This window comes from Ruegeria denitrificans, assembly GCF_001458295.1.
Lineage (GTDB): Bacteria > Pseudomonadota > Alphaproteobacteria > Rhodobacterales > Rhodobacteraceae > Ruegeria > Ruegeria denitrificans.
Genome location: NZ_CYUD01000001.1, coordinates 172,336 through 230,006 on the forward strand (window position 1 = coordinate 172,336; position 57,671 = coordinate 230,006).

The 57,671-nt window shown below is 58.0% G+C and carries 49 protein-coding genes and 1 pseudogene (1 of these 50 running past the window's edge); 33 read left to right on the forward strand and 17 right to left on the reverse strand.

Annotation, left to right across the window (positions count from 1 at the left end; all coding sequences use genetic code 11):
- From ggt to RUE5091_RS00750, 4 genes are all read left to right on the forward strand, one after another.
- Positions 1-490, forward strand: partial view of a gamma-glutamyltransferase gene (gene ggt / locus RUE5091_RS00735; protein ID WP_058279969.1) — the 3' portion only. It extends 1,304 nt beyond the left edge of the window; only the last 490 of its 1,794 coding nucleotides appear in the window; its start codon lies beyond the left edge, outside the window; its stop codon occupies positions 488-490.
- 12 nt (positions 491-502) lie between these two features.
- Complete coding sequence (locus RUE5091_RS00740) at positions 503-1,915, forward strand: FAD-binding oxidoreductase (RefSeq protein ID WP_058279970.1); 1,413 nt, start codon at positions 503-505, stop codon at positions 1,913-1,915.
- A gap of 94 nt (positions 1,916-2,009) precedes the next feature.
- A complete protein-coding gene (locus tag RUE5091_RS00745) occupies positions 2,010-3,260 on the forward strand; it encodes a hypothetical protein (protein WP_058279971.1) in 1,251 nt (416 codons plus the stop codon).
- A gap of 136 nt (positions 3,261-3,396) precedes the next feature.
- Positions 3,397-5,904 (forward strand): GcvT family protein, encoded by a 2,508-nt coding sequence (locus RUE5091_RS00750; RefSeq protein WP_058280342.1) that lies wholly within the window; start codon positions 3,397-3,399, stop codon positions 5,902-5,904.
- A 42-nt stretch (positions 5,905-5,946) separates the two neighbouring features.
- Here the strand turns inward: RUE5091_RS00750 and RUE5091_RS00755 are convergent, their stop codons facing one another.
- On the reverse strand, positions 5,947-6,600 hold the full coding sequence (locus RUE5091_RS00755) for a DUF938 domain-containing protein (RefSeq protein WP_058279972.1): 654 nt from the start codon (positions 6,598-6,600) through the stop codon (positions 5,947-5,949).
- On the reverse strand, positions 6,597-7,670 hold the full coding sequence (locus RUE5091_RS00760; protein ID WP_058279973.1) for an NAD(P)/FAD-dependent oxidoreductase: 1,074 nt from the start codon (positions 7,668-7,670) through the stop codon (positions 6,597-6,599). Before RUE5091_RS00760 ends, RUE5091_RS00755 begins: the two co-directional genes overlap by 4 nt.
- A gap of 128 nt (positions 7,671-7,798) precedes the next feature.
- On the opposite strand from RUE5091_RS00760, the gene RUE5091_RS00765 reads away from it, so the two are divergent.
- Together RUE5091_RS00765 and RUE5091_RS00770 are read left to right on the forward strand one after the other, a co-directional pair.
- Complete coding sequence (locus RUE5091_RS00765) at positions 7,799-8,203, forward strand: hypothetical protein (RefSeq protein ID WP_243470692.1); 405 nt, start codon at positions 7,799-7,801, stop codon at positions 8,201-8,203.
- A 3-nt stretch (positions 8,204-8,206) separates the two neighbouring features.
- The gene (locus RUE5091_RS00770) at positions 8,207-9,439 is read left to right on the forward strand and encodes an HlyD family secretion protein (protein ID WP_058279975.1); all 1,233 of its coding nucleotides are present in this window, start codon (positions 8,207-8,209) and stop codon (positions 9,437-9,439) included.
- Positions 9,440-9,460: 21 nt separating this feature from the next.
- On the opposite strand, the gene RUE5091_RS00775 is transcribed toward RUE5091_RS00770, so the two are convergent.
- From RUE5091_RS00775 to xdhA, 8 genes are all read right to left on the reverse strand, one after another.
- On the reverse strand, positions 9,461-10,894 hold the full coding sequence (locus RUE5091_RS00775; RefSeq protein ID WP_165590735.1) for an MFS transporter: 1,434 nt from the start codon (positions 10,892-10,894) through the stop codon (positions 9,461-9,463).
- Positions 10,895-10,958: 64 nt separating this feature from the next.
- Positions 10,959-12,032 carry a BMP family ABC transporter substrate-binding protein gene (locus RUE5091_RS00780; protein WP_058279977.1) on the reverse strand — a complete coding sequence of 358 codons (1,074 nt, stop codon included), beginning with the start codon at positions 12,030-12,032 and terminating at the stop codon, positions 10,959-10,961.
- Positions 12,033-12,063: 31 nt separating this feature from the next.
- Entirely contained in the window at positions 12,064-12,984 is a 921-nt protein-coding gene (locus tag RUE5091_RS00785) for an ABC transporter permease (protein ID WP_058279978.1), read from the reverse strand.
- A 3-nt stretch (positions 12,985-12,987) separates the two neighbouring features.
- Positions 12,988-14,070 carry an ABC transporter permease gene (locus RUE5091_RS00790; protein ID WP_058279979.1) on the reverse strand — a complete coding sequence of 361 codons (1,083 nt, stop codon included), beginning with the start codon at positions 14,068-14,070 and terminating at the stop codon, positions 12,988-12,990.
- 36 nt (positions 14,071-14,106) lie between these two features.
- Entirely contained in the window at positions 14,107-15,624 is a 1,518-nt protein-coding gene (locus RUE5091_RS00795) for an ABC transporter ATP-binding protein (protein WP_058279980.1), read from the reverse strand.
- Complete coding sequence (gene xdhC / locus RUE5091_RS00800; protein WP_058279981.1) at positions 15,621-16,556, reverse strand: xanthine dehydrogenase accessory protein XdhC; 936 nt, start codon at positions 16,554-16,556, stop codon at positions 15,621-15,623. The genes RUE5091_RS00795 and xdhC overlap by 4 nt, the downstream gene beginning before the upstream one ends.
- On the reverse strand, positions 16,556-18,970 hold the full coding sequence (gene xdhB, locus RUE5091_RS00805; RefSeq protein ID WP_058279982.1) for a xanthine dehydrogenase molybdopterin binding subunit: 2,415 nt from the start codon (positions 18,968-18,970) through the stop codon (positions 16,556-16,558). Before xdhB ends, xdhC begins: the two co-directional genes overlap by 1 nt.
- Entirely contained in the window at positions 18,967-20,328 is a 1,362-nt protein-coding gene (gene xdhA, locus RUE5091_RS00810; protein ID WP_058279983.1) for a xanthine dehydrogenase small subunit, read from the reverse strand. The genes xdhB and xdhA overlap by 4 nt, the downstream gene beginning before the upstream one ends.
- Positions 20,329-20,672: 344 nt before the next feature.
- Between xdhA and dnaE the strand changes: the two genes are divergently transcribed.
- The 3 genes from dnaE (at position 20,673) to RUE5091_RS00825 (ending at position 24,854) form a co-directional block, all read left to right on the forward strand.
- Positions 20,673-24,173 carry a DNA polymerase III subunit alpha gene (gene dnaE, locus RUE5091_RS00815; protein WP_058279984.1) on the forward strand — a complete coding sequence of 1,167 codons (3,501 nt, stop codon included), beginning with the start codon at positions 20,673-20,675 and terminating at the stop codon, positions 24,171-24,173.
- Positions 24,174-24,258: 85 nt separating this feature from the next.
- The gene (locus RUE5091_RS00820) at positions 24,259-24,480 is read left to right on the forward strand and encodes a YMGG-like glycine zipper-containing protein (protein WP_058279985.1); all 222 of its coding nucleotides are present in this window, start codon (positions 24,259-24,261) and stop codon (positions 24,478-24,480) included.
- Between the two features lie 5 nt (positions 24,481-24,485).
- The gene (locus tag RUE5091_RS00825; RefSeq protein ID WP_058280343.1) at positions 24,486-24,854 is read left to right on the forward strand and encodes a YmgD family protein; all 369 of its coding nucleotides are present in this window, start codon (positions 24,486-24,488) and stop codon (positions 24,852-24,854) included.
- Positions 24,855-24,898: 44 nt separating this feature from the next.
- Here RUE5091_RS00825 and RUE5091_RS00830 read toward each other — a convergent pair whose 3' ends face one another.
- Both RUE5091_RS00830 and RUE5091_RS00835 read right to left on the reverse strand, forming a co-directional pair.
- The gene (locus RUE5091_RS00830) at positions 24,899-25,657 is read right to left on the reverse strand and encodes an SDR family NAD(P)-dependent oxidoreductase (RefSeq protein WP_058279986.1); all 759 of its coding nucleotides are present in this window, start codon (positions 25,655-25,657) and stop codon (positions 24,899-24,901) included.
- A 109-nt stretch (positions 25,658-25,766) separates the two neighbouring features.
- Complete coding sequence (locus RUE5091_RS00835; protein ID WP_058279987.1) at positions 25,767-25,961, reverse strand: SlyX family protein; 195 nt, start codon at positions 25,959-25,961, stop codon at positions 25,767-25,769.
- A 127-nt stretch (positions 25,962-26,088) separates the two neighbouring features.
- Here RUE5091_RS00835 and hisS point away from each other — a divergent pair, with 127 nt between their 5' ends.
- Genes hisS through hisG form a run of 3 tightly spaced genes read left to right on the forward strand, consistent with a single transcriptional unit; the run spans position 26,089 to position 29,354 of the window.
- The gene (gene hisS / locus RUE5091_RS00840) at positions 26,089-27,576 is read left to right on the forward strand and encodes a histidine--tRNA ligase (protein ID WP_058279988.1); all 1,488 of its coding nucleotides are present in this window, start codon (positions 26,089-26,091) and stop codon (positions 27,574-27,576) included.
- A 3-nt stretch (positions 27,577-27,579) separates the two neighbouring features.
- A complete protein-coding gene (locus RUE5091_RS00845) occupies positions 27,580-28,668 on the forward strand; it encodes an ATP phosphoribosyltransferase regulatory subunit (protein ID WP_058279989.1) in 1,089 nt (362 codons plus the stop codon).
- Positions 28,665-29,354 (forward strand): ATP phosphoribosyltransferase, encoded by a 690-nt coding sequence (gene hisG / locus RUE5091_RS00850; protein WP_058279990.1) that lies wholly within the window; start codon positions 28,665-28,667, stop codon positions 29,352-29,354. The genes RUE5091_RS00845 and hisG overlap by 4 nt, the downstream gene beginning before the upstream one ends.
- On the opposite strand, the gene RUE5091_RS00855 is transcribed toward hisG, so the two are convergent.
- Positions 29,355-29,786 carry a DUF1489 family protein gene (locus RUE5091_RS00855; RefSeq protein ID WP_058279991.1) on the reverse strand — a complete coding sequence of 144 codons (432 nt, stop codon included), beginning with the start codon at positions 29,784-29,786 and terminating at the stop codon, positions 29,355-29,357.
- A 129-nt stretch (positions 29,787-29,915) separates the two neighbouring features.
- Here RUE5091_RS00855 and RUE5091_RS00860 point away from each other — a divergent pair, with 129 nt between their 5' ends.
- From RUE5091_RS00860 to RUE5091_RS23020, 7 genes and pseudogenes are all read left to right on the forward strand, one after another.
- Positions 29,916-32,198, forward strand: a complete 2,283-nt coding sequence (locus RUE5091_RS00860; protein WP_058279992.1) for an adenosylcobalamin-dependent ribonucleoside-diphosphate reductase — start codon at positions 29,916-29,918, stop codon at positions 32,196-32,198.
- Between the two features lie 304 nt (positions 32,199-32,502).
- The gene (locus RUE5091_RS00865) at positions 32,503-33,522 is read left to right on the forward strand and encodes a TniB family NTP-binding protein (protein ID WP_131726258.1); all 1,020 of its coding nucleotides are present in this window, start codon (positions 32,503-32,505) and stop codon (positions 33,520-33,522) included.
- Positions 33,476-35,365, forward strand: coding sequence for a TniQ family protein (locus RUE5091_RS00870; protein ID WP_058279994.1), 1,890 nt, complete (start codon positions 33,476-33,478; stop codon positions 35,363-35,365). The genes RUE5091_RS00865 and RUE5091_RS00870 overlap by 47 nt, the downstream gene beginning before the upstream one ends.
- 345 nt (positions 35,366-35,710) lie before the next feature.
- Positions 35,711-35,851, forward strand: a pseudogene (locus RUE5091_RS23480) (IS3 family transposase); the annotation flags it as partial.
- 378 nt (positions 35,852-36,229) lie between these two features.
- Positions 36,230-36,736, forward strand: a complete 507-nt coding sequence (locus RUE5091_RS00880) for a hypothetical protein (protein WP_058279996.1) — start codon at positions 36,230-36,232, stop codon at positions 36,734-36,736.
- 202 nt (positions 36,737-36,938) lie between these two features.
- Positions 36,939-37,559, forward strand: coding sequence for a 30S ribosomal protein S4 (gene rpsD, locus RUE5091_RS00885; RefSeq protein ID WP_058279997.1), 621 nt, complete (start codon positions 36,939-36,941; stop codon positions 37,557-37,559).
- Between the two features lie 235 nt (positions 37,560-37,794).
- Positions 37,795-38,325 (forward strand): hypothetical protein, encoded by a 531-nt coding sequence (locus RUE5091_RS23020; RefSeq protein ID WP_131726259.1) that lies wholly within the window; start codon positions 37,795-37,797, stop codon positions 38,323-38,325.
- 27 nt (positions 38,326-38,352) lie between these two features.
- On the opposite strand, the gene RUE5091_RS00895 is transcribed toward RUE5091_RS23020, so the two are convergent.
- Entirely contained in the window at positions 38,353-38,814 is a 462-nt protein-coding gene (locus tag RUE5091_RS00895) for an Lrp/AsnC family transcriptional regulator (RefSeq protein ID WP_058279999.1), read from the reverse strand.
- A gap of 102 nt (positions 38,815-38,916) precedes the next feature.
- Between RUE5091_RS00895 and RUE5091_RS00900 the strand changes: the two genes are divergently transcribed.
- The 4 genes from RUE5091_RS00900 to RUE5091_RS00915 all read left to right on the forward strand — a co-directional run bounded on the left by RUE5091_RS00900 (position 38,917) and on the right by RUE5091_RS00915 (position 43,227).
- Complete coding sequence (locus tag RUE5091_RS00900) at positions 38,917-40,332, forward strand: aminotransferase class V-fold PLP-dependent enzyme (protein ID WP_058280000.1); 1,416 nt, start codon at positions 38,917-38,919, stop codon at positions 40,330-40,332.
- A 65-nt stretch (positions 40,333-40,397) separates the two neighbouring features.
- The gene (gene hisC / locus RUE5091_RS00905; RefSeq protein ID WP_058280001.1) at positions 40,398-41,483 is read left to right on the forward strand and encodes a histidinol-phosphate transaminase; all 1,086 of its coding nucleotides are present in this window, start codon (positions 40,398-40,400) and stop codon (positions 41,481-41,483) included.
- Positions 41,480-42,400 carry a prephenate/arogenate dehydrogenase family protein gene (locus RUE5091_RS00910; RefSeq protein WP_058280002.1) on the forward strand — a complete coding sequence of 307 codons (921 nt, stop codon included), beginning with the start codon at positions 41,480-41,482 and terminating at the stop codon, positions 42,398-42,400. The genes hisC and RUE5091_RS00910 overlap by 4 nt, the downstream gene beginning before the upstream one ends.
- A complete protein-coding gene (locus RUE5091_RS00915; protein WP_058280003.1) occupies positions 42,397-43,227 on the forward strand; it encodes an extensin-like domain-containing protein in 831 nt (276 codons plus the stop codon). The genes RUE5091_RS00910 and RUE5091_RS00915 overlap by 4 nt, the downstream gene beginning before the upstream one ends.
- Here RUE5091_RS00915 and RUE5091_RS00920 read toward each other — a convergent pair.
- Positions 43,224-44,225 carry a DUF2125 domain-containing protein gene (locus RUE5091_RS00920; protein WP_058280004.1) on the reverse strand — a complete coding sequence of 334 codons (1,002 nt, stop codon included), beginning with the start codon at positions 44,223-44,225 and terminating at the stop codon, positions 43,224-43,226. The genes RUE5091_RS00915 and RUE5091_RS00920 overlap by 4 nt on opposite strands.
- Before the next feature lie 67 nt (positions 44,226-44,292).
- On the opposite strand from RUE5091_RS00920, the gene RUE5091_RS00925 reads away from it, so the two are divergent.
- From RUE5091_RS00925 to RUE5091_RS00935, 3 genes are all read left to right on the forward strand, one after another.
- Positions 44,293-44,823, forward strand: a complete 531-nt coding sequence (locus RUE5091_RS00925; RefSeq protein ID WP_058280005.1) for a gamma-glutamylcyclotransferase — start codon at positions 44,293-44,295, stop codon at positions 44,821-44,823.
- A gap of 69 nt (positions 44,824-44,892) precedes the next feature.
- Positions 44,893-46,071, forward strand: coding sequence for a hypothetical protein (locus tag RUE5091_RS00930; RefSeq protein ID WP_058280006.1), 1,179 nt, complete (start codon positions 44,893-44,895; stop codon positions 46,069-46,071).
- A gap of 3 nt (positions 46,072-46,074) precedes the next feature.
- Positions 46,075-47,712 carry a peptidoglycan -binding protein gene (locus RUE5091_RS00935; RefSeq protein WP_058280007.1) on the forward strand — a complete coding sequence of 546 codons (1,638 nt, stop codon included), beginning with the start codon at positions 46,075-46,077 and terminating at the stop codon, positions 47,710-47,712.
- Positions 47,713-47,864: 152 nt separating this feature from the next.
- Here RUE5091_RS00935 and clpA read toward each other — a convergent pair whose 3' ends face one another.
- Together clpA and gloB are read right to left on the reverse strand one after the other, a co-directional pair.
- Entirely contained in the window at positions 47,865-50,189 is a 2,325-nt protein-coding gene (gene clpA, locus RUE5091_RS00940; RefSeq protein ID WP_058280008.1) for an ATP-dependent Clp protease ATP-binding subunit ClpA, read from the reverse strand.
- Positions 50,190-50,355: 166 nt separating this feature from the next.
- Positions 50,356-51,123 carry a hydroxyacylglutathione hydrolase gene (gene gloB / locus RUE5091_RS00945; protein WP_058280009.1) on the reverse strand — a complete coding sequence of 256 codons (768 nt, stop codon included), beginning with the start codon at positions 51,121-51,123 and terminating at the stop codon, positions 50,356-50,358.
- 61 nt (positions 51,124-51,184) lie between these two features.
- On the opposite strand from gloB, the gene RUE5091_RS00950 reads away from it, so the two are divergent.
- The 7 genes from RUE5091_RS00950 to RUE5091_RS00980 all read left to right on the forward strand — a co-directional run bounded on the left by RUE5091_RS00950 (position 51,185) and on the right by RUE5091_RS00980 (position 57,555).
- Positions 51,185-51,919, forward strand: a complete 735-nt coding sequence (locus RUE5091_RS00950; RefSeq protein WP_058280010.1) for a class I SAM-dependent methyltransferase — start codon at positions 51,185-51,187, stop codon at positions 51,917-51,919.
- A gap of 312 nt (positions 51,920-52,231) precedes the next feature.
- Positions 52,232-52,792, forward strand: coding sequence for a F0F1 ATP synthase subunit delta (locus RUE5091_RS00955; RefSeq protein WP_058280011.1), 561 nt, complete (start codon positions 52,232-52,234; stop codon positions 52,790-52,792).
- Entirely contained in the window at positions 52,793-54,331 is a 1,539-nt protein-coding gene (gene atpA, locus RUE5091_RS00960) for a F0F1 ATP synthase subunit alpha (RefSeq protein ID WP_058280012.1), read from the forward strand.
- A 15-nt stretch (positions 54,332-54,346) separates the two neighbouring features.
- Positions 54,347-55,222 (forward strand): F0F1 ATP synthase subunit gamma, encoded by an 876-nt coding sequence (locus RUE5091_RS00965; RefSeq protein ID WP_058280013.1) that lies wholly within the window; start codon positions 54,347-54,349, stop codon positions 55,220-55,222.
- 19 nt (positions 55,223-55,241) lie between these two features.
- The gene (atpD, locus tag RUE5091_RS00970; protein WP_058280014.1) at positions 55,242-56,666 is read left to right on the forward strand and encodes a F0F1 ATP synthase subunit beta; all 1,425 of its coding nucleotides are present in this window, start codon (positions 55,242-55,244) and stop codon (positions 56,664-56,666) included.
- A 12-nt stretch (positions 56,667-56,678) separates the two neighbouring features.
- A complete protein-coding gene (locus RUE5091_RS00975) occupies positions 56,679-57,089 on the forward strand; it encodes a F0F1 ATP synthase subunit epsilon (RefSeq protein ID WP_058280015.1) in 411 nt (136 codons plus the stop codon).
- A gap of 115 nt (positions 57,090-57,204) precedes the next feature.
- Positions 57,205-57,555: an H-type lectin domain-containing protein gene (locus RUE5091_RS00980; RefSeq protein WP_058280344.1), complete on the forward strand. Its 351-nt coding sequence runs from the start codon at positions 57,205-57,207 to the stop codon at positions 57,553-57,555.
- Positions 57,556-57,671: the final 116 nt, after the last annotated feature.

The following is a 57,671-nucleotide window of genomic DNA, read 5'->3' on the forward strand; positions in this document are numbered from 1 at the left end:
CACAACGATTGAAAACGGGTTCGGCTCGCGGCTGATGACCAACGGGTTCCTGCTGAACAATGAACTGACCGATTTCTCGTTTAAAACCCACAGCGATGGTGTGCCAATTGCCAACCGGCTTGAGCCTGGCAAACGCCCGCGGTCATCCATGAGCCCGACGATTGTTATGCAGGACGGCAAGCCGGTGCTGGCAATCGGATCGCCCGGCGGTAGCCGGATTATTGGCTATGTGGCCAAGTCGATTATCGCCTGGGCCGATTGGGATATGGATGTGCAACAGGCGTTGTCGCTGCCGCATCTGGTCAACCGCTTTGGCACCTATGATGTGGAATTGGGCACGGCGGCCGAAGGGTTCTCGGACCCGTTGATCGAACTGGGGTTCGAGGTGAACCCGCGCGATCTGACGTCGGGTCTGCATGCGATTGCGATCGGAGACGTCCTGACTGGTGGCGCCGATCCGCGCCGCGAAGGCATCGCGCTGGGCGAATAAAGGGGGAAGTACATGGTGCAAGCAGCTGCGTTGCCGCGAAACGAGGCTGGGATTGCAACGGTTGTCGGTATCCTAAAGCAGAAATTTGGTGACCGTTTGCAAGCCGGACAGGCGATCCGCGAGCAGCACGGTCATACGACGACCTGGATCAACAATCAGGCTCCGGACGCGGTGGTTTTCCCCCATTCGACCGAGGAAGTTTCTCAGATCGTCAAAACCTGCGCCCAGCACAAGGTTCCCGTGATTGCCTTTGGCACCGGTACGTCGCTAGAGGGGCATGTGAACGCCCCGGCGGGGGGGATCTCGGTCGATTTAAGCCAGATGAACAAGGTGCTGGCCGTGCATGCCAGCGATCTGGATTGCGCTGTGCAGCCGGGTGTGACGCGCGAAGACCTGAACGCCCATTTGCGCGATCAGGGCCTGTTCTTTCCCATTGACCCCGGTGCCAATGCGTCGCTGGGCGGGATGGCGGCTACGCGAGCCTCGGGCACCAACGCGGTGCGCTATGGCACGATGAAGGACAATATCCTCAGCCTTGAGGCGGTGATGCCCGATGGTCAGATTATCCGCACCGGTCACCGGGCACGAAAGTCCTCGGCTGGGTACGATCTGACCCGCCTGTTGATCGGGGCCGAAGGCACCTTGGGCATCATCACGGAACTTACCCTGCGCTTGCAGGGTATCCCCGAGGCGATCACCTCGGCCCGCTGTTCCTTTCCGACGGTTGATGCGGCCTGTCAGGCTGTGATGATGACGATCCAATACGGCGTGCCCGTGGCCCGGATCGAGTTGCTGGATGAGCTGTCAGTTAAGGCGGCCAATGCCTATTCCGGGCTCAGCCTGCCAGAGACGCCTTTGTTGCTATTGGAATTCCACGGATCAGAAGCCGGTGCGGTTGAGCAGGCCGAAACCTTTGGTCAGATCGCTGATGAGTTTGGTGGCACTGACTTTGCCGCGACCTCAACGACTGAAGAGCGCAACAAGCTGTGGCAGGCCCGGCATGGTATGTACTGGGCCAGCCTGCAACTGCGTCCCGGAGCGCAGGGGATTTCAACCGATGTCTGTGTTCCGATTTCGCGCCTGGCGGAATGCGTCACCGCGGCCCGGGATAAGGCCGAAGAGCTGGGCCTGATGGCACCGATTGTCGGGCATGTGGGGGATGGAAATTTCCACACTCTGCTGCTGATCGACATGGATAATGGTGATGAGGTGGCCCGGGCCGACGGGTTTGTTGGCTGGCTGAATGATCTTGCCATCTCGATGGAAGGCACCTGTACCGGTGAGCATGGAATCGGACAGGGCAAGCGCCCTTACTTGATCAAGGAATTAGGTGCGGCGGTCAGCTATATGGACGCGATTAAGAGAGCACTGGATCCGGATAACATCATGAATCCGGGTAAAATTTTGCCAAGGACGGGAAACTGATCAACGTAGAAATTCCGATCTGACAGCCACAAGGCTGCCCTAATTTCATTCTATCATATGCAAAAATGAGCAGCGATAGATTTTGGATTCTCAGATGGGCGTTTTACGAATTTTGGGTTTTTTGGTGATCGTATTGGTGACCATTGCAGGCCTTGATTATTACCAACAGGGCAAAAAGCACGACGGCACCTTGTCTGCCAGTGGTTATGTCGAAACGATCAAGCTGCGTTTTACCCAACAACAGGAAGAACGCGAGGCCAAAGCCGTCGAGCGTGACCGTAAAAAGCGGTGGAAGGCCGGGGCGAAATCCCATCTACCGACGGCGGGTGCGGAGTGGGTGCAGTATGAGCTGACCGACACCGACAAAAAAGCCGTCGACATTGTGCTCACGAATTTTGGCCCGACCCCGTTGATGAGCTCGATTTCGGGTACTGCGGAACTGTTCCGTCTTACGAATTCGGGTAAAGAAGGGATTGTGCGCAAACTTAGCGAAACAGGGCTGGTCTATGTCAAAGGCGATGAAATCGCCTGGTTTGACATCAGTCTCAAACCGAAATCGGCACGCAATACGCTGGCGGGCATGGCCCTTTCCCGACAACAGAACTTCATGGCGCATGCGGCCACTAAAAAAGGCTTTGCTGTGATAGACGGCGTTGCGTTCATTGAAACCACCCAGGATCTGACCAGCCCCACCGAAGCCCTCGACTTTCGCAAGATCACCGGACGGATCGGGATCGACGAAGAAGTTGTGATCCGGATGCACACCAATGCAGTGGATGACACGATTCTCGAACTTTTGGGGGCGCTGGATTATGCCACCTTAAACGCCTTGCTGACATACCCGTCGCTTGTGGTGGGGCAGGGTATCTCGGTCTCGCAAGACCGTCAGGCAGACGTCGCCGAAAAGATGGATCAACTTTATACCGAAATGAAGCTGGTTCAGGAAAAGACCACCGATGAAAAGCTCAAAAATCTGGATGTCGCGGCTATGATGGTCAATTCGTTGACGGCCTCGGATTTCAACAGCGATGGCCTCATGGACATCACCGGGGGTGAGGTATTCGAAAATCAGGACATCCTGCAAATCGGCTATGGTCGGGCACAAAAGCTGCTGCTGGATTCGGATCAGCGCCAGGCCGCGGTAGCGCAAGATGGCAAAGGGGCGGGTTTTTTCAGTCGGCTGAAAGACAAATTACCGGCATTCAAGACGCCCAAGGCCTCGGATGCGGCAGTGAAACCGGCCCCCAAAAAATCCGCGCAGCCTGTGCGCGTTCATAAGGGTGGACTGGGAACGTCTTGCGCGCAGGTTGGCAGCCTCAAGCGGTGCTCAACCGCGGGGCAATAAAACCAATTGCGATGATTCCTCTGTCTGTTTGCGGCAGCGGGTCGTTTTCTTTCTCTCACTGGTCGGATGAATGTCGCGCCGGGTGCTTCAAATGCGCCATATGGTGTCAACTGAATTCAAGGGGAGACGCCCGGTTATGAAAACCCAAGTCAAAGCACTGGTCGTTGGCGGCGGCGCCGTTGGGACCTCGATTGCCTACCATCTGGCCAAGGCGGGCTGGGATAATGTGATGTTGATCGAACGGGACGAGCTGACGTCCGGTTCCACCTGGCACGCCGCCGGTCTGCTGCCGCTATTCAACATGTCCTACGCGACAACGCACATCCACAAATATTCGGTCGACTTTTACAAGCAGCTCGAGGAAGAGACCGGCCTGAACGCAGGCTTTGCCGTGGTTGGCAACCTGCGCATGGCGCAGACGCAAGAGCGTATGGACGAATACATGCTCTATGCCTCGACTGCCGAGACCTGCGATGTTGCCTACGAATGGCTGACCCCGGACCAGATCAAGGAGCGCTGGCCGCTGATCGAAACCAGCGACCTGAAGGGTGCGATCTATCACACTGAGGACGGTTACATTAACCCCGCCGACGTGACGCAGGCGATGGCCAAAGGTGCCCGTCAACGCGGTGTGGATATCGTCCGCAAAATGCAGGCCGATGCCTTCCACTGGAACGGATCCCACTGGGAAGTCACCTGCACCAAGATGGTCGAAAAGGGCGGCAACCTCATTCCTTCGGATGAGCAGGTGGTTATCACCGCTGAGCATGTCGTAACCGCTTCCGGAAATCACGCGCAGCGCACGGCCAAGATGCTGGGCATCAAAATGCCCGCGATCCCGGTCGAGCACACCTTTATCGTCATGGACAAAGACCCCGAGCTGGTCAAATGGCGTGAAGCAGGCAACCCCGAACACCCTGTTGTCCGTGATGCCGACAACGAATCGTATGCCCGCGAGGAACGCGGTGGCTGGATTCTGGGTATCTACGAACACGGCGCGCCCGCGCAGTTCGAACATGGTGTGCCAGACAGCTTCCGCGCGGACCTGTTCCCGCTGGATCTGGACCGGATTGCTGATCAGTACATGGCAATGGCCGAGCGTGTGCCATCCTGTGCTGAATCCGGCTTGAAAGACGATTTCAACGGCCCGATCTGCTATACCCCCGACGGCAACCCGCTGGTTGGTCCCGCTCCGGGTCTACGCAACATGTGGCTAGCCGAAGGTTTCTCGTTCGGTATCACCGCTGCGGGCGGCACCGGCTACTATCTGGCCCAGATGATGGTCGACGGCGAAGCCGAGATCGACATGGCCTCGCTGGACCCCAAGCGTTACAGCAGCAACTGGATGACCACCGAGTTCGCGGCCCGCAAGAACGAAGAGTGCTACGAGCACGTCTACATCCTGCACCACCCCGACGAAGAGCGTGAAGCCTGCCGTCCGCTGCGGACTGTTCCAGCGTATGAGCGTCAGAAGGCACGTGGTGCACAGTTCGGCTGGGTCAATGGCTGGGAACGTCCGAACTATTTTGGGCCGTTGGATGCGCCCGAGAACTTTGACCATGACGCCCGCTCGTTCCGTCGCGGTGGTTGGTGGCAGTATGCTGTCGAAGAAGCCAAAGCGATCCGCGAAGGCGTGGGTCTGGTCGACGCGTCGGCGTTTACCAAGCATGTCGTCAAAGGCCCCGGTGCGACCCAGTTTCTGGACTGGTTTACCTGCAACAAGCTGCCCAAGGTTGGTCGCATCAACCTGACCTACGCGCTGACGTCGCACGGCACCACCCGCACCGAATACACCATCGTCCGCAATGGCGAGAACAACTACTACATCGTCTCCGCCGGTGCCTGGACCGAGTATGATGCCGACTATCTGCGCAAGGCGGCCGAGGACAAGATGGAGGAGTTCGGCTATATCGAAATCCAGGACGTGACCACCCAGTGGGGCGTCTTTGCCATCGCGGGACCCAAGTCGCGTGACGTTCTGAAAGAGGTCATCAAGGACGCCGATCCGGAAACCGCACTGTCCAACAAGCGCTTCCCGTGGCTGTCGGCCCGTCAGATCGAACTTGGCATGTGCCCGGTCAACGCGATCCGCGTGGCCTATACCGGTGAGCTGGGTTGGGAACTGCACCACCCGATCGAGATGCAGAACTACCTGTTCGACCTGCTGGAAAAAGCCGGTGAAAAGCACGGTATGAAGCTGGTTGGGGCTCGTGCCCAGAACTGGCTGCGTCAAGAGAAATCCTATCGCGCTTTCGGCACCGAACTGGGCCGTGATGCGACCCCGCTGGAAGCTGACCTGCCGCGTTTTGTCGACCTGTCCAAGGACTTCCACGGCAAAGCCAAGCTGGAAGAGACCGGCGTGCGCGTGAAGTGCTGCACCTTGCTGATCGACGGGCCGGACGACGCCGATCCGTGGGGCCGCGAGGCGCTGTATACGCCGGAAGGCGAGCGTGTGGGTCGTCTGACTTCGGGCGGTTACTCGGTGGCGTTCGAGAAATCCATCGGCATGGGCTATTTGAAGCCTGAGATGGCAGTCGAGGGCACCAAGCTAAAGGTCAAAATTCAGGACAAGCTTTGGGATGCGGTCGTGACCTGCGACAGCCCCTACGATCCGAAAAACGAAACCATCCGCAAGGACGGTTAACCCGGACAGAGAACAGGCGGCGCGAAGGTGCCGCCTGTTTTGCTATTGGCGCGGCTTTTCCGCGATAAAGACCAGATTGTTCGCAGGCATCTCGACAATCTCGACAACATTCAAATTCTGGGCGCGCATCAACGCAGCGATGTCTTCGTCATTCTTGTACCCGATCTCAGCATCCTGCTGAACCAGCGCATCATGGAAACGCTGGTCGCCATCGCTGGTCAATTGCCCCGAACGTTTGAACGGTCCGTAAAGGATAAACCGCCCCTTGGGGGCCAACGCCTGCGCGGCCTCGGAAACCAACGCCTGCGTCTCCGGCCAGCTGATCAGATGCACCAGATTGATCAGGACGATCAGGTCCTGACCGGCGAACTCGACATGCCAGCCTTGCGCTGTGGCATCCAGCGCGACAGCGTTCGTGACATTGGGCAGATCGGCAGCATAGGCGTTGATGCTGGCGCGTCGCTCGGCCTCGACTTCGGTGGGTTGCCAGTTCAGGTCGGGCAGGCAAGTGGCAAAAGCGATGACATGCTGGCCGGTGCCGCTAGCAATTTCCAGCGCCCGACCTGCCTTGGGGGCCCATTGAGCCAGCAGGTCACACAAAGCTTCGGCATTGCGGGTCGCGGCAGGGGCGACAAGCCGTCCGTCCTGACCTTCGGTGGCAACGCTGGCGTTCGAGGGGAGGGTTCTTTTGCTCATCGACGCAACCTTTCCGGGCTGAGGGCAGCAATGATTTCAGGGTCCAGTTCAGATGTCGCGCCGGTCGTCAGATCAGCAACCAATTGCGACGCGGCCGGAGAGGTCTGGAACCCATAGCCACCCTGACCCGCGGACCAGACAAAGGACGGATCAGACGGATCGGGCCCTAAGACCAAAGTACCATCGGGTGCAAAGCTGCGCAGTCCGGCCCAGTTCGTCTCAACCCGGATGACAGGCACGGTGACCATCTCTTCGTACCGGGCCAGACCTTCGGCCAGCACCATATCATCGGCATAGGCGTCGTGTGGCGGCACCGGATCGGCCTCGGACGAGGAAACCAGCAGCTTGCCCGCATCCGGCTTGGCATACCAGGTCTCACCCGCGCCCAACATCATCGGCCAACCGCGCAAATCATGTCCGCCGGGGGCAGGTAAACGTGCCATCGACCTGCGCTTTGGAACGATCCCGATCGGGGTGATCCCGGCCATCGTGGCGACCTCGTCAACCCAGGGGCCGGCGGCATTGATCAGAGTGCGGGCTTCGTGAGTATTTCCGGCTTCGACGACCCAATGCTTATCCTTGCGAATTGCGGTAACTTTCGCCTTGGTCAGTACCTCACCCCCATTGCCACGAATGGTCCGGACGAAATCCTGTAGCAATCGATCCGTATCAATATCGAATGCCCCACTACTAATCGCCGCAAATCCAAGTGTGTCAGGGTTCAGGATCGGCACGCGATCCAATGCCTGAGCCGTGGGGATCACCTGCATGGACAGCTCAACGGCGTCGTGTTCAAAGATTTCGCTTTGATCCTTGTGACCGACCAGCATCAGGTCACGGGGCGTCAGATAGCCACCATTCTCACCCCGCATAAACGCCGCACTGGCCCTGTTCAGCGCGACCACCGAGGGTGGGCCATAACTTTCCTCGAACAACGCCGCGGACCGGCCCGAGGCGTGATAGCCCAGAGCGTCCTCAGCCTCGAGAACGGTCACCTGCCCGTGGTAAGACAGGCGCGCGCCGGCGCTCAGACCGGCGATACCGCCGCCTATGACAAGGAAATCAATCATATTCCTCCTTTTGACCGCGTGCATTTCACGATGATTACCAGCGCAATGCGGTCGTCTAAACTCTAAGCAGGCTTGAATTTGCGCATCAACCCATCCAAACAAGTAACAAGCAATAACAGGAGGGCAGGGTGAGTACCGCAGATCTACACCCGATGGCCGCGGGGCATATTCCGTCCTACGTGACCCAGGCGGACGGCAGTGATTTTCTTTTAACGTTCATGTTTGTGTTTACCGTACTGGTGATCGTTCTGATTGGGGTTGGATATTTCACCCTGCATTCGATCCCTGAAAAGATAGCGCATGAATCCAACCACCCTCAGTTCCAGTTGGTCGGTATTCTGGCCCTGCTGGCGCTTTTTACCCATAACGGGCTGTTCTGGGTCGCGGCCATCCTGGTGGCCGGGTTCCAGTTCCCCGATGTCGCGGCTCCGCTCAGGGCCATCGCGGATGCGATCCGATCTTTGGGCAATCAACGCCCCGAAGACCCCGCGCCAACACAACCCGCCGAACCTACCGCGCAGCAGGAGCACTAAGCTATGCTTGAGACATTGATGTGCGCGCTGGTGACGGTGCTGCCCGATTACCTGTTCCGACGCTATGTTCAGGGTAAGCGGATCGGGCATGAGATTACGCTGTTCACCATGTGGTACGAGCTGCGTTGGGGTCTGACCACCTGTGCCATTCTGGCGCTGACCGTGATCACCACGCTGTTTTATTTTCATCCCGCCAGCAAAACGGCGGCCTCGTATTTCCGCACCGTGACGATCTTGCCGCAACTGGGCGGGCGTGTGTCCGAGGTTTATGTGAAGAACAATGAACTGGTGACAGCAGGACAGCCGATTTTCCGGATCGAGGATTTCACACAAAGAGCTATGGTTGAAGCCGCACACGCCGATATTGCGCAGGTTCAGGCGTCTCTCAAAGTTGCTCAGACTGATCTGGCCGAAGCCGAGGCAGGTATCGCCGGGGCGCGGGCCGCATTGGATCAGTCGCTTGAGGATCTCGAACGCAACACCACACTGCGTGACGAAGGGTCCAGCGCCGTGCGGCTGGCCGAGATTGATAGGTTAGAGAATCTGGTGGCCGAGCGTGAGGCGCAGTTAAGGGCCGCCGAGTCTCAGCGCGCCGCAGTCGTGCAACAGATCGAGGAACTGATTCCTGCTCAGCTTGCCAGCGCCAATGCTCAGTTGGATGCCGCGTTGACCGAGCTGGACAAGACCGTGATCAGCGCTGGGGTTACTGGCCGGGTCGAACAGTTTGGCCTGCAGGTCGGCGACTTTGTCAGCCCTCTGTTGCGTCCGGCGGGTATTCTGGTGCCGTCACATTCGGGCCATAACCGGTTTCAGGTCGCGTTCAATCAGATGGCGGCTCAGGTCATCAAACCCGGCATGGTCGGTGAACTGGGCTGTATGACCAAGCCCTTTACCGTCATCCCAATGGTCGTGGTCGAAGTGCAGGATGTGATCCCTTCAGGTCAAATCCGCCCTTCGGATGAGCTGCGGGATGTGCAGACCAACACCAATCCGGGTTCGATTCTCGTGTATATGGAGCCGCTGTATAAAAGCATGGCCGATGACATTCCGCCGGGCAGCAATTGTCTGGCAAATGTCTACACCGACAATCACGAACGGTTGGAGCATGAGGATCTGGGCTTCTGGAAATCCGCGACCCTGCACGTGATCGACACGATCGGCGTTGTTCATGCTGCAGGTCTGCGCCTGCGTCTGATCCTGATGCCGGTGAATACGCTGGTTCTGACCGGTCACTAAACGATCCCCGACCGCGCCGCCTTAGTCGGCGGCGCGGTCAGGGGAATTCGCCTCGGTCAGCGAGGCATAGGAATAGGCCAGAACGCAGGCTGCAAAACCCGCAACTAAGCCGAATACCATGGTGTAGGAGCTGCTGAGGGCATAGACGGAACTGCCCAGGGCCATGCCGACCGTGCCACCCAATAGCTGAAATGTCATGGAAATCCCGCTGGCCTGCCCGTGCAAATTCTGTGGTACGGCGAGCATGATGGCCCGTCGGGGCGGGACGAACAGAAATGGTACGCAACATCCCCACAGGACATAGCCAGCGTAGATTGGCGCGGTGATTTCCAAGTGCATTCCAAGCGCGACCAGCAGGATGGCGAATGTCCCCAGCGCCGTGCCCGTCAGCGAAGGACCGCGCGTGCCATACTTGTCCGCAACCTTGCCAGCCAGAGGGGCCACGAAGATTTGCGGAAACGCGATTGGTAGCAAGGCGGCTCCGGCGGCCAGTGGTGAATAGCCAAGCTTCGTTTGGAAATACGACGCTCCGAACACAAACAGGGCAATCTTTCCGAACTGCGCGGTGAACAGGATCATGTTCGATGCAGCGAAACCGGGATTGGAAAACAGCGATATGGCAACTAGCGGCGTCTGAAAACTTTGTTCGACCCTAACAAACAGGGTCAACGCTGCGAAGCCCGCACACAACGCCACGACCACTTCGGGTTGGCTCCAACCGCGATCCGGCCCCTCCATGATCCCGAACACAAGCGCCGCCAGACCGGGAACCAGAAGCAGCAGACCTTTCCAGTCAAACCCAAGTTCCGGCATGTGTGGCGGATCGCGCCAGCAAGTCCAGACAATCGCTGCAACAGTCAGAACTATCGGCGGGTTGACCCAGAAAATCCAGCGCCAGGACAGGTATTCGGTAAGCACCCCTCCGACCAGTGGTCCCAGTGACAGAAAGATTGTCCCGATCCCGCCATACAGACCAAGAGCAAGGCCGCGTTCCTTTTCATCAAAGGATTGGATCAGCACCACCATCGACAGTGGAAAGATCAGCGCGGCACCGATGCCCTGCACCGCGCGGGCCGTCAGCAGGGCCAAGCCGCTCTCGGCGAACCCTCCCAGTGCTGAGGACAGGCCAAAAATCAAAAGGCCTGCGCTCAGCAAAACCCGGATGCCCAGAATGTCCCCCAACCGTCCCGCAGCTCCGGCAAAACAGGCCAGCACCAGCAGGTAGATATTGACCACCCAATGTGCGTCCAGTCGCGACAGGCCAAGTTCGGATCGAATGGTCGGCAGCGCGACGCTGACCACTGTTTCGTCCAATAGAATGACACCAAGAATGGCCCCCATCGCGCCCAGTATCCACCAGCGGCTGCGGTCTTGTGCCTTGGTTTGCATCACTTTTTCATTCCGCCATTGATGGATCACTGGCCCCATCAGGTCTGGTGCAATCCTGTTCGTCAAGGCCGTGTGCCAATAAAAAAGGGCCGGCCAAACGACCAGCCCTTCAGAGTGAGTGCAGCTCGATTTACTGCGGAATGTCGCCTTCCAGCCCTTCGACATAGAAGTTCATGCCTGCCAGCGTGCCGTCATCGGCGGTCTCGCCTTCGGCCAGCCAGTCGCTGCCGTCCTGCTTTTTCAGCGGACCGGTGAAGGGGTGGTACTCGCCTGCAGCCATTGCGGCCTTCATTGCCAGCGCCTCTTCTTTGACTTCGGCCGGAACAGCGTCCGAGATTTCGCCAATCTCAACCATACCTTCCTTGATGCCGTCCCAGGTGTTCACAGTTTCCCACGACCCATCCATAACGGCCTGGGTGCGCGCAATGTAGTAGGGCGCCCAGTTGTCGATGATCGAGGATACGCGTGGCTTCGGAGCGTATTCGCTCATGTCCGAGGCCTGACCAAAGGTGATCACATTGCCAGCTTCTTGCGCGGCCGCCTGCGGCGCGGTCGAGTCGGTGTGCTGCAGGATCACGTCCGCACCCTGTTCGATCAGAACCGAGGCCGCGTCGGCCTCTTTCGCCGGATCGAACCACGTATAGGCCCAGATGATTTTGAACTCGACATCCGGGTTCACCTTTTTGGCGTGGATATAGGCCGAGTTGATGCCGCGGATCACTTCGGGGATCGGGTACGAACCGATGTAACCGACGATGTTCGACTCGGTCATTTTACCGGCGATATGGCCCTGAACGGCGCGACCTTCATAGAAGCGGGCCGAGTAGACCGAGACGTTGTCGGCAGTCTTGTAGCCGGTCGCGTGCTCGAACTTCACGTTCGGGAATTTCTTGGCCACGTTGATGGTCGGGTCCATGTAGCCGAACGAGGTGGTAAAGATCAGGTCAGCACCTTCCAGCGCCATCTGAGTCATCACACGTTCAGCGTCCGGGCCCTCGGGCACCGATTCTACGAACACGGTTTCAACCTTGTCACCGAAATGCTCTTCGACCGCCAGACGGCCCTTGTCGTGTTCATAGGTCCAGCCGCCGTCGCCGACGGGGCCGACATAGACGAAACCGACTTTGGTTTTGTCTTCGGCCATGGCGCTTGTCGCCAGACCCAGCGCCATGGCGGCGCTTGCCAAAAGTGATGTGAATTTCATGTGTTACTCCCCAAGTTGGTTTAATTGGCCCCTAGTGTGAGGCATGGAAGATCCGGCCTAGTGAGGCAGGTGCGCTGCTCTTGTCGGCCGAAAGGATCACAAGCACAAGGATCGTGATGATATAGGGCGACATTGCCAGATACTCGACTGGAATGGCAACGCCCGCCGCCTGCAAATTCAGCTGCAATACGGTGATGCCGCCGAACAAATAAGCACCCAGCAAGGCGCGCCATGGTTTCCAGCTGGCAAAGACCACCAGCGCCAGGGCGATCCAGCCGACACCGGCGGTCATGCCCTCGGTCCACTGCGGGACGCGGATCAAGCTGATATAAGCTCCGCCGAGGCCGGCGCAGGCGCCACCGAACAGGATCGCCAGAATACGAATCTTGATGACTTTGTAGCCCAGAGCATGCGCTGCATCGTGGTTTTCACCCACTGCGCGCAGGATCAGACCGACGCGGGTGTACTTGAGCACAACCCATACGGCAGCTGTCAGGGCGATGCCGACGTAAAGGATGGGGTCATGCTGGAACAGGATTGGACCGATCACCGGAATATCGCTGATCAGCGGGATGTGGATGTCACCCATACTGGGCGGTTTGACCCCAACATAGCCTTGGCCAAGAAGAGCGCTGAACCCCAGGCCAAACAAGGTCAGGGCCAGTCCGCTGGCAACCTGATTGGCCAGAGCGAACTGCGTCAGCAGAACAAATAATAAGGACAGCACAGCGCCGCCTATGGCCGCCGCGATGAACCCCAGCCAGGGTGATCCGGTTTCGACCGAGATCGCAAAACCGCTGATCGCGCCGACAATCATCATGCCTTCGACGCCAAGGTTCAGCACGCCTGCTTTCTCGACCACAAGCTCTCCGATCGCGGCCAGCAGCAGCGGGGTTGCTGCCACCATCAGCGAGGCGATCAGAAGTACGGGATTGATTTCACCTAGATCCATGGGTCACGCCACCTCGCTATGGGCCGCACGGATGCGGTAGTTGGTCAAAAGGTCGAAAGCCAGCAGGAAGAACAGAAGCATTCCCTGGAACACCTGAATGGCAGCGGCGGGCAGACCCAGTTGAGACTGCGCGATTTCACCGCCGATATAGGTCAGCGCCATCAGGCCACCGGCCAGCAGGATGCCTACCGGATGCAGGCGGCCTAGAAAGGCCACGATGATCGCCGTAAAGCCATAGCCTACGTTAAAGTCGATGCTGACCACGCCCGATGGACCGGACACTTCGAACATGCCGGCAAGCCCCGCCAGCGCGCCTGACAGACCCAGACAAAACAGGATTAGCCGCGCCGGGTTCACGCCTGCGAATTTCGCAGCCCGTGGGGCTTCGCCAGTCAGGCGGATGTGGAAACCAAGCATATGCCGGTTCAGCAAGACATAGGCAAAGATCACCGCGATCAGAGCGGTCACGACACCCCAGTGCATCCCTGATCCGGCGATCAGTTCCGCATTATGTGCGCTTTCGTAGGATTGCAGGTTGCGCGAGCCGGGAAATCCGAACCCTTCGGGGTTTTTCAGCAGACCCAGCGAGACCGAGGCGAGCATCTGTTCGGCCACATAGACCAGCATCAGCGAAACAAGGATTTCATTGGTGCCGAAACGGACCTTTAGAAAGGCCGGAATGGATGCCCACAGCCAACCACCAAACGCGCCAGCGATTACCATGATCGGAAAGATGTAGAATGCGTCCAGCGGATAGAAGGCCAATCCGGCCCCGGCGCCAAAGATGGCGCCCATGATGTATTGGCCCTCGGCTCCGATATTCCAGATACCTGCGCGGAATCCCAGCGACAGGCCAATGGCGATCAGCACCAAAGGCGCGCCTTTCACCAGCAATTGCGGACGGTAATAAAAGGCGAATTCTCCGAACAGAGGTTCCCAGAAAATGGTGCCGATGGCTTCGATTGGGTTCTTACCCAGAATGGCGAACAGAATGCCTCCAAACACCATCGTTGCCAGCACCGCTACCAATGGGGTGGCATAAGACCACGCCTTGGACGGCTGCGGCCGTTTCTCCAACACAATCATCCGCTCATCCCCCTGATTTCGTTCTTTTGTAATGGGTTAGACATGGGCCACCTCCATGCCATGTGCGCCGCCCATCATCAGGCCGATCTCATCCACGGTCAGGCCAGTTGTGGTGCGCGGTGCGCTCAGGCGCCCTTCGTTGAGGGCGGCAAAGCTGTCCGAGATTTCCATCAACTCATCCAGATCCTGGCTGATGCAGATGACTGCGGTTCCCTTGGCTGCCAAGTCCAGAATGGACTGTCGGATCGAGGCTGCAGCCGCCGCATCCACGCCCCAAGTGGGCTGATTCACCACCAGTACGTCGGGGTTCTGCAACACTTCGCGTCCAATCACGAATTTCTGCAGGTTGCCACCAGACAGCGACCGCGCCGCATTCTCTGGCCCCGGTGTGCGGACGTCGAATGCACTGATGATCTTTTCAGCGAAGCTTTTGGTTTCTGACCACTTCAGAAATCCGTTGTTTTCCAACCCCTCGCGCACCGAACCGGTCAGCAATGCGTTTTCGGTCAGGCTCATATCCGGAGCCGCTGCATGGCCCAGCCGTTCTTCGGGTGCGGTCAAGACGCCTAGTTTGCGTCGGGCCGTCGGCCCCAGCTTGCCGATCGGCTGGCCGTTGAACTTGATGGCATCTGCTGTTGTCTGGATTTCACCGGACAACACGCCCAGCAGTTCATCCTGACCGTTGCCAGCCACGCCGCCGACACCAAGAACTTCGCCCTTACGGACCGTCATGTGAACATTCTTCAAGGCCGTGCCGAATTCCGAAGGCGACGGAACCGACAGCCCGCTGACATCCAGTGCCACGTCGCCAAATTCACGGCCTGAGCGTTCCGGTGTCTGAAGAGTCGAGCCGACCATCATCTCGGCCATGTCTCGTGCCGAGGTCTCGGAAGGCACACACTCGCCCACGTTCTTGCCCAGACGCAGAATGGTGGCGTGGTCGCACAGCGTGCGAATTTCTTCGAGCTTGTGCGAGATATACAGAATCGAAGTACCCTCGGACCGCAATTTGTTCAGCGTTTCAAACAGGATTTCAACCTCTTGCGGGGTCAGAACCGAGGTCGGCTCATCCATGATCAGCAGCTTGGGGTCCTGCAACAGACACCGGATGATCTCGACCCGCTGACGTTCACCTGCTGACAGGTCACCGACGGTGCGGAAGGGGTCCAGCGGCAAGCCATAAGTTTCCGATACTTCGCGGATCCGCGAGGCCAGATCGCCCATCGGCGGCGGGTTCTCCATCCCCAGCGCGATATTTTCTGCCACGTTCAGCGCGTCAAACAGCGAGAAGTGCTGGAACACCATCGCAATCCCGTCCGCCCGTGCGGCGCGGGGTTCCGGTGGCGCAAAAGCCTGACCGCGCAGCAGCATTGTGCCGCTGTCGGGCTTCACCAACCCATAGATCATTTTCACCAGCGTGGATTTGCCCGCGCCGTTTTCGCCCAACAAGGCATGAACTTCGCCTTCACCGATGTCAAAGGACACCTGATCATTGGCAACGACGCCGGGATAGGCCTTTGTCAGCCGCTGTAAGCTTAGCAGTGGAGTGGTCACGCGCTCAGGTCCTTCTTCAACTCGTTCTGTCGGGCTGGGCGCAGCAGTTCAGCTGCAACGCCGACGGCAATCATCTGTGGGTGTTTGCCCAAACCGGTGTCGCCGATTGGACAGGTGATCCGATTAATCCGTTCAGGTGCATGGCCCAGGGCCGCCAGCCGGGATCGGAATCGCGCCCATTTCGTAGCTGAGCCAATCAGCCCCGCAATGCGGAAATCGTGTGAAAGCAGCCGGTTGCACAACTCTAAGTCCAGATTGTGTGAATAAGTCAGCACAAGATGTTCGGCATCAGGCGGCGCGTGGCGTACCAGTTCGGCGGGTTTTGCAGCCGGAACCGATGTCACACCTGTTGGGATTGTTTCCGGGAAACGCTCGGGCGCGGTGTCGACCCACGTGATTGCCAGATCGGGCAGTGGGTGAAGAACGTCCACCAAAGCGCGGCCCACGTGGCCTGCACCCCAGATCCACAGAGTGCGGGCCGGTTTATGCACAGGTTCAACCATCCAGCCGTCGATCAGTTGCGGCTGAGGCGCGATGCCCTGACCGCGCGCTGCCGCCAGCAGGCGTTTAACCGACAGCGGAATGTCTCCGTCCGATGCCGATCTTACGATGACCGTGTCGTCCAGCGCGTCCACCGCATTGGCATCAAACACTTCGCTGAACAGTGAGACCGCGCCGCCGCAGCATTGGCCCATGTCAGGCCCAAGCGCATGATGCGTCAGGCGGGACCGTACGGTTTGGGTCCGCGCGACCTTAACTGCTTCATACTCCAGCACGCCACCTCCGATCGTACCGCTTTGCCCGTTCTGCCAAACCAGCATGGCAGCCCCGACTTCGCGTGGGGAGGACCCCTTGATCGCCGCGATGACCACCCGGGTTACTGTTCCGTGGGTTTTGACCGCCTCCCTCAAAGCCTCCAAGTCAAGTCCCATCAGATGCCTCCCTTCATCCTTTGGACGCCGCGCCAGACTTCCTCGGCCGTGGCTGGGGCATCTAACGCCGGATAACCGTCGCCACAGGCCGCCACCGCGTTGGACAGTGCCAGCCAGGCGGAAATTCCCAGCATGAAGGGCGGTTCACCCACCGCTTTTGAACGATAGATCGTGTCCTCGCGGTTCTGGCCGTCCCAGAGTGCGACGTTGAAGATGTCGGGTCGGTCCGAACAGGCAGGGATTTTGTAGGTAGACGGCGCATGCGTGCGCAGGTTGCCTTTGCCATCCCAGACCAGTTCTTCGGTCGTCAGCCAACCGGCACCCTGCACATAGCCGCCCTCAACCTGCCCGATATCCAAGGCCGGGTTCAGCGACGCACCCGCATCATGCAGGATATCGGTGCGCAGGATGCGGTTCTCGCCGGTCAGGGTGTCGACGGCAACCTCGGTTATCGAAGCGCCATAGGCAAAGTAATAAAAAGGACGGCCCCGGCCCTTGATCCGGTCCCATTCGATCTTGGGAGTCTTGTAGAACCCGGTTGCCGACAGGCTGATACGGCCCTGATAAGCCAATGCGGCTGCTTCTGCGAAGGTATAGCGTTCTTCGCCGACCGAAACCTGACCATCCGTAAAGGTGACGGTTGACGGATCAGCCTGATGCCGTTCGGCCAGATAATTGGCCATCCGGTCGCGGATCGTGTCGCACGCGGCCTTCACCGCCATGCCGTTCAGGTCGCTGCCCGAGGACGCCGCAGTCGCGGATGTGTTAGGTACTTTGGCCGTATCAGTTGCGGTGATCTTGATCATCTCCGGCGAGATCCCAAAGCGCGAGGCTGCGACCTGCGCGACTTTCTGGAACAGTCCCTGACCCATCTCGGTGCCGCCATGGTTCAGGTGAACCGAGCCGTCCTGATACACATGTACCAGCGCACCCGCCTGGTTCAGGTGGGTCAGCGTGAACGAGATACCGAATTTGACCGGAGAGAAGGCAATGCCCTTTTTGATCACGCTGTTTTCAGTGTTCCATTTCGCGATCGCTGCCTTGCGCCCGGCATAGTCGCTGGATTTCAGCAAGGCTTCGGTCATGCCGTGCAGCTCGAAATCGGTGACTTCCATGCCATACGGCGTCGTATTGCCACCTTCCGGCACCGGACGTATGGGAGGGGCGGTTTCGACCTGTTCGACAGCGCCAAGGCTTGTCAGGTCCTCATGTGGATCGAGACGTTCCAACGGTTTCTTCGCCAGATGTTCAGGTTCCATAGTTGGCGTATGGGAAGGGTCGTAATAGTTCCGGCGGCGCAGTTCGACCGGGTCTATGCCCAACGCGTAGGCGGCGTGATCCATGACCCGCTCGATCGCGATCATGCCTTGCGGGCCGCCAAAACCGCGATAGGCGGTGGCAGATTGGGTGTTGGTCTTCAACCGATGACTTTCAATCCGCGCATTGGGCAGCAGATAGGCGTTGTCCGAATGCAGCATCGCGCGGTCGGCAACGGGCAGGGACAGGTCCTGCGCCCAGCCGCAGATGGCGTATTGGAGGAAGGATACGCCCTGAATATGGCCACGCTCATCAAACCCGGCGCGATAGGAAATCCGAAACGCGTGACGCTTGCCGGTGATGACCATGTCATCGTCGCGGTCATAACGCATCTTGCAGGCTTTGCCGGTTTCACGCGCGGCAATGGCACAGGCCACGGCCAGCGCATTACCCTGGCTTTCCTTGCCACCGAATCCGCCGCCCATTCGACGGGTTTCCACCCGGACAGCGTGCATCGGAACGCCCAAGGCGTCGGCAACCTTGTGTTGAATCTCGGTCGGGTGCTGGGTCGAGCTGTGTACCAGCATATCCGCACCTTCGTTCGGCACGGCCAGAGCGGCCTGACCTTCCAAATAGAAATGCTCCTGTCCGCCGAGTTCAAAGCCGCCTTCGATCACATGGGCCGCGCCTGCGATAGCGGCATCAGCATCGCCCTTGGCATAGATGCGCGGGCCTTCCTCAAACCGGCTGTCGGCGGCAAGCGCTTCTTCGACTGTCAGGATCGGGGTTTCTTCGTCATAGTCGATCTTGCCCAGCCGCGCGGCCTTGCGGGCAGCCAGATGGCTGGTGGCGACCACCAGAAAAACGGGTTGGCCGATGTAATGAACGGTGCCGTCCGACAGTAGAGGCTCATCATGGATCGAGGGCGAGACATCGTTGGCAAAAGGCAGGTCTTCGGCCGTCATGACCATCTCGACGCCTTCGGCTGCTTTGACTGCAGACAAATCCATCGCGGTGATCTTGCCCTTGGCAATCGGGCTCAAACCAAACGCCAGATACAGCGTTCCCTTGGGTGTCGGAATGTCGTCTACGTAGCGGGCGGTGCCGGACACATGTAGCGGCGCTGCATCGTGGGGGAGGGGTTTTGTCACGCTCATGCCGACACCTCCAGCAAGTTGGTCACGTGGCCCTGATCTTCAAGGAAGTACCTTTCCAGCAGCGCCTTGGCGGTCTCGAGCCGATAGTTGGCCGAGGCGCGCATATCCGTCATTGGTGTGAAGTCATCGTCAAACGCCGACATCGCGGCTTGCACAGTTTCCTGTGTCCACGGCTTGCCGTTCAATGCAGCCTCGGCTTGTGAGGCCCGTTTCGGAATGCCGGCCATGCCGCCAAAGGCAATGCGTGCCTGATCGACGATGCCGTCCGATACGGTGATGTTGAAACAGCCACACACGGCTGAGATATCCTGATCGAACCGTTTGCTGATCTTATAGGCCTTCAGGCGATCCGGCTGACGGGGGAAACTGACGGCTTCGACAAATTCCCCGGGTGCGCGGTCTTGCTTGCCATAGTCGATAAAGAACTCTTCCAGCGGCAGGGAACGGCGGGTGTCGCCTTTGCGCAGATGCAGGTTAGCGTTCAGAGCAATCAGCGCTGGCGGGTTGTCCCCGATAGGCGAGCCATTGGCGATGTTGCCACCAACGGTCGCGGCATGACGCACCTGAACACTTGCGTAGCGGCGGATCATTTCGGCGTAAGACGGGTGCAGGTCGGCCAGCGCCTCGCCCATCCGGTTCATGTCCACCATGGCCCCGAAACGAATTTCATCGTCCGAAATCGTGATGTCCTTCAAATCGTCACAACGATTCAGAAAGATCACCGGATCAAGGTCGCGCAACTGCTTGGTGACCCAAAGCCCGACATCGGTTGCGCCCGCGACCAGAGTGGCATCGGGGTTATCGGCATAAACGGCGGCCAACTCGTCGGACGAGTTGGGCAGCATGGGCGTCGTGGCTGGCGTAGCAACGGGTTGGTCCTTGACCCAAATGGGCACGGGGTGTTCTTCGGCCGCTTTGGCTGCGCGGATGATCGGGGCGTAACCGGTGCAACGGCACAGATTCCCCGCCAGTTGAGTGTCATGATCCTTTGCGCCGTTCGAATGGCTGGCCACCATCGACATCACGAAGCCGGGGGTGCAAAAGCCGCATTGCGATCCGTGCAGATCGACCATAGCCTGCTGCACTGGATGGGCTTCACCATTCGGGCCGCTCGCGCCTTCGACAGTGCGGACCGCTTTGCCGTGTAGCTGCGGCAGAAACAGGATGCAGGAATTCAGTGCCTTGGCGCCATCTTCATCTGTCACCATGACAGTGCAGGCGCCACAGTCACCTTCGTTGCAGCCTTCTTTGGTTCCGGTCAGACCCTGATCCTCGCGCAGCCAATCCAGCAGAGTCGCTGTCGGATCGACATCCGCCAGTTCCACTGTCTCTCCATTCAGAAGAAACGTGATATCCATTCGAGAAACCCGTCGCCTTACCCGGTTACGCCCCTGTGGCCCTCCTTCGATGCGACGTAGAAAGAGTGGCGGGCGAATAAGCTTGCCATTAGATGTTAGAAACAGGGCAGGTTCTCTGGCAAGGAAAACTGCTTTTAAAATATACCATTGGAACAGTTAAATGCGAAAACACTCGGTTTCTGCAATATTCAGGTATATGAAATTAAAGTGTTTTCTGATGAGTGGCAATAATTCGATCCGAAGCACCTTCTAAAAAAGCCGAATAATCGAAACTGAACTTTTATGCTCCCAATGGTGTCGGTTCCTGCTTTTGCCGCGCCTCTGGCTGGGATAGCGTAGCCGATATGAGCAGTACTCCTCGATTCATTCACCTCCGCGTTCACACCGAATATTCCCTGCTGGAAGGCGCCGTGCGGCTGAAAAAGCTGCCCGCCCTGTGCGAAAAGATGGAGATGCCCGCTGTCGCCGTCACCGATACGAACAGCATGTTCTCGGCGTTGGAATTCTCGGTTACCTCAAGCGGGGCAGGGGTGCAGCCGATCATGGGATGTCAGGTCGATCTGACCTACTTGAAGGCGCAGCCGGGGGAAAAGCCGAAGATCCCTGCACCGCTGGTGCTGCTGGCGCAGTCCGAGGTTGGCTATGAAAACCTGATGAAGCTGAGTTCCTGCCTGTACGTGGACAAGGGCGGGCAGCTGCCGCAGGTTACGTTAGAGGAACTGGCAGAGCGATCGGATGGCCTAGTCTGCCTGTCCGGCGGACCGGATGGGCCGGTTGGGATGCTGCTGCAGCAGGGCCAGCGTCCGGCTGCCGAGATTCTGGTGGATCGGTTAGCGGCGATGTTCTCCGACCGCTTTTATATCGAATTACAGCGCCACCCTGGCGAGGCTGGTCAGCCCGAGGCGGAACAGCTGACCGAGCGTGGCCATATCGAGATGGCCTATGCCAAGAACCTGCCTTTGGTCGCCACCAATGACGTCTATTTCCCAACCTCGGATATGTACGAGGCCCACGATGCGCTGATTTGCATCGCCGAGGGGGCCTATGTCGATCAACAGGATGGCCGCCGCCGCCTGACCGCGCAGCATTATTTCAAGTCGCAGCAAGAGATGGTGACGCTGTTCGCCGATCTGCCAGAGGCCCTTGAGAATACCGTCGAAATCGCCAAACGCTGCGCCTTTATGGCTTATCGCCGCGATCCGATCCTACCGAAATTTGCAGATGATGAGGTCGCCGAACTGCGCCGCATCGCCAATGAAGGCCTGCAAAAACGTCTGGCGGTGATCCCGCATGCGGTAACACCCGAAGAATATCAGGAGCGGCTGGATTTCGAACTGGGCATTATCGAAGGGATGGGCTTTCCCGGCTATTTCCTGATCGTTGCCGACTTTATCCAATGGTCCAAGGATCAAGACATACCGGTCGGCCCTGGGCGGGGCTCGGGCGCGGGCTCGCTGGTGGCCTATGCGCTGACGATCACCGACCTTGACCCGCTGCGCTATTCGCTGCTGTTCGAACGCTTCCTGAACCCGGAACGGGTCTCGATGCCCGACTTCGATATCGATTTCTGCATGGACCGCCGCGAAGAGGTGATCCGCTATGTGCAGCAGAAATACGGGCGCGATAAAGTGGGGCAGATCATCACTTTTGGTGCCTTGCTGTCGAAGGCCGCCGTGCGTGATATCGGGCGGGTGTTGCAGATGCCCTATGGGCAAGTCGACCGCCTGTCCAAGATGATCCCGGTTGAGGGGGTCAAACCTGTCTCCATCGAAAAAGCGCTGAAGGACGAACCTCGCCTGCGCGAAGAGGCCCGCAGTGAAGAGGTTGTCGACCGCCTGCTGACTTACGGCCAGCAGGTCGAAGGGCTGCTGCGGAATGCCTCGACCCACGCGGCGGGCGTGGTGATCGGAGACCGGCCGCTGGACGCGCTAGTGCCGCTTTATCAGGATCCACGTTCGGATATGCCCGCGACCCAGTTCAACATGAAATGGGTGGAGCAGGCCGGGTTGGTAAAGTTCGACTTTCTGGGTCTGAAAACGCTGACTGTGATCCAGAACGCGATGGATTTGATTTTCAAATCCGGCCGCGATCTTCACATCTCACCCGATGGCACCGAGCTCTATGAGCCCGCCGACGGGGCCAAAAACCAGATCAACGCGATCCCGCTGGATGATGAGGCGACGTATAAGCTCTATTCGGCGGCCAAGACGGTTGCGGTGTTCCAGGTGGAATCTTCGGGCATGATGGATGCTCTGAAGCGGATGAAGCCGGATTGTATTGAGGACATCATCGCCCTTGTCGCGCTCTACCGTCCCGGCCCAATGGAGAACATCCCCAAGTTCTGCGAGGTCAAGAACAAACTCAGCGATCGGGACACGCTGCACCCGTCCATCGACCATATTCTGGATGAAACCCAAGGCATCATCGTCTATCAGGAACAGGTGATGCAGATCGCGCAAGAAATGGCGGGCTACAGTCTTGGTGGTGCCGACCTTCTACGTCGGGCAATGGGTAAGAAAATTCAGGAGGCGATGGACGCCGAGCGCCCCAAATTCCTCAAAGGAGCCGCCGAGAACGATGTGGACGAGGCCAAGGCGACCGAGGTCTGGAACCTGCTGGACAAGTTTGCCAACTACGGCTTCAACAAATCCCACGCCGCCGCCTACGCGGTGGTCAGCTATCAGACCGGTTGGCTGAAGGCGAACCACCCGGTCGAATTCATGGCCGGTGTCATGAACTGCGATATACATCTGACCGACAAGCTGGCCGTGTATTTCGAAGAAGTTCGCAAGGGGTTGGAACTGCCCTATGTGCCGCCCTGTGTGAACCGATCGCTGTCAACGTTTGACGTGGTCGAAGGGCATCTGGTCTACGCGCTGGGCGCGCTCAAGAATGTGGGCGTCGAGGCGATGAATCTTGTCGTCGAGGGACGTGAGGACAAGCCGTTCGTCAATCTGTTCGATTTCGCCCGCCGGGTAGATCTGAAAAAGGTCGGCAAACGCCCGCTTGAGATGCTGGCGCGGGCCGGGGCGTTCGACCAGCTTGATAAGAACCGCCGTCGTGTGTTCGAAAGCCTTGATCCTTTAGTGCAGTACTCGGCGGCGATCCACGATCAGAAGAATTCGAACCAGGTGTCTTTGTTCGGTGAGGCGGGTGATGACCTGCCCGAGCCGCGCCTGTCGCCAACACCGGACTGGCTACCTGCAGAACGCTTGAGTGAAGAATTCAAGGCCATCGGGTTTTACCTGTCCGGTCACCCGCTGGACGACTACATGCCTGCGCTAAAGCGCAAGAAGGTCATGACATTGGATGAAGTGACGGAAAAGGCGCGCTCGGGCCCTTTCATTGCCAAGATGGCCGGTGTGGTTTCGGGACGGCAGGAACGCAAATCAGCCAAGGGCAACCGCTTTGCATTTGCGCAATTGTCTGATCCAAGCGGGGCGTATGAAGTCACGCTGTTCTCGGAAACGCTGGAAAAATCGCGAGAGTTTCTGGAAACCGGTGCGCAGGTCGTTCTGTCCGCCGAGGCAACAATGGAATCCGATCAGTTGAAACTGCTGGCCCGTTCAGTGGGGCCGGTGGACTCGGTCGTGGCCGAAGCGGGAGCGACCGGGTTGCGGATATTTGTTGACGTGCCCGAAGTGCTGCCGACGGTCGCCAAGGTGCTGGAAGACGCGGCAGGCGCGGCCAAGCGCGCGGCCAAGGGGCCGATCCACATTTGTCTGCTGGATCCCGGCCTGCCGGGGGATGTCGAGATGGAACTGGGGCAGGATTTCCCGATCAACCCGCAGATCAAGGGCGCGATCAAATCTTTGGATGGCGTGACCCTGGTCGAGGAAATCTGACCCACCCTTTTGTTGCCACAGGGTTTTCGCGCCGCTAGGCTGAGATTATGCCCCGTTTCGGGGCATGTCACAGGAGGGCACATCTATGTCAATTTCAGCTGTTGGTTTTAGAACGCTTGCCTTAGCAGCCGCCGCGTCACTGGCGATGGCGTCCGGGGCGCTGGCAGATAACAAGGATGACAAGAAGAAAAAGCAAACGATCGAAGGTGCTTTGATCGGCGCTGGCGTGGGTGCTTTGATCGGCGACGGCAAGGGGGCGGCGATCGGCGGCGTGGCCGGGGCTATTATCGGACATAACTGGAAGTGATGGTGATGCGGTTTCTTAGACTCAGAATGCCCGTTTGTGCCGCAATTCTGGCGGCTCCCTGTGTGGCGATGGCCGATGACGCGGCGGACCAGATGGTACAGGATGCTTTGCCCGTGATGCATTACACCTGCGCCTCGATTGCCGAAGAGGCAGATGGCGACGAAGCCTTTGTCGTGACTGTTGTTGAAAAGATGACGGCCCTGTCGCTCTACAACCGTCAGATTAATATCGAAGACCATGCGACCACGGACGAGGAAAAGGCCCAGCTACGTGAAGCCTTTATTGGCGCGCTGTCGGAAGGCTGCGCCGCGGATAAAGATGCCCTCTTGGGCGGAGTGGTCGATAACGCGGTGAAATCGACGCTCGGTCTGTGATCAACAGATTTATTAATCGCCGACCGAAATTCAGGGCTGAGAATTCAGTCGGATTTTCGCAGTGCGGGCAACCCGACGCCCGTGCATTCGAAACCGCCGTCGGACGCAATTACCTGGCCAGTTACGTAGCTGGCCTTGTCCGAGCAAAGAAAAAAGATCACCTGAGCGATCTCTTCTTCCGAACCATAGCGGTTCAACGGAATTGCGTCATGATACGCGGCGATGATTTCGGGTGTGTGAACTGCCATCGCCAGCTTGGTGCGAACCGGGCCCGGACAGACACAATTGGCTCGAATCCCGTATTCTCCCAACTCTGCGGCTTGCTGTTTGGTCAGGTGGATGACGCCAGCTTTTGAAGTACCGTACGCAACACGTAAGGTGCTGGCCCGCAGTCCCGAGATCGAGGCGATATTGACAATAGCTCCTCGGCTTTCGCGAAGGGCTGGAATTGAAGCCTGTGAAACCAGAAACACACCGTCAAGATTAGTTTCCATGACGCGGCGCCACACCGCAAAGTCGTGTTGCTCAATCGGTCCAAATTCGGCGATACCCGCATTGTTGACCACGGCGTCAATTCGACCGAACTTTGACATAACGGCCTTTACCATATCGTCGACCTGATCCGGATCTGAAACATCAGCAACGATCGGCATCGTGCCATCAAGACTGCTGGCCGCCTGAGACAATGCTTCCGCATCACGATCAATCATCGCCACCTGCCACAAGTTCTGGAGAAACAGTTTTGTGGTAGCCAAGCCAATGCCGCGCGCGGCTCCAGTAACAAGAGCGAGTTTTTGGGCCATGAAATTACTCCGGTCATTGGGTTGCGGCGATTGCAGTGCCTCTTTTAGAGATGTGCTGTAAATGCTGAATTGCGGACTGTTGATTCAGGGGGCGCATTCAAATTAGGCATCAATAATGCGGCGGGCGTTCGTCGCCCAGCACAATCCCACCCGATCCTTCCTGCGCTCGTTCTCCTTCGCGGCGCATCAGCATCTCGACCCGGCGGGTCAGGCGGTCGATCTCGTCCTGCTGGCGGGTGACAACCGAGTTCAGCTCTTCAACCGTGCGGGTCAGGTGGGCGATCTGTTCTTCCAGATGCTGCATTGGGGTCTCCTTCTTCGCCGGTCATAGCGACACGTGAGACCCAAGGCCAGCGAAAGCGCGCCTTGCCCCGATGCGGGCCATGGGATAGACCGCGCGCGGAACAAGTATACTCCCAAGGACGCCCCACATGGCCAAGCCCAAGAAACAGCCCCGCCCCAAGGCAATTACGCCAAAAGGGTTCCGCGACTATTTCGGCCAGGAAGTCACGCAGCGCACCGAGATGCTGCGGGCTATTGCGGACGTCTATCATCGTTACGGGTTTGATGCCTTGGAAAGCAGCGCGGTTGAAACCGTCGAAGCGCTGGGCAAATTCCTTCCGGACGTCGATCGCCCCAACGAAGGCGTGTTCGCGTGGCAGGAAGTGGACGATAATGACAAGGGCGACTGGATGGCCCTGCGCTATGACCTGACCGCGCCTTTGGCCCGCGTCTATGCGCAGCACCGCAACGATTTGCCGACGCCTTATCGCCGTTATGCGATGGGGCCTGTCTGGCGCAACGAAAAACCAGGACCGGGGCGTTATCGCCAATTTTATCAGTGTGATGCGGATACGGTGGGTACGGCCTCGATGGCCGCAGATGCTGAGATCTGTGCTATGCTGTCAGACACGCTGGAAACTGTCGGCATTCCTCGTGGTGACTATCTGGTGCGGGTGAATAACCGCAAGGTTCTGAACGGTGTGCTCGAGGCGATGGGTCTGGGCGAAGACGCTGCCGCGCGCGACAACGTTCTGCGCACCATCGACAAGTTCGACAAGGTGGGTGAGCAAGGCGTGCGAGAGTTGCTGACCAAGGGTCGACTGGATGCTTCGGGGGCGTTTATCGACGGTGTGGGCCTCAGCGACGATCAGGCCGAGCCGGTGATTGCTTTCTTGACATCGAAAGCTGCGGATGCCGCTAGAACGCTGGCGAACCTGCGTGCCGCTGTGGGTGACAGCAAGATCGGTGCGGACGGTATTGCGGAGTTGGAACAGATCGGCGCGCTGCTGGATGCGGGTGGTTACGGTGTGGACCGGATCGAGATTGACCCCTCGGTCGTGCGCGGCCTCGGTTATTACACCGGGCCGGTCTACGAGGCCGAGCTGACCTTTGAGATTTTCGACGAGAAGGGCCGCAAGCGGCAGTTCGGGTCGGTCTCGGGCGGTGGTCGTTACGACGATCTGGTCAAACGTTTTACCGGGCAGGAGGTTCCTGCGACCGGTATCTCTATCGGCGTCGACCGTTTGCTGGCCGCCTTGCGTGAAAAAGGCCGCATCGCGGCGCAGGCCACTGGCCCCGTGGTTGTCACTGTTATGGATCGCGACCGCATGGCCGACTATCAGGCCATGGTGGCCGAGCTGCGCAATGCGGGTATCCGGGCCGAGGTCTATCTGGGCAACCCCAAGAATTTTGGTAATCAGCTGAAATATGCGGATAAGCGAAACTCTCCGATTGCCGTGATCGAGGGAGGTGATGAAAAGGCCAATGGCATCGTGCAGATCAAGGATCTGATCCTGGGTGCGAAGATCGCCGAAAGCGCCACGCTGGAGGAATGGAAAGAACGCCCCAGCCAGTTTGAGGTGCCGCGCGGCGATCTGGTCGCCAAAGTGCGCGAAATTCTGGACAGTCAGGACTGACCGATGGCCAACCGTTCCCAGATACAAGCCCGCGCCGCGATGATGCGGGTCCGGTTCGAGGCCGCAGGCGCGCAGGTCGTTGATCCGCCCTTGCTACAACCGGCGGACACACTCCTGGACCTCTATGGCGAAGACATCCGCGCCCGTGCCTATGTCACCTCGGACGCGTTGCGCGGCGAGCAGATGCTGCGTCCGGATTTCACGCTGCCCGTGGTGCAGATGCATATGAGCGAAGGGGCCGAGCCCGCGCGCTATACCTATTCGGGCGAGGTGTTTCGGCGGCAAGAGCACGACCCGGACCGGTCCAACGAATATATTCAGGTCGGATATGAGGTCTTTGACCGAAATGACCCTGCCTGGGCGGATGCCGAGGTATTCTCGTTGTTTGCGTTGCAACTGCGCGGGTTGCCCCTGCGCGCGGCCACAGGGGATATCGGTATCCTGACAGCCGCCGTGCAGGGTCTGCGGACGACCGACAGACGCAAGGATGCGCTGATGCGGCATTTGTGGCGCCCGCGCCGGTTTCGCACTTTGCTGGACCGTTTCGCAGGACGCAAACCCGGTCCCGAAGGGCGTGATGCGCTATTGGAGGCCAAAGACCCTCTGGCCATCGACGTGCCAATGATCGGCAAACGCCGCGCCTCCGAGATTGAGGCGCGGATCGAAGCGCTGCGCGAGGATCGCGACACACCGCCGATTTCCGACTATGAGCTGGTCGGGCTGGAAACGCTGCTGAACGTGCGCGAGACCATGCCCTTTGCGTTGGAGCAACTGCGTGACGTGGCGGTAGACCTGCCGCAGATCACCCCCGCGCTGGACCGGCTCGAGGCGCGTGTTGCCTCGCTACAGGCGCGCGGTGTGGATGTGGAACGGCTGGATTTCGAGGCCGCTTATGGCCGGACGTCGATGGAATATTACGACGGGTTTGTCTTTGGCTTCTATGCCGAGGGTCGCCCCGATCTGCCCCCCATCGCCACCGGTGGGCGCTATGACGCGCTGACGCGGCAATTGGGCAACGGCGCGGAAATCCCTGCCGTGGGCGGCGTGCTGCGCCCGGACCTGATGCTTGAGGTTGAGGAGGACGCGCAATGAGCCTGAAACTTGGCGTACCCTCAAAGGGCCGGTTGATGGAGAAGACGTTTTCGTGGTTCGAAAAGCGTGGCATCACCTTGTCGCGCAGCGGCTCGGACCGGGAATATGCGGGCAAGGTCGAAGGCATCGAGGGCGTTTCTCTGATCCTGCTGTCCGCCGGGGAAATCCCGCGCGAACTGGCGGCGGGACGGATCCATCTGGGCGTCACCGGCATCGATCTGGTGCACGAGAAATTGCCGCGCTGGGAACAGCAGGTCGAGGAGATCTCGAAGCTTGGTTTCGGCAAGGCCGATCTGATTATTGCCACGCCCGCCTGCTGGGTCGATGTGGACACGCTGGACGATCTGGACGCGGCAGCGGCGGCATACCGCAAGACCCACGGCCACCGACTGCGGATTGCCACCAAATATCACCGGCTGGTGAGGGAGTTCCTGACCGATGCAGGCGTGGCCGATTATACGCTGGTCGACAGCCAGGGCGCGACCGAGGGCACGGTGATGAACGAAACCGCCGAGGCGATTGCGGACATTACATCCAGCGGCGAAACCCTGCGCGCCAATCACTTGAAAATCCTCACGGATGGTCTTGTGTTGCAGTCACAAGCGACCCTATGGCGCAGCCGGGTGGCCAAATATGGCGCGGTTGAGAAGTCGGTTCTTACCGAATTGCTGGATCGGCTGGGCTGATCAAAGCACTCCGATTTCTGCCAGCGCGCGGTTGAGATCGTCGGGCAGGGCGTCGTCTTGCTCGCGCCCTTGCGGCAGATCGGCGGGGGTGTCTTCGGGTTTCAGGTAGCGCCAGCCCTGAAACGGGCGTTTAAGGGCGGTTTGCGTACGGAGCACCTCGGGGTCCAGTACGATGGCACAGCGGCGGATGCCGTCCTCGCCGCGTACTTCGTCCAGCCGCAGGATGCGCTGACGGCATTGGATCACGCCCTTGATTACCCAATAGATTGATCCGCCGTTCAGAATCTCGGCCTCGCGCTTGGGCCACATGCGGGTAACGTGGCGCGGGCAGCCGTCCTCGTACAGCGGTTTACGGCTGTCCTGCCACGCGATCAGCGTGTCGACGCTTTCCGAACCGACCGAGAGTTTTATCAGGTTTACGTACTTATCCACAGTTTTCCCACAGAGTCGTCCCAAGGCCCACCTTCATATTGTAGCTCTCTGGAGGCTTTCATCAAGGTGTTGTGGTATACATGTGATTTAGGGTAGTCTGGATACCTCTTTCAGAACAGGGAATCACCAATGAGCCGCTTTGCCGCCCCCATCGCCGAGCAGATCTGGGACATGAAATACCGCTTTAAAAAGGCGGATGGCACGCCCATCGACCAGACGGTTGAAGACAGTTGGCGACGCATCGCCCGCGATCTGGCGCGGGTGGAAAATGATAAGGCGCATTGGGAAGAAAAGTTCTTTGAAGCGCTAGAGGATTTCAAATACCTGCCCGCGGGGCGCATTACCGCAGGCGCAGGTACTGCCCGTCAGGTGACCCTGTTCAACTGCTTTGTCATGGGCACCGTGCCTGACAGCATGGGCGGTATTTTCGATATGCTGAAAGAGGCCGCATTGACCATGCAGCAGGGTGGGGGGATCGGCTATGATTTCTCGACCATCCGCCCGCGTGGTGCGGATGTGCATGGGGTGGCGGCCGACGCATCGGGGCCGCTGAGCTTTATGGATGTGTGGGATGCGATGTGCCGGACCATCATGTCAGCGGGCTCGCGCCGTGGTGCGATGATGGCGACCATGCGCTGCGATCATCCCGATATCGAACAGTTCATCACCGCAAAATCCGACCCGGCCCGCCTGCGCATGTTCAACATGTCGGTGCTGGTGACCGATCCCTTCATGGAGGCCGTCAAAGCCGACGGACCGTGGGATCTGATGTTCGGCGACAAGGTGTATCACACCGTTCAGGCGCGCGACCTGTGGAACAAGATCATGCAGGCCACCTATGACTATGCCGAGCCGGGCGTGATCTTCATCGACCGTATTAATCAGGCCAACAACCTGAGCTATGTCGAAACCATCGCGGCTACCAACCCCTGTGGTGAACAGCCACTGCCGCCGTATGGAGCGTGTCTGCTAGGCTCGATCAACTTGGCGCGATTGGTTGCGGAACCGTTTGAGGATGCGGCCCATCTGGATGAGGCCGCGCTGCAGGAACTGGTCGCCACCGCCGTTCGTATGATGGACAACGTGGTCGACGCGTCGAAATTCCCGCTGCCTGAACAAGCAGCCGAGGCGCAAGCCAAGCGCCGCATCGGCTTGGGCGTGACAGGGCTGGCGGATGCGCTGTTGATGAAGGGTCTGCGCTATGGCTCGGACGAGGCGGCGCGTCAGACCGAGCGCTGGCTGCACGCGATCACCCGCGCCGCGTATCTGGCGTCGGTGGATTTGGCGAAGGAAAAAGGGGCGTTTCCTCTGTTCGACGCCGAGAAATATCTGGCCAGTGGCACGATGCAGCAGATGGATGAGGATGTGCGCGATGCGATCCGTGAACATGGTATCCGCAACGCTTTGCTGACCTCGATTGCACCGACGGGGACGATATCCCTCTACGCCGGGAATGTGTCTTCGGGGATCGAACCGGTCTTTGCTTATGCCTATACGCGGAAGGTGCTGCAAAAAGACGGTTCGCGCACCGAGGAAGAAGTGGTGGATTATGCGGTGCAGATGTGGCGCGACAAGTTCGGGGACGTCGAATTGCCCGACTATTTCGTCAATGCACAGACGTTGCCTCCGACCGATCACGTCAAGATGCAGGCGGCAGCGCAGAAATGGATCGACAGTTCGATTTCCAAGACGATCAACTGCCCCGAGGATATCAGCTTTGACGCGTTCAAGGATGTCTACATGCAGGCCTGGGACGACGGGTGCAAAGGTTGCACCACCTATCGCCCGAACGACGTAACCGGATCGGTGCTGACCGTCTCGGAAAGCGCCGACACTGCACCGGGTGAAAGCGCTGGTGCGCCGCATGAGGTCGACGGGGGCGAAGTCGTTTACATGTCTGAGCCTCTGGATCGCCCGCAAGCGCTGGAGGGCTCGACTTATAAGTTGAAGTGGCCTGATAGCGAGCACGCGATCTATTTGACCATCAATGACATCGTCATTGGCGGCCGCCGCCGCCCGTTCGAGGTTTTCATCAACTCGAAGAACATGGAACACTACGCCTGGACGCTGGCGCTGACCCGGATGATCTCGGCCGTGTTCCGGCGGGGCGGGGATGTGTCCTTTGTGGTCGAAGAGTTGAAGGCTGTGTTCGACCCGCGCGGCGGGGCTTGGGTTCAGGGCAAATACATCCCGTCGATCCTGGCCGCGATTGGCGGAGTGATCGAGCAGCACCTGATCAATATCGGCTTTCTCGAAGGGGAAGGCATGGGTCTGAAATCCGACCCTCAGGCGCAGGTGGTCAACATGGATGCGCCACGCGGCAAAGCCTGCCCGTCCTGCGGTCAGTTCGACATGGTGATGATCGAAGGCTGCATGACCTGCCGGAGTTGCGGGCACTCTAAATGCGGGTGAACTGGTGACCAGTGCTTTACATATGTGTGGGTGGGCATAAATAACCCATAGGGTTGATTTTTACGCCCATATGAACGGTCTTTAATGCCCACAGATTCTTAAGGCTTTGAAATAAAATAAAAAAGACCACTGTAGGGTTTTGAGGTTGTTCTACGTTGGGCGACCATTCGATAGCATTCGCGCTATTGACCAAGACCAGAAAATCTCAAGACTGTGGCCATGGAACCAGATCGTCTCATACGCGTCACACGCTAAAGCTGACCAGAATTTTGTACTTGCCCAGCAAAACCGCTCGGGCAGTTCCATGGCTATCGGATACCGAATTGATGAAAAACAAATCGCCATCGATCCTCAGACGGTTATGCAGTCGTTGCGGACCAAGTACTTCACAAACAATCGGCACCACCAAATTACGCGTGAACTCGACCGTTTGCTTCAACCCGACCAGCAAGGTGGTAGGTTGCCTGCTCCGGAACTCCATGCAGGAGGGCTTGAGGCCAGGGGGCTTATGGTTGTTGCGAAGCCGGGGGATGGCAAAACTACCGCGGTTCACAGGGTCCTGAGTCGCCACCCGGCGTTGCAAGCGGCGACGGAGCAGGACGTGCCTCGGTACATCCGCATTCAGGTGCCAAGTCCAGCGACACTCAAAAGCCTGGGCCGCGCCATTCTCGGAGAACTTGGAATGAACGACGTTTCAGAGCGGGCCCCCGCTTGGGACATCTGGCGTGTTGTGAAGCATCGCTTGTCGTTGTTGGGCATCGTCGTGCTTTGGATCGATGAAGCCCAAGACGTTTTCCTGTCACGCTCAGCACGTGAGATTGACGACATGCTCAAGACGCTGAAATCGTTGATGCAAGGAGACCAAGCAGTGGTTCTCGTTCTCAGTGGCACTGACCGGCTTCTTGAGGTGGCGCGCTACGACCAGCAAGTCGACCGACGGTTCAGGAAAATCATGTCTCGACCGCTCGTCGTGGGCCACCACGAACAAAATCTTCAAGGGTTGATTGATACATACTGTCAGATGGCCGGCATCCGACCCGACATCGAACCGGATACACTGAGGCGACTTATCCATGGCAGCCGGGGTCTGTTCGGAAGAGCAATCGAGACTATCCTCGCGGCCATCGAACAAGCCCTCTGCGAAGAGAGCTACTGTTTGAAGCGATCTCATTTTGCGGAAGCTTGGAGCATCCAAGAAGGCTGCTCTTGGGATCAAAACGTGTTCGAGATCAATGATTGGGCAGCGCTAGAGATTGATAGCGACGCCGAAGAGTTTGATGCAGAACGAACCCGGCGGCAACATCAGCAAGTTGGACGGGGTTGATTCATTGAGTACAATTTTGCCAATGATGCCCATTTTGCCAGGTGAGAGCTTTGTTTCATGGGTCAGCCGGTTCGCCCGTGTTCAATGTGATATGTCTGCGAAAGAGTTTTCTTCTTTTGTGCGTATTCCACTTCAGGACCTCGCCAGGACTCGAGACAACGCGGTTGAGCAGATGCATCAGCTGACCGGCATTCCTGCGAAGCGACTTACGCAGGGCGGATACAAACAGCTTGCCTTTCGCTACTACAAACATCGAGATGAAGAGTTTCATTCAGAATTCGTTGCGGGCAATCGAGTAAGTTATTGCCCGCAATGCATCTTGAACGACATCTCGGACTGCCCTCAATCGTTGAGAATGCCGGTTGGGAAGATCAATTGGGCTTTTTCACCTGTGAGAACTTGTCCCGTTCATTCCGTTCCTTTGGTCCGAGAGCCTGGGAGAGGCCGAGGCAATCTCTTTCTGGATTTGGCTGCCCATATGCCAGACGAAGCGCGATTAGCAAAGCTGGCCGAAATTGGGAAACAGAGGCGCGTCTCTGAACTGCAATCTTACCTTGAAGCCAGGCTTGAAGGGCGCCCCGGGCCAGAGTGGCTGGACGGGCAGCTGATTGATCTAGCCTCACGTGCATCTGAAATGCTTGGTGCGTGTATCGCATTTGGTCCAAATGCAAATCTTCCAAATCTGTCGCAAGAGGATTGGGACTTGGCCGGGTCGGTTGGGTACGAGTTTACAAAACGTGGCCCTGAAGGCGTTCGAGAAGGGCTTGAAGCGGTGCAGTCGAAGACGCCATGCTCAAAAATTCAAGCCGGGCCGCAAGGTGTGTTCGGTGTTCTCTATCAATGGATTCAGTTCAAAAAAAACCGAAAACCGATTGGGCCGTTTCGGGAGGTTTTCCGTGAACATATTCTGGAAACCATGCCAATTGGTGCGGGAACGATTCTGTTTGGAGAACCCGTTTTGCAGCGGCGGCGTCATTCAGTAGCGTCGCTGAGCCAAAAGTTTGGGGTGCATCCCAGGACTGTTCAAAATGCGCTTATGGTCGCCGATTTGCTGCCTGCGGGCTACGACGCGAAGCGGGATTTCGGAGCCATTGACGTTGCTCGTTCTGAAGACCTTCTCAGGAGGATGCGGCGTTCGGTTCCAATTTCTGAGGTTCCAAAATATCTAGGCTGCAAACGGCCCCAAGTGGCGCAGCTCATCGAAGCTAGGATGCTTAAACCAATCGCGGGCTGTAGAGATGGCCGAAGGAGCATTGCTCAGGGAGTTGACGCCAACGACCTGGACAGTTTTGTGAACCGCTTGCGAAGTTTCGGGCAGTCCATTTCTGAACCCTCAGAGGGTGTGTTGGGAATTGCCAACGCGGCTGAAGCCTTGAAAGTGCCCGCTGTCAAGATTGTCGAACTGTTGCTCCAAAGGCAACTAACTGGAGTTGAGCTTCTCGACGAAGAACTGCGTTACCAATCTGTACTTGTTGACGTGGCAGAAGTGGGTGAAAAACTCGGTTGCCGAACTGGTTCTCCCGGGAAATCGATTTCGGATGTCGCGCGAAAGCTTGGCCTTTCTGCCACCTCAGTCGACTTCCTTCTTCGAACTCCACCAGACGGAATGGAACCGGTTCTGAAAATTTGCGGACAAACTAGACACATGGGGCAGATGCGTGATCTTGTTAGCCCTGCTAGCGTGGACCGTTTCAAGGTGGACTACCAAAAGATCACCGACGTTGCGACGAGAATGGCAACAACAGTTCCGGAAGCCCGAAGGAAGTTAAAATCTCGAGGGATCTTGCCAGTTTGGGAACCCAAAGCGGCGGGAGTGGAGCTCTACAGAACCTCAGAATTCTAGAAGAACAAAAAGCTGAAGTAGCAGCCGCCCTTCGGGGCGGCTTTTTTGTTGCCCAAATTTTTTTGTGGGCGACAATGAGTTGTCAAGATGGGCGAAGTGGCCGCGGCATAATCAAGGGTGATGATAAATATATATAAAAATCAACGTTTTAATTTTTTGGGGCTGCCGAATATGGGTTATTTATGCCCAACGGAACAACATAGAACGGCACAAAAGGTGACACATATCGACGCCGAGTTGCCATTTCTCGGCGTCGGACCAGTTTGACGTCAGCGTCCACGGCACAGTTTAGATCGAATTGAAAAGAGAGGGTTTCTGGCTCATCTTAACTGCCAAGGAGTAGAGATGAGAAAGAAACCCGCGAACAAACAGAGCCACGACGAGAAGGTCGTAATAGACATTCGTTGCGCGACGCGAAAACAGTATTCAGGCGAAGAGAAAATCCGGATCATGCTGGACGACATGAGGAGCGAAGACAGTAATGCTGTTGATCTGCACGCTGTCTTGATTTTTTGCAAAGTTCACGCGACTCAAGAACCACTGGATAACTGCAAACTTCACAGAGGATCAGAACCCCAAGTGATCAATGAAAAAGAAGCTGGTTAGGGGCGCGGACATGTGTGGGCGTCAGGGAAACGGCTAGAGCGCCGAGCAATAGAAATCTGACTGGCCAGCGTGCCAACGGATGTAGACTTTCACAAAAAGTTGATAAATTGGCTGGGAAACCTCCCTTCGTCGTGTAATTTATGAATCTCTTTCGCAACAATTCCATTAACGCTTTATTAACGTCTCTTTTCCGCCTCATTTTACATTGATAAGAAGATCCCAGTACGCAGTGATGGGTTTAAGGGTACGGGCGGTAATATGAGAGCCGGACAAAACGGTCGTATAGCCATTTTTTGGGGGCAGACGGAGATCGACGGACTTGAGGCTGCGCCCATGTCCTTTTTGAATGTCGGAGCCGCCTGGTCATGGCGCGGACAGGCGAGATATCTTGCAGAGTCCTCAGCGCAGGTGTTGGAATGGACCGGAGCTGCCGGTGCCAGTGCCGCGACATTGACTCATTGTGCGCAGGTACTAAATCTTCAGGACGCGGCAAGCGATCTTCTTGTTCTGACCAATGGCGCGCAAACTTTCACGGCAGCGTTGTTCCCGATCGCGGGTGAATTATTCCCGATGCTGGTCTTCGAAGGTGATTGTCCCGCGCGGGATCAGGATTTCTGGATCAGCGAAATCACAAATACTGTACATCAAGGGAACGCAGAGGCCGGGACGGACGATACAGTCATAGCATTCCCATCTCGACCTAACCAGGATGTAGATGACCGGGATCAGTGGCGAGTCGTTGCCGCCGGGCATGCGGTGGACTGACGCGCAGGCGATTTCCATTCCAGCGGAAAAATAGATATTACCAAGCGCAGTGTGTTGACTCTGCCGGTTTCGTGGATATAAGCGCGGCTTCATTGGTGTTGGTGGCCCCCGCAAGGGGATGCCTGTCATGGGGGAAACCTCAAGAGGACAACGCCCTTCATAGTGGCCTGTTAAGGCCTCGACCTTAAGAAGGAGATCAGCCGTGACCAAACGCACGTCTGCCAAGTACAAAATCGACCGCCGGATGGGTGAAAACATCTGGGGTCGTCCGAAATCCCCGGTCAACCGTCGTGAATATGGCCCCGGCCAGCACGGCCAGCGCCGTAAAGGCAAACTGTCGGACTTCGGTCTGCAGCTGCGCGCCAAGCAGAAGCTGAAAGGCTACTATGGCGACCTGACCGAAAAGCAGTTCCGCCGCATCTACGCAGAAGCCGTACGTGTGAACGGTGACACCGGTGAAAACCTGATCGGTCTGTTGGAGCGTCGCCTGGACGCTGTTGTCTACCGCGCCAAGTTTGTTGCCACCGTTTTTGCCGCTCGTCAGTTCGTGAACCACGGCCACGTCACGGTAAACGGCAAGCGGGTCAACATCCCGTCCTACCGCGTCAAAGAAGGCGACGTTATCGAAGTGCGCGACAAGTCCAAGCAACTGGCCGTTGTTCTGGAAGCTGCTGCGCTGGCCGAGCGTGATGTGCCTGACTACATCGACGCCGACCACTCGAAAATGACCGCGACCTTCGTGCGCGCACCGGGCCTAGGCGATGTGCCTTACCCGGTTATGATGGAACCGAACCTGGTCGTCGAATTCTACGCGAAGAACTAATCTTCGCCGACACCGAATTTGGAAAGGCCGCGCAGTTTGCGCGGCCTTTTTTGTTGCTTAAGAGGCGTAAAAATCTTGGCTTTTTACTGTGTCTGAAAGGCAAGGATAGGATTGTTTCAGAAACTAGGAAGCGCTTACGCCTGTCGCCATATTCACACCATCATTCTTTGTGACAGAGGGCGAAGGCAGGCTCGGATAAGCCGAGTGCAGAAATCCTGCAGGCAAGGAAATATACATGAAAATAGTATCCGAGAGCGCCGAATCTGGGATTGGGAAGCTGGCCCGCAAGACAACAAGGCGCTCCTGTGTCGTAGCATTGGCACTGATTGTGGGTGGGTGCGCATCGTCCTCGGTTTCAGTCAGTCAAAGCAATGCGCTTTCGACTGATCCTGTATTGTCGAGTGTGATAGGCAGTTTCGAGGCCGGGTGTATAGACAATGCGCCTCATTTTGATCCTACCCGTATGCGATCCGGTTTTGACGCAAACCAGCCCGAACTGGCGCAAGGGATGCTTTTTCTAGCCAGTGGAAAACCGGGGCAGTCCTGCGGTGTGACTGTGCGGGGCTATGGTCAGGGCAGGCCAACACCAACCATTGGTGATCTGAACCGTTTGGGCAGAAAATTTGCTGCCAAGACAGGGGGGACATTGCGGCCAGCGGTGGCCGGACAATCCCAACGTGTTGAGGTCAAGTCGGGGCGTAAGAGTTTTGATATCAGCGGATATGTCACCAGCGGCGGCGATTTGCGATTTAATGTTTACGAGTAGTAGGGCGGCATCAGAAGCTCGCATAAACTAAATCGGCAGCGGCCGCCCCTCGGCAATCGCTTCCATCGCGAAATACGAGGTCACGCTGTCCAGTTCGACCTTCTCGATCAGGCGTTGATAGACCTTGTCATATGACCCCATGTCCTCGGTCACGACTTTCAACTGATAGTCATAGTCACCGCCGATCCGGTGGAAATCCACCACTTCGGGGATGGTCAGTACATGGCTGCGAAACGCCTGCAACCATTCGGCCGAGTGATGTCGAGTGCGCAGCATGACAAAGACCACAAGGCTCAGCCCTAACTTCTCTCGCGCAATCCGCGCGGTTGAGCCGATGATCACCCCATCTTCGTTCAGGGCCTTCAGCCGCCGCCAGCAGGCGTTTTGCGACAGCCCGACCCGATCCGCCAGTTCGCGTTGGGACAAAGTAGCGTCTGTTTGCAGTTCGCGTAGGATACGTTTGTCAATTTGATCTAATTTCTCTGCCATATCTGATCATATGACACAAAATTTTAGTAATCCATCAAAAGAAAGGTGAAGTTTCCTCGGCCCAAAGCAATCACATTGATAGGGCAATACGGAGACTATGCCATGACCCTGTCCAAATTTCGCGCAGACCTTCAGTCCACCACTCGCAATTCAAGCCTGCGCGACGGGCTGATCGGAGAGAACGTTCTGATCCCGGGTCTGCATGGGGACGTGCCGCTGGTTTATGCGGATTACGTCGCTTCGGGCCGTGCGCTGCGGCAGGTTGAGGATTTTGTCGCCGAACAGGTGCTGCCTTTTTACGCCAACAGCCACACCGAGGCCTCCTATTGCGGTTCATATATGACTCGATTGCGCCGCGAAGCGCGCGCGGAGATCGCCCGCATCGTTGGCGCGAGGGGAGAAGACGCGGTGATATTCACCGGGTCCGGCGCCACTGCGGGTCTAAACCGGCTGGTCAGCTTGTTGGGTGTGGATGCGGCTGACCGGCCGGTCGTTTTGATCGGACCTTATGAACATCATTCGAACATTCTGCCGTGGCGTGAAAGCAAGGCGCAGGTTATTGAAATCCCTGAGGCTACCGAGGGTGGGGTTGATCTGGTGGCGCTGGAACAGGTTCTGATCGACAATGCGGCGTCAGATCTGATCATCGGGTCGTTTTCGGCGGCGTCGAACGTGACCGGCATTATTACCGACCCAGACCCGATCACTCGGTTGCTCAAGGCGCATGGAGGGGTTTCGGTCTGGGACTACGCAGGCGGTGGGCCGTACCTGCCGATGGACATGGGGCCTGAGGGCGCTCGCAAGGATGCCATCGTCGTGTCTCCACATAAGTTTCCGGGTGGGCCGGGGGCGTCGGGTGTTCTGATCGTCAATCAGACCGCCGTGAAACGCACATGCCCCAGCTGGCCTGGTGGTGGCACCGTCAGCTTCGTATCGCCCTGGCGGCACGATTACAGCGAGGATTTGGCCACGCGGGAAGAAGCCGGAACACCCAACGTGATCGGAGACATCCGCGCCGCGCTGGCCTTTATCGTAAAGGATGTGGTCGGTACCGATGAGATCTCCAAGCGTGAGGCACAGTATAATCGCATGGCGCTGGACGGGTGGGGTAATAACCCGAATCTGACCCTACTGGGAACGGATAACCCACATCGCTTGCCGATCTATTCCTTCCTGGTGCGGGATAACTCTGGCCACCCGGTTCACCAGCAGCTGTTTACCCGTATGCTCAGCGATATCTATGGCATTCAGGCAAGGGGCGGCTGTGCCTGTGCAGGGCCCTATGCGCACCGCCTTTTGGGAATTGACCGTGCGACCTCGGATGAGTTGCACGCCGCGCTGTCTGCAGGGGAAGAGATGAAGAAGCCCGGCTGGGTACGGCTGAACTTCTCGTATCTGATGAGCGAAGAAACGGTTCAGTTCATCATCGACAGCGTCATTGACCTGTCCCGCCGAACCGAAGAGTTCGCACCATTCTACAACGCCGACCCAGCAACGGCCCGCTTCAAAGCGGCGTGACGGAATTGCCGCTTTTCTCAACGCGTTGAGACAGGTATGAGAGGCTCCAATTAACGGAGCCTCTTATGACCAAGATCACCCCTCAACCCGGCATTATGGACATCGCGCTGTATCAGGGCGGCCAGTCGCATGTGGCTGGGGTCGAGCATGTGATCAAGCTCAGCTCGAACGAAAACCCGTTTGGGCCCAGCCCCAAGGCCATTGAGGCGGTGCGCGACAGCGCCGCCACCTTGCATCGCTATCCCAGCACCGACCACGCCAGCTTACGGGCGGCGATTGGCGAACGGCACGCACTGGACCCTGCGCGGATCATCTGCGGCGTGGGCAGTGACGAGGTGTTGCAGTTCATTGCCCAGGCTTACGCCGGCGTGGGGGATGAGGTAATCTATACCGAGCACGGTTTTTCCATGTACCCAATCATTGCCCGCATGGCCGGGGCAACGCCGGTCATGGTGTCGGAGCGGGATCGCCGTGTGGACGTGGACAACATCCTGGCCGCCGTCACCGAACAAACGCGGATCGTGTTCGTCACCAATCCGGGCAATCCGACCTCGACCATGATCCCCGAGGTGGACCTTGTGCGGCTGGCCGAAGCCTTACCGCAAAGCTGTCTGATGGTCATCGACGGAGCCTATACCGAATTTGTTAACGGGTTCGATGGTGGTGCGTCATTGGTGGACCGGTTCGAAAACGTCATCATGACCCGTACGTTTTCCAAGATCTATGGGCTGGGTGGGATGCGGGTCGGTTGGGGCTATGCCGCGCAATCGATCATTGACGTGCTGAACCGCGTGCGTCAGCCGTTCAACCTGTCTCTAACCGCGTTGGCTGCGGCCGAAGCGGCGGTTAGAGATGACGACTACCTGACCTTCTGCCACGGCGAAAACGCCCGCCTTCGCGTGTGGCTGTCGGAAGAGTTGGCCAAGATTGATGTGCCCTCGGATGCGTCCTGCACCAATTTCATTCTGGCCCGTTTTGCGGATCAGGCTGAAGCCGAGGCCTGTGACGTCTATCTCAAGACCCAGGGTTTGATCGTACGCCGCGTGGCGGGTTACAACCTGCCCAATGCCTTGCGGATTACCGTGGGCGATGAAGAAGCATGCCGCCGCGTCGTTGCGGCCATTACCGCATTCAAAGGGGGCGCCGCATGAGCCAAGTATACGACCGCGTCGCACTGATCGGGCTGGGCCTGATTGCCTCGTCCATGTTCTGGGCCATCAAACGCGCGGGTCTTGCGGGTGAGGTCACTGGCTATGCTCGGTCCGAAGCGACACGCGATACCGCCCGCCGGATCGGTCTGTGCGATCGTGTCTGTGACACGGCGAAGGAGGCGGTCGAGGGTGCAGATTTGGTCGTGCTTTGTGTGCCCGTCGGCGCAATGGAGGCAGTCGCGCAAGAAATCGCACCGGTCCTGAAGCCGGGTGCAACTGTGACCGATGTAGGATCGGTCAAGCGGCACGTGATTCAGGTAGTATCGCCCCATATTCCCAAAGGTGTGCATTTCATCCCGGCGCACCCACTGGCGGGGACCGAGCATTCCGGCCCCGAATCCGGGTTTGCTGAATTGTTCGACAATCGCTGGAGCCTGTTAGTCCCGGTCGAAGGCTCGGACCCGCACGCAATCGCCCGCTTGCGTGCGCTTTGGGAAGGTATGGGGGCGAATGTGGATGAGATGGATGCAGACCACCACGATCTGGTTCTGGCCGTGACGTCCCATGCGCCGCACCTGATTGCCTATACAATGGTGGGGGTTGCAGACGACCTGCGCCGCGTTACCGATAGTGAGGTCATCAAGTATTCGGCCGCTGGTTTCCGGGATTTCACCCGTATCGCGGCCTCGGACCCGACCATGTGGCGCGACGTGTTCCTGACCAACAAGGATGCGACCCTGGAAATCCTCGGGCGCTTTACCGAGGAGCTTTTTGCCTTGCAACGTGCTATTCGCACCGGTGATGGCGAACATCTGTTTGACTATTTCACCCGTACCCGCGCGATCCGGCGTGGGATCATCGATGCGGGGCAGGATACGGATGCGCCTGATTTCGGACGGGGGAAGGCGAACCCATGAAGCGCGGCTGGAGGTACCTTGCGATTGGATGTGTGGTTGTAAGTGCCACATTATCCAACGCGGCGCCTCCGGAACAGTCGCTGGTTCCTGTCGCGCGCCCCTCGACAGCGCCGGTTCTGGCCTTTGTCAGCCCACTTCCCAGCGCCAAGACCCGGCCTACTTTGCGCCCTATATCGCCGCAGGTATTGGCGGTGGCCGCTCGCCCCTCGGATTTGCCGTTGTTGGGGCCGGATTCCTCGCTGATGCCATATCTGCGGCCCAAAGCGCTGGAGCAGGAGGCGCTATTCAAGAAACGCAAGTTGCGCAAAACCTCGGTCTGCGGAGATATCGCCATTCAGGGCAAGCCCGTTGGAAATGTTCCCGGCAGGATCAAGGCCTGTGGCATTCAGGATGCGGTGCAGATCACCTCGGTTTCAGGTGTGGCACTAAGTCGGCCATCGACGATGGATTGCGGTACGGCCATAGCGTTGAACAAATGGGTCGACAAAACGGTCAAACCCACCTTCAAACGGCGCGGTCCGGTGGCCGAGCTTCAGATCGCTGCCCACTATGCTTGTCGGACCAGAAATAACCAAAAAGGCGCGAGGATTTCGGAACACGGCAAAGGCCGGGCGATCGACATTTCGGGCTTTAAAATGGCCGACGGAGAGGTCGTGACCGTTCTGAGCGGTTGGCGAAAGAACCCGTCAAAGCGTCAGTTGACCAAAGTCTGGCGCGGGGCGTGCGGCCCGTTCGGAACAGTTCTCGGTCCAAACGCGGACCGATATCACCGGGATCATTTTCATCTGGATACCGCGCGCCACCGTCGTGGGCCGTATTGCCGTTAACGCAGGATCAGACGTGGTGCGGGGCCTAAAGGGATCGGGCCCAAAGCCACAAAGCCATCGCGCAAATTCAATTGCACATCCAGCGCGTTGGGGTTGCCGCCAAGCCCGGCCAAGAAGTTCAGCGATGTTGTTACCGGGTCCACCGCCTGATCGGGCAGGGCGCCCGCTGCGTTGGCCATGGCGATCATGTCGCGCCAGTTTTCGGCCCGGATCGCGATTTCTCCGGTGGGAATGCCCTGTGGATCGACGTCCAACTCTCCGGTCGCGAACAGACGTAGCGCTCCCCATTTCATTTCGGCCAGGCGCAAATCGAGCCTGATTGGTTGCGGCCGGCTTTGTTCCAGCGCGGATCGGTCCCAGGCCTTGTCGAAAGTGGCCGTCAAATCCAGTTCCAGCGTCTCGAATGCTTGCGGCAATGAAGTGGCCGAGCGCATTAGTTCACGCAGATCGTCTCCGGGGGTAAACCCGTCAGCCTTGGCACTGATCACATAAGCCTCGGGCGTGGCGGTCTGTTCCATCACAAGGGCCAATGTGTAGCCCCCGGCCAAAGCCTCAGCCTCGTCGGTGATCGACCACGGCCCAGCGGTCAAAGCCATCTTTTCCAGCACAAGCGCCACGCCAGGTTGCAATTGCAGCTCGGCCTGCAGGTCGGTGGCCTGAATGGTCGCGGTCTGGTCAAAATAGGACAGGCGCTGCGGTGTGTCGGCAAAACGCAGCACTTGCCGACCGGGCCAGATTGCCGGGCTTTGGAACTCAATCCAGTCCGCGCTCCAGGCGGTGCCATTGACCGGATCGGCCAGCGCCGGGTTGTTCAGACGCGTCATGTGGTGCAGCGGGTACCCGGCGGTTTCAACATCCGAGAAATCAGCCTGCCAGCCCTGTTCCTGCTGTTTGTCGAACCATGTGGTGATCGCGTTGCGCAGACCGAAACCGGTGACGAACCAATAGGCGCTCCAGATCACAGCTATGAAAATGATTACCCGTATCAGACCGCGCATGGCAGTTCGCCCTTTTTCCCACCTCGGATTTGATGTTTATAGGCGCAAACGGGCAAGGACCAGTGCTATGACGATGTGGGTTTTCGGATATGGATCGCTGCTGTGGAATCCGGGCTTTCCAGTGGCCCGCAGCGAACGCGCCACGTTGCACGGCTATGCGCGGTCCTTCTGCATGAGTTCGATCCACCATCGCGGCACTGAAGACCACCCCGGTCTGGTTCTGGCGCTGGACGAACAGGCCGACGCCAATTGCAAGGGTCTGGCCCTGGCGGTTGCGGCGGGACATGAAGAGCGCACCCTGCATGAATTGCGTGAACGCGAGCTGATTTCATCAGCTTATGTCGAGAAGATGCTGGATTTGCACCTAGACAGCGGCGAGGTCGTGAACGCCGTGACGTACGTGATCGATGCCGATCATGTGCAATATTGCGGTGGTATCCCTTTGGAAGAGCAGGCCCAGATCATCGCGCATGCCGTCGGCGGGCGCGGGCCAAACACCGAATACCTCTATAATACCGCCGAACATCTGGCCGAGATCGACCTGCGCGACCCCGATCTTGAGTGGTTGGCGCAACGGGTGCGTGATATCACCGCATAAACCCTTGGCGTCACCGGTGTAATTTCGCTAGATTCAGCGCAGAGCAGGCAAAAACCGGGAACCACGCGCATGGCGCAGGCACATCAGGGCGCGAGACCCCATTTCTCGCATCCCATTCGACAGATTGTGATGATGTTGGTCGCAATAGGTCTGGCCGGGCTGGGCGTTTTCATGGCCTTGCCCTATGTGATGCCGGTGATTGAAGCCAACCCTTACCTGAACGGCTTTATCATTCTGGTGTTCATCATCGGTGTTTTAGCTTGTTTCTATCAGGTGACACAACTGATCGGCTCAGTCCGCTGGATCGAGGCTTTTGTGGGCGGTGTCGTTCATGAAGACGCCCGAACACCGCAATTGCTGGCACCCTTGGCATCCCTGCTGCGCGAACGGGGCGCGCGGTCGCAGATCAGCTCGACCTCGACGCGGTCCATTCTGGATTCGGTCGCTGAACGGGTCGAGGAAGAACGTGAGATCACCCGCTATATCACCAACGTCCTGATCTATCTGGGCCTTTTGGGAACGTTTTTCGGTCTGGCCACCACGGTTCCAGCCATCGTCGACACGATACGCAGCCTCAACCCGCAAGAGGGTGAAGAAGGGCTGGCCGTTTTCAACCGTCTGATGGTCGGGCTGGAGGCACAGTTGCAAGGGATGGGCGTGGCCTTTGGCTCCTCGCTGCTGGGTCTGGCCGGATCGCTGATCGTTGGCCTGTTGGAACTGTTCGCGGGCCACGGACAAAACCGGTTCTACCGCGAGCTTGAGGAATGGCTGTCGTCGATCACTCGCGTTGGGTTCGGGGCCAGCGATGAAGGTGGTGCTGAACTGGCGGTTCTTACGCCGGTGCTGGATGCCATGTCCGAACAGATGAACGCTTTGCAGGATCTGTTTTCTGCGCAAGAGGCTGACCGTGCCGCCGTGTCATCCAAATTGGGCCAATTGGCGGATTCGATTGGCGAAATGAACGTGCGGCAATCCGACAGTGACGGCGTGACGGCAGCTTTGGAACGGGTTGCGCTTGGGCAGGACGCGTTACTGGATCACATGCGCGAACAGGGCACAGGTGAAGGGATGGATGCCGAAAGCCGTATGAGACTGCGCTCGATGGATGTGCAGTTGCTGCGTATCCTCGAAGAAATCTCGGCTGGCCGTCAGGAAAGTATGAGCGAGCTGCGTAAAGATATCGAATTGCTGGTCAAAGCGCTGACCTTACCCCGAGGCGCCGTGCGCACTGCTCCGGAAGGAGAGTAATCCATGGCTCTGTCCCGACGCACAGGTCAACGGTTCCAAGGCTCGGTCTGGCCCGGTTTCGTGGATGCGATTACCGGGCTGCTGATGGTCCTGACTTTTGTGCTGACGATCTTCATGGTCGTGCAGTTTGTGCTGCGGGAAACCATTTCCGGGCAAGAGGATGAGCTGACCGCCCTGTCGGATGAGGTTGCTGCGCTGGCCGGAGCGCTGGGTTTGGAGGAACGGGAAAACAGTCGGTTGCAGGCGCGATTAGGTGTATTGAACTCGACCCTGTCACAAGTCGAGACTGAACTGGTGCAAGCGCAAATTCAGCTGACGGACTTTGAAGCTCAGGTTGCGGCTTTGCTGGTGGAACAAGAGCGTGCGCAAGGTGAAATCGCCGGGTTGGTTGAGGAGCAAGATGCGTTGAACCTGGCCCTGGCGCAAAGCCGGGCCGAGATCGATGAACAAACCGAAGCCGCACGTCTGGCAGCAGCCCAACGCGAAGCGTTGGAAGCCTTGGTCGCTGATCTGGAACAAAACGAGGCGGCGCAGTCCACGCAGATTTCCGAGCTAGAAGAACAACTGAGCGCTGAAGAGGCCGCCAAACTGGCCGAGGCCGCCGCCGCAGAAAACCTGCGCAACCGACTGCAGAATGCGGACGCTGAACTGACGGCCATGACCCTTGCGCTGGAAGCGCAGCGGAAAGAGGCCGAGGATACATTGACCTTGCTGGCCGCCGCACAGGCCGCAAAGGCCGAGCTGGAACGACAGTTTGGTGCTTTGAATGCTGAAGATCTGCAAGCCCGGCTTGAGGCAGCCTTGGCAGCCCGGACCGAGGCACAGGCTGAAGCACAGGAGCAACGCTCTTTGGCCGAAGAACGCGCGGCCCTTCTGGCCGTGGCGCGTGATACGCTGTCGAATGAACAGGCAATTTCGGAAAAAGCGCAGCGTGAAACTGCGTTACTGAATCAGCAAATGGCGGCGCTGCGCGAACAATTGGGTGGGTTGCAGGCGCTGCTGGACGATTATCAGGAACGCAACGCTGCAGCCGATATCCGTATCCAGACGCTGGGGCAGGATCTGAACGCCGCGCTTGCCCGGGCTGCCTCGGAAGAACGTCGTCGTCGATTACTGGAAGAGGCCGAGCGCATCCGACTTGAAGCCGAGACCGAAGAGCTGGCCGCGCAGGCTGAGGACCTTCAGCGCTATCGCTCTGAATTCTTCGGTCGCTTGCGCGATGTTCTTGGCGATGAAGAAGGCGTACGGATCGAGGGTGACCGGTTTGTATTTTCGTCCGAGGTGTTGTTCGATACGGGGTCGGCTGTTTTGTCGCCGATTGGGCGACAAGAAGTCGCCAAGGTGGCCAGTATCCTGCGCAGTGTGGCGGCAGAAATCCCCGAAGGTTTGAATTGGGTAATCCGGGTCGATGGCCACACGGACAATGTGCCTTTAGCCGGGACGGGCCGGTATCGCGACAATTGGGAACTCAGCCAAGGCCGGGCGCTGTCGGTCGTGCGCTATATGGTCGAGGCGCTGGGTATCCCGCCTGGCCGGCTTGCCGCCAACGGGTTTGGTGAATTCCAGCCGGTGAACCCGGCTGATACGCCCGAAGCCCGCGCCCAGAACCGCCGGATCGAGCTGAAGCTGACCGAGCGGTAACGGTGCGCCCTCGTCCAGTTTATGCTGTAGAAGCCAGATCTATTTGCGCTTACCTGTTCGCGGTTCCTGTTTCTTTGCCAAGCCGCTACCCGCCAAAAAAAACGCCCGCCAACTTACGTTGACGGACGCTTAAAACTGGTTTGATGCTCTGATCAGTCAGCGGTCAGCAATGGGGGCTTGTCCCCTGGAATCCGCGGTTGATCGGGACCAAAGATTTCTAGGTTCAACTCGCCTTTTTTGACCGAGACACGGACTACACCACCCTTGGCCAGTTTACCAAACAGCAATTCCTCGGCCAGAGGTTTCTTGATGTGCTCCTGGATCACGCGACCCAGCGGGCGTGCGCCCATCTTGTCGTCATAGCCCTTGTCGGCCAGCCATTCGGCGGCTTTGGGCGTCAGGTCAATGGTTACACCACGATCCAGCAACTGCGCCTCAAGCTGCAGGACGAATTTCTCGACCACCTGCAGGATGACCTCTTTCGGCAGCGGCGCGAACGAGATCACAGCGTCCAGACGGTTGCGGAATTCCGGCGTGAACATGCGTTCGATCGCGGCGGTATCCTCGCCCTCGCGGCGGTCACGGGCAAAGCCAATGGCGGCCTTGGCTTGTTCCTGTGCGCCAGCGTTAGAGGTCATGATCAAAACGACGTTGCGGAAATTCACCGTGCGGCCGTTGTGATCGGTCAGCTCACCGTGGTCCATCACCTGCAACAGGATGTTGAACACGTCCGGGTGTGCTTTCTCGATCTCGTCCAATAGCAGAACGCAATGCGGATGCTGGTCGACGCCGTCGGTCAGCAGACCACCCTGATCGAACCCGACATAACCCGGAGGCGCACCGATCAGACGACTGACCGCGTGTTTCTCCATATATTCCGACATGTCGAAACGCAGCAGTTCCACACCCAACGTGTCCGCCAGTTGTTTCGCTACTTCGGTCTTACCCACACCGGTCGGACCAGCGAAAAGATAGTTACCGATAGGCTTTTCAGGCTCGCGCAGCCCGGCACGGGCCAATTTGATCGCGCTGGCAAGTGCGTCAATGGCAACGTCCTGACCGAACACCACCCGTTTCAGCGAGGCTTCGAGATCTTTCAGAACCTCGGCATCGTCCTTGGTGACGTTCTTGGGCGGAATGCGCGCGATCTTGGCAACCACGGCCTCGATCTCTTTCACACCGATGGTCTTGCGGCGTTTGCTTTCCGCGACCAGATGCTGCGCGGCACCGGCCTCATCAATCACGTCGATGGCTTTGTCGGGCAGTTTACGGTCGTTGATATAACGCGCCGACAGTTCCACGGCGGTTTTGATCGCATCCGCGGTGTATTTGATCTCGTGATGTTTTTCGAAATAGGGCTTCAGACCGCGCAGGATTTTCACGCTATCTTCAACCGAAGGTTCATTCACGTCGATCTTCTGGAAGCGGCGGCTGAGCGCGCGGTCTTTTTCGAAATGCTGACGGAACTCTTTGTAGGTGGTCGAGCCCATGGTGCGCAGCTTGCCGCCCTGCAGGGCAGGCTTCAGCAGGTTCGACGCATCCATCGCGCCGCCCGAAGTGGCACCGGCACCGATCACAGTGTGAATTTCGTCAATAAACAGCACGGCGTCGGGGTGATCTTCCAGCTCGGTCACGACCGCCTTCAACCGTTCCTCGAAATCACCGCGATAGCGGGTACCCGCAAGCAGTGCGCCCATGTCCAGCGAATAGATGGTGGTGTTCGACAGCACATCGGGTGCTTCGCCGCCCACAATCTTAAACGCCAGGCCCTCGGCAATGGCCGTTTTGCCTACGCCGGGGTCACCTACCAGAAGCGGATTGTTCTTGCGGCGGCGGCACAACACCTGAATGCAGCGCTCAACCTCATCGGCGCGGCCAATCAGGGGGTCGACATCGCCTGCGCGCGATTTGGCGTTCAGATCAATGCAGTATTTCCCAAGCGCGCTTTCTTTCTGGTCGCCTTCTCCGCCGCTGGACTGGACCTCTTCCTCGACCTGATCAGCACCGGATACCGAGCGATTTTCGCCATAAGCAGGATCTTTGGCCACACCATGTGCGATGAAATTCACCGCATCATAGCGGGTCATGTCCTGTTCTTGCAGGAAATAGGCCGCGTTGCTTTCGCGTTCGGCAAAGATGGCGACCAATACATTGGCTCCGGTGACTTCGGTGCGACCCGAACTTTGCACGTGGATCGCGGCCCGCTGAATGACGCGCTGGAAAGCGGCGGTCGGCACGGCCTCGGACCCATCAATGTCTGTGACCAGATTAGACAGGTCTTCGTCGATGAATTCGACCAATGTACTGCGCAATTCCTCCAGATCGACACTGCAGGCTTTCATGACGCGGATGGCATCGGGTTCTTCCAGCAGCGCCAGCAGCAGATGTTCCAGCGTTGCGAATTCATGTCGCCGTTCATTCGCAGCCGCAAGGGCAGCGTGGATGGCTTGTTCTAGTGTGCTCGAGAATGAAGGCACGCGGGTGCTCCTCTGTCTTGGGTCGAAAGGGGCAGGATGAGGCCCCGGTTCAACCATGTCCTCATACTATTAGAGTTTGGTTGATCGTGGCCCGGCTTCAAGGGTTTTCTTTCACTTGACAGTCAAATTTCACGTGACCGTTGCCGTGAAAGACGCGAAATAAGGCCTAGAAACGGTCTTTTCTAGCCCTGATTTCGGCGAAGACTGCAGTCGGATCGGTGTTTTGCATGTCCAGATGGGCCTGAATCGCTGGATCAGTGGCGCGCAAAAACGGGTTTGTGGCCTTTTCCAACGCCAGACTCGATGGAACTGTGGGCTTTCCGGCGGCGCGGGCAGTGTCGATATCCGCCATGCGTTGCTGCAGTGCGGCGTTGTTCGGATCGACCGTGATGGCGAATTTAGCGTTGGATCGCGTATATTCGTGACCCGAGTACACGATTGTTTCATCGGGCAGGGCGGCCAGTTTGGAAAGAGAGTCCCACATTTGCGGTGCGGTGCCCTCGAACAGGCGGCCACAGCCCAAGGCCATAAGGCTGTCTGCGGTGAAAACGGCAGAGCTTTGTGGCATGTAATATGCAACATGGCCGATCGTGTGGCCGGATACATCCAGAACTTGCACCGGTTCGCCCCCAATCTCGAACGAGTCGCCCTCGGCCACTTGCTGGTCCAGCGGGGGCAGGCGGTGCGCGTCGGCGGCGGCACCGATAACTTTGGGTGAGTGTTTTTCCAGAATACCGGCCAACCCGTCGATGTGATCCCAATGATGATGGGTTAGCAATACGTGGCTTAGCGCCCAGTCGCGCGCGTTCAGTTCTGCCAGAATCGGCCCGGCTTCGGGGGCGTCGATCAGGGCAGTCTGGCCACTGGCTGCATCATGCGCCAGAAAAGCATAGTTATCGCTGAGACACGGGATGGTGACGATCTCAAGAGGCATGGCCTTTTGCCCTTTCGTTGCTAGACTGCGCCCAGCTAATCCGATTGACTGGGTGTCCGCAATGCATCTTGATGTGCAGGATCTGAGGAATTTCTACTACCGCAGCACATTGGGCCGCGCGGCGCAGACCGCTATTCGTGGTCGGCTGACACAATTGTGGCCCGAGGCCAAGGGTCAAACCGTCGCGGGCTTTGGATTTGCAGTACCGCTGTTGCGACCGTATCTGGCGGATGCGCGGCGGGTGATCGGGTTGATGCCGGGGCCACAAGGGGTCATGCCATGGCCCGCCGGAATGCCCAATGTTTCGGTGCTGACCGAAGAGACGCTCTGGCCGATTGAAACCGGGCATGTGGACAAGTTGGTCGTGATGCACGGGTTGGAAACCTCGGGGCAGCCCAGCGAGTTGCTGAATGAATGCTGGCGGGTCCTTGGCCCAGGTGGGCGCGCGATTTTCGTTGTGCCGAACCGGGCCGGGCTGTGGTCGCGTTCAGATCGAACGCCCTTTGGATTCGGGCGCCCGTATTCGGCGTCGCAGTTGGAAAGCCAGCTCAAGGCGCATCACTTCATTCCCGAAGGCCATTGCTCGGCTTTGTATATGCCGCCTTCGTTTCGCCGGTTCTGGTTGAAATCGGGCAGTTTGATCGAGAAAACCGGTCAGCGCATGCCAACGGTGATGGCAGGGGGCGTTCTGATGGTAGAGGTCACCAAGCACATCCGCCCCCCCAGCGGCAGCGTCACCAAAGATACCGAACGCCGCCCGATCAAGGCGCTAGACGGTCTGTTGAAGCCAGCATAGCATCTTGTGTCGATTTGGGACGTTTCAAAGCCCGAATTAGCGGGAAATAGGTCACAGGAATCGCAAAAACCTACACTTTCGTAACATTTTTCCTGTCTTCCAGCCGGACAAAAGGGTCGCACCTTCCGTAAGTGGTTGAAACAAAACATTTTGTGGATAAAGTGCTTGCCGTGATAATATATTGCTAGCTTGGTTCGGCTCTGCTACATCCCCGGTGATTTTGATCCCCGGCCGTCTGGGCGGGGTTTCCTCACGCCCCCGTGGTAGCGGCCGCTACTCAAAATCGGGGCCTCAAATATCGGAAGGGTGGACGTGTCCGAACCAGCTTCGATTTCCACTGGCATTGCTGAGCGCTATGCCACCGCGATCTTTGAGATCGCCAAAGAGAATAATGACCTTGCAGGTCTGGAAACCGGCATCAATGATTTGGCAGCAGCTTTGGGCGAAAGCGCCGACTTGCGCGACCTGATTGCATCGCCGCTGGTATCCCGCGCCGAACAGGAAGCAGCGATTACCGCGATTGCCGACAAGATGGGTCTGCATACCATCTTGCGCAACACGCTGGGTCTGATGGCCGAGAAGCGCCGCCTGTTTGTTATTCCGCAACTGGTGCAGGTTCTGCGCGACATGCTGGCAGACGAACGCGGCGAAGTGACCGCCGATGTCGCATCTGCCAAGGCGCTGACCAAGACGCAAATGGATAAACTGTCCAAAACGCTGTCCGAGCGTGTGGGCAAGACCGTGACAATCAATGCGACCGTTGATGAAAGCCTCATCGGCGGTCTTGTCGTTAAAGTGGGCTCGAAAATGATCGATAGCTCGATCCGTTCGAAGCTCAACTCCCTACAGAATGCAATGAAAGAGGTCGGATAAATGGGAATCCAAGCTGCAGAGATTTCTGCAATCCTGAAGGACCAGATCAAGAATTTTGGTCAGGAAGCCGAAGTAGCCGAGATCGGCCGTGTGCTGAGCGTCGGTGACGGGATTGCCCGTGTGTACGGCCTGGACAACGTGCAAGCCGGTGAAATGGTCGAATTCCCCGGCGGCATCATGGGTATGGCGCTGAACCTGGAAAGCGACAACGTGGGTGTCGTTATCTTCGGTTCCGACCGCGACATCAAAGAAGGTGACACTGTTAAGCGCACCAACTCGATCGTGGACGTTCCGATTGGTGATGAGCTGCTGGGCCGCGTTGTTGACGGTCTGGGCAACCCGCTGGACGGCAAAGGCCCGATCAACGCAACCAAGCGTGGCGTTGCAGACGTCAAAGCACCGGGCATCATCCCGCGTAAATCGGTTCACGAGCCGATGGCAACCGGCCTGAAATCGGTTGACGCGATGATCCCGATTGGTCGTGGCCAGCGTGAGCTGATCATTGGTGACCGTCAGACCGGTAAAACTGCCGTTGCTCTGGACGCGATCTTGAACCAGAAAACCTACAACGAAGCAGCAGGCGACGACGAGTCGAAGAAGCTGTACTGCGTTTACGTCGCGATTGGTCAAAAACGTTCGACCGTTGCGCAGCTGGTGAAGAAACTGGAAGAGTCCGGCGCAATTGATTACTCAATCGTTGTGGCCGCAACCGCGTCCGACCCGGCGCCGATGCAGTTCCTGGCCCCTTATGCCGCAACCGCAATGGCTGAGTACTTCCGTGACAACGGTCGCCATGCGCTGATCATCTATGATGACCTGTCGAAACAGGCGGTTTCGTATCGTCAGATGTCGCTGCTGCTGCGTCGTCCGCCCGGACGTGAAGCTTATCCTGGCGACGTTTTTTATCTCCACTCCCGCCTGTTGGAGCGTTCGGCAAAGCTGAACGAAGACTTCGGTGCCGGTTCGCTGACTGCTCTGCCGGTTATCGAAACGCAAGGTGGCGACGTTTCGGCGTTTATTCCGACCAACGTGATCTCGATCACCGACGGCCAGATCTTCCTGGAAACTGAACTGTTCTATCAGGGCATCCGTCCTGCTGTGAACACCGGTCTGTCGGTTTCGCGTGTGGGCTCTTCGGCTCAGACCAACTCGATGAAGTCGGTTGCCGGTCCCGTTAAGCTGGAACTGGCTCAGTACCGCGAAATGGCTGCCTTTGCGCAGTTCGGTTCTGACCTCGACGCCGCAACCCAGCAGCTGCTGAACCGTGGTGCGCGTCTGACCGAGCTGATGAAACAGCCCCAGTACTCGCCGCTGACCAACGCTGAAATCGTCTGCGTCATCTTCGCCGGTACCAACGGTTACCTCGACAAGATCGACGTGTCCGATGTTGGCCGTTACGAAGCTGGCCTGCTGGCGCACCTGCGTGGCAAGCACGCGGATCTGCTTCAGTGGATCACGGACGAAGATCCCAAGATCAAGGGTGATGCTTCCGACAAGATCAAGGCTGCGCTGGACGAATACGCCGCAACCTTCGCTTAAGGGAGAGGCGGGCATATGCCAAATCTTAAGGACCTTAAAAACAGGATCGAGTCGGTCAAATCGACCCGCAAGATCACCAAGGCCATGCAGATGGTCGCGGCTGCAAAACTGCGCCGCGCCCAGGAATCTGCCGAAGCCTCGCGCCCCTATGCCGAACGGTTCAATGCCGTGATGGCGGGGCTGGCGGCTTCGGTCGGGGGCAGCGACAGCGCCCCCAAGCTGCTCCGTGGTACGGGCAGTGATGATGTCCATCTGCTGGTTGTCATGACAGCTGAACGCGGCCTGTGTGGCGGCTTCAACTCGAACATCGCCAAGCTGGCCCGTCAAAAGGCGGACGAGCTGCGCGCCAAAGGCAAGACGATCAAAGTTCTGACCGTCGGCAAAAAAGGCCGCGACGCGCTCAAGCGTGATTTTGGCGATCTGTTCGTTGGACATATCGACCTGAGCGAGGTCAAGCGTCTGGGCTATACCAACGCGCAAGACATCGCAAAGGACGTCCTGTCGCGCTTTGACGGGGGTGAGTTCGACGTTGCCACGATCTTCTACTCGAAGTTCGTCAACGTTGTGACCCAGATCCCGACGGCACAGCAGGTCATCCCCGCCTCGTTCGAGGAAACCGAGGGTGACGACAGCGGTGCTGTTTTCGACTATGAGCCCAGCGAAGAGGCCATTCTGGCCGACCTGCTGCCCAAGGGGGTTGCGACCGCGATCTTCTCGGCTCTGCTCGAAAATGGAGCGTCTGAACAGGGTGCACGGATGTCCGCAATGGACAACGCGACACGTAACGCGGGTGAAATGATCGACAAGCTGACGATCCAGTTCAACCGCTCGCGTCAGGCCGTGATCACCAACGAGCTGATTGAAATTATTTCCGGCGCCGAAGCGCTGTAAGAAAACCGGAGACAACAATATGGCGAATGCAAAAGGCAAAGTCACACAGATCATCGGGGCCGTCGTCGACGTGCACTTCGAAGATCAGCTGCCTGAAATTCTGAACGCGCTGGAAACCGAAAACAACGGCAAGCGCCTGGTACTGGAAGTTGCCCAGCACCTGGGAGAAAACACCGTCCGCACCATCGCGATGGACGCGACCGAAGGTCTGGTCCGCGGTGCGGAAGTCACTGACATGGGCGCGCCGATTTCGGTGCCAGTCGGTAATGCCACCCTGGGCCGTATCCTGAACGTTGTCGGCGAGCCGATCGACGAAAAAGGCCCGGTTGAAGCAACCGAAACCCGCGGGATCCACCAGCCTGCGCCGACTTTCGCGGAACAGTCGACTGAGTCGGAAGTTCTGGTTACCGGCATCAAGGTTGTGGACCTGCTGGCCCCTTACGCCAAAGGCGGTAAGATCGGCCTGTTCGGCGGCGCCGGCGTTGGTAAAACCGTTCTGATCATGGAACTGATCAACAACATCGCAAAAGTGCACTCGGGCTTCTCGGTGTTTGCGGGTGTTGGTGAACGGACCCGTGAAGGGAACGACCTGTACCACGAGATGATCGAATCGAACGTTATTAAACCAGACAACCTGTCAGAATCGCAGGTGGCCCTCGTTTACGGCCAGATGAACGAACCTCCGGGAGCACGTGCACGTGTTGCTCTGACCGGTCTGACTTTGGCCGAGCAGTTCCGCGACCAGTCCGGTACTGACGTTCTGTTCTTCGTCGACAACATCTTCCGCTTCACGCAGGCGGGTTCCGAGGTCTCGGCTCTGCTGGGTCGTATTCCTTCGGCGGTGGGCTACCAGCCAACGTTGGCCACCGACATGGGCGCCCTGCAGGAACGCATCACCTCGACCAAGTCGGGCTCGATCACCTCTGTTCAGGCGATCTACGTGCCTGCGGACGACCTTACCGACCCCGCGCCGGCAACCTCGTTCGCTCACTTGGATGCGACCACTGTTCTTAACCGTGCGATCTCGGAAAAGGGTATCTACCCGGCGGTTGACCCGCTCGACTCGACCTCGCGTTTGCTCGACCCGGCCATCGTTGGTGAAGAGCACTACAAGGTTGCGACCGACGTTCAGCAGATCCTCCAGCGCTATAAGTCGCTGCAGGATATCATCGCCATCCTCGGCATGGACGAACTGTCGGAAGAGGACAAGCTGACCGTGGCCCGTGCCCGTAAGATCGAACGCTTCATGTCGCAGCCGTTCGACGTGGCACAGGTCTTCACCGGTTCGCCAGGCGTTCAGGTCCCTCTGGATGTCACTATCGCGTCGTTCAAGGCCGTTGTGGCCGGCGAATACGATCACCTGCCCGAAGCGGCCTTCCTGATGGTTGGCGGCATCGATGATGTGATCGCCAAAGCGGAAAAGATGGCCGCAGAAGCCGCCTAAGGAGTATCCCTGATGGCAAACACGATGCAATTCGACCTGGTCAGCCCCGAACGGAGCTTAGCTTCGCTCAGCGCGACCGCGGTCCAGATTCCCGGCGCGGACGGGGACATGACGGCAATGCCCGATCATGCCCCAACCATCACTACGCTGCGCCCGGGCATCCTGAAGGTCGAGGCACCCGAAGGGTCCAGCGAATACCTGGTCACCGGCGGGTTTGCCCAGATCAATGGCGATGGCCTGTCGGTTCTGGCCGAAAAGGCCATTCCGGTTGCCGAAGTGACACGCTCACACCTGGACGATCTGATCGCCGAGGCGCGTGCGTCACACGAGGCAGCGAAGGAAGGCGATGATCAGTCCATCGTCGACGACGCTGCCAAGCTGCTGGCCGATATGGAAGCCCTTGGAACGCATATGAGCCTGTAAGGCTCTGACAATTCATGAAATTTAAACGGCTCCGCCTGCGCGGGGCCGTTTTTTTGTCGTGATTTTGCCGGGGCTGCAGGATAAGTATAGCGGATACAAAGACAAAGACATCAAAATGAAGACTTTTCGAACCCATCCCATTGGTATCGACCAGGGCGAGGCAGTGCTGTTTTCCGATTTCGCTGATGGCGGCGATATGTGGACAGGCGAGGGGCCACGCGAGCGGAGATCGGCCATCGCATTCAGTCAGCCGTTTCGATCTGCACCGGTGGTTCAGATTGGCGTGTCGCTGTGGGATGTGGATACGTCCTCAGCTTTGCGTGCGGAGGTTACGACCGCGGACATAACAACTGACGGCTTTATCGCCGTCTTCCGCACATGGTCAGATACACGAATTGCGAGAATACGGGTGACATGGGCTGCCATCGGTGAGGTCGCACATGAGGACGATTGGGATATTTCCTAAGTAGTTTTCGATTTCTACCAAAAAAAACATCAGTTTGGTTTTCATGCGGCTGTTTCTCAAATCCCCTGCGCTCATCTTTGCTGTTTTTCTGGCAGGACTTCTCGGGATGCTACTTT

Bases quoted from the DNA above. Each gene is read 5' to 3' on its own strand.
- RUE5091_RS00780 (WP_058279977.1), bottom strand. From the start codon at position 12,032: ATGAAATTCACATCACTTTTGGCAAGCGCCGCCATGGCGCTGGGTCTG.
- RUE5091_RS00865 (WP_131726258.1), top strand. From the start codon at position 32,503: ATGGCTATCGGATACCGAATTGATGAAAAACAAATCGCCATCGATCCT.
- RUE5091_RS00785 (WP_058279978.1), bottom strand. From the start codon at position 12,984: ATGGATCTAGGTGAAATCAATCCCGTACTTCTGATCGCCTCGCTGATG.
- RUE5091_RS00770 (WP_058279975.1), top strand. From the start codon at position 8,207: ATGCTTGAGACATTGATGTGCGCGCTGGTGACGGTGCTGCCCGATTAC.
- atpA (WP_058280012.1), top strand. From the start codon at position 52,793: ATGGGAATCCAAGCTGCAGAGATTTCTGCAATCCTGAAGGACCAGATC.
- xdhC (WP_058279981.1), bottom strand. From the start codon at position 16,556: ATGGGACTTGACTTGGAGGCTTTGAGGGAGGCGGTCAAAACCCACGGA.
- RUE5091_RS00845 (WP_058279989.1), top strand. From the start codon at position 27,580: ATGGCCAACCGTTCCCAGATACAAGCCCGCGCCGCGATGATGCGGGTC.
- RUE5091_RS00825 (WP_058280343.1), top strand. From the start codon at position 24,486: ATGCGGTTTCTTAGACTCAGAATGCCCGTTTGTGCCGCAATTCTGGCG.
- RUE5091_RS00820 (WP_058279985.1), top strand. From the start codon at position 24,259: ATGTCAATTTCAGCTGTTGGTTTTAGAACGCTTGCCTTAGCAGCCGCC.
- RUE5091_RS00870 (WP_058279994.1), top strand. From the start codon at position 33,476: ATGCAGAACGAACCCGGCGGCAACATCAGCAAGTTGGACGGGGTTGAT.
- atpD (WP_058280014.1), top strand. From the start codon at position 55,242: ATGGCGAATGCAAAAGGCAAAGTCACACAGATCATCGGGGCCGTCGTC.
- RUE5091_RS00935 (WP_058280007.1), top strand. From the start codon at position 46,075: ATGGCTCTGTCCCGACGCACAGGTCAACGGTTCCAAGGCTCGGTCTGG.
- RUE5091_RS00965 (WP_058280013.1), top strand. From the start codon at position 54,347: ATGCCAAATCTTAAGGACCTTAAAAACAGGATCGAGTCGGTCAAATCG.
- RUE5091_RS00975 (WP_058280015.1), top strand. From the start codon at position 56,679: ATGGCAAACACGATGCAATTCGACCTGGTCAGCCCCGAACGGAGCTTA.
- RUE5091_RS00880 (WP_058279996.1), top strand. From the start codon at position 36,230: ATGAGAGCCGGACAAAACGGTCGTATAGCCATTTTTTGGGGGCAGACG.
- RUE5091_RS00830 (WP_058279986.1), bottom strand. From the start codon at position 25,657: ATGGCCCAAAAACTCGCTCTTGTTACTGGAGCCGCGCGCGGCATTGGC.
- RUE5091_RS00755 (WP_058279972.1), bottom strand. From the start codon at position 6,600: ATGAGCAAAAGAACCCTCCCCTCGAACGCCAGCGTTGCCACCGAAGGT.
- RUE5091_RS00895 (WP_058279999.1), bottom strand. From the start codon at position 38,814: ATGGCAGAGAAATTAGATCAAATTGACAAACGTATCCTACGCGAACTG.
- RUE5091_RS00925 (WP_058280005.1), top strand. From the start codon at position 44,293: ATGACGATGTGGGTTTTCGGATATGGATCGCTGCTGTGGAATCCGGGC.
- xdhA (WP_058279983.1), bottom strand. From the start codon at position 20,328: ATGGATATCACGTTTCTTCTGAATGGAGAGACAGTGGAACTGGCGGAT.
- RUE5091_RS00740 (WP_058279970.1), top strand. From the start codon at position 503: ATGGTGCAAGCAGCTGCGTTGCCGCGAAACGAGGCTGGGATTGCAACG.
- hisG (WP_058279990.1), top strand. From the start codon at position 28,665: ATGAGCCTGAAACTTGGCGTACCCTCAAAGGGCCGGTTGATGGAGAAG.
- RUE5091_RS00980 (WP_058280344.1), top strand. From the start codon at position 57,205: ATGAAGACTTTTCGAACCCATCCCATTGGTATCGACCAGGGCGAGGCA.
- RUE5091_RS00930 (WP_058280006.1), top strand. From the start codon at position 44,893: ATGGCGCAGGCACATCAGGGCGCGAGACCCCATTTCTCGCATCCCATT.
- RUE5091_RS00920 (WP_058280004.1), bottom strand. From the start codon at position 44,225: ATGCGCGGTCTGATACGGGTAATCATTTTCATAGCTGTGATCTGGAGC.
- RUE5091_RS00950 (WP_058280010.1), top strand. From the start codon at position 51,185: ATGCATCTTGATGTGCAGGATCTGAGGAATTTCTACTACCGCAGCACA.
- RUE5091_RS23020 (WP_131726259.1), top strand. From the start codon at position 37,795: ATGAAAATAGTATCCGAGAGCGCCGAATCTGGGATTGGGAAGCTGGCC.
- RUE5091_RS00790 (WP_058279979.1), bottom strand. From the start codon at position 14,070: ATGATTGTGTTGGAGAAACGGCCGCAGCCGTCCAAGGCGTGGTCTTAT.
- RUE5091_RS00915 (WP_058280003.1), top strand. From the start codon at position 42,397: ATGAAGCGCGGCTGGAGGTACCTTGCGATTGGATGTGTGGTTGTAAGT.
- RUE5091_RS00860 (WP_058279992.1), top strand. From the start codon at position 29,916: ATGAGCCGCTTTGCCGCCCCCATCGCCGAGCAGATCTGGGACATGAAA.
- gloB (WP_058280009.1), bottom strand. From the start codon at position 51,123: ATGCCTCTTGAGATCGTCACCATCCCGTGTCTCAGCGATAACTATGCT.
- RUE5091_RS00910 (WP_058280002.1), top strand. From the start codon at position 41,480: ATGAGCCAAGTATACGACCGCGTCGCACTGATCGGGCTGGGCCTGATT.
- dnaE (WP_058279984.1), top strand. From the start codon at position 20,673: ATGAGCAGTACTCCTCGATTCATTCACCTCCGCGTTCACACCGAATAT.
- xdhB (WP_058279982.1), bottom strand. From the start codon at position 18,970: ATGAGCGTGACAAAACCCCTCCCCCACGATGCAGCGCCGCTACATGTG.
- hisC (WP_058280001.1), top strand. From the start codon at position 40,398: ATGACCAAGATCACCCCTCAACCCGGCATTATGGACATCGCGCTGTAT.
- RUE5091_RS00750 (WP_058280342.1), top strand. From the start codon at position 3,397: ATGAAAACCCAAGTCAAAGCACTGGTCGTTGGCGGCGGCGCCGTTGGG.
- RUE5091_RS00835 (WP_058279987.1), bottom strand. From the start codon at position 25,961: ATGCAGCATCTGGAAGAACAGATCGCCCACCTGACCCGCACGGTTGAA.
- RUE5091_RS00760 (WP_058279973.1), bottom strand. From the start codon at position 7,670: ATGATTGATTTCCTTGTCATAGGCGGCGGTATCGCCGGTCTGAGCGCC.
- RUE5091_RS00745 (WP_058279971.1), top strand. From the start codon at position 2,010: ATGGGCGTTTTACGAATTTTGGGTTTTTTGGTGATCGTATTGGTGACC.
- RUE5091_RS00900 (WP_058280000.1), top strand. From the start codon at position 38,917: ATGACCCTGTCCAAATTTCGCGCAGACCTTCAGTCCACCACTCGCAAT.
- hisS (WP_058279988.1), top strand. From the start codon at position 26,089: ATGGCCAAGCCCAAGAAACAGCCCCGCCCCAAGGCAATTACGCCAAAA.